Consider the following 49,447-nt stretch of genomic DNA (forward strand, 5'->3'; position numbering starts at 1 on the left):
GGGCGGCCTGAAATATCAATACCTTTCCGGCCCGGGCTACTATTGGAATAAGTTGATAAGATTTTTCCGTCAGTAGGCCAACGCCACTGCAGGTTCTGACTACCGCTAAACGCCTGTGTGTTTTTTGAAGGTGCTGGCGCAGGTGCTTTTTTTACTGTTGAGGTAGATGGTTTCGTTGCAGGCTGAGGACTCGGCGCCGGTGTTACAGGTTTTGTTGCTGCCGTTCGCGTTGATGTTTTTGGACGACCTCGGAATTTTAATTTCTGACCGACATAGATCGTATAAGGCGAACGGATACCATTGATTCGGGCTACTTCTTTATAGTCCATACCATAACGCCAGCTAATGGAATACAGGGTATCACCGCGTTGCACTTTGTAGATTGCAGGAGCCGTCGATACTTGACGTCTGTCATCATACGAACCGACCGGTGCTACAGCTCTCCCGCCACCACCACAAGCAGTCAGGGTTAAAATCAGCATTAGCAGGAGAATCCATTTCATATGTTATTTAAATATCAAATAGCCCATCACCAAAATCAATACCGTAAACCAACCAATATAATCAATCCATTGATGCAGTCGTGCTTCCAGTTCAGGGCCGCCCCAGCGTATAAGAGCAGCAACAAGAAAGAACCGCATACCGCGCCCGATCAGCGAGCCAATAATAAAGGGCAATAACAGCATATTGGCAGCCCCTGCAGCGATAGTAAAAACCTTATAGGGAATGGGCGTAAACCCCGCAATAAAAATAGCCCAGAAACCCCATTCATCAAACCAGTTTGCGGCTTGCTGATAAGCTGGCATATACCCTAAGGAAATAAGCCAGGGCTCAACCATCTGAAAAGCTAACAGGCCGATGGCATAACCTAATAAACCACCTAAAACGGATGCTATAGTCGTAATGCTCGCATAGAACCAGGCACGTTCCGGTCTGGCCAGCGTCATGGGTGCCAGCATAACATCGGGCGGTATCAGGAAGCATGAGGACTCCGTGAAACTCACCAGAGCCAGCCAGTAACTGGCATGTTTGTGTCTCGCCCACTGCATAGTGCGGGCATAGAGACGACCGAATAACCCCATCAAATATGGCCGCTTAACAAAGGTACAAAGCTAACAGGATCGAGCTCTGTTTCTTCAAATGTGTCTCCAACTCGATCAATAACGCGAAGAGATTGACCTGCGCTTCCGCCTACCGGAATAACCAATCTGCCGCCCGGTGCCAATTGTCGTAACAAGTCCTGAGGCACCTGCTCAGGAGCACAAGTTACAACAATTCCATCGTAAGGTGCATACCATTCCCAGCCCCAGTTACCATCACTATGCTTAAGTCGGATATTATTTAATTTGAGCTGATAAAAACGCTCACGGGCCTGATTTTGCAAAGGCGAAATACGTTCCAGGCTGAATACACGGTCGACCAGCTTTGCTAAAACGGCTGTTTGGTAACCAGAACCAGTTCCCACTTCCATCACTTTTTCACGTGGTCCGCCCTGCAACAGGATTTCCGTCATTTTAGCGACAATATAAGGTTGAGAAATCGTCTGACCATGGCCAATAGGTAACGCCGTATCCTCATAAGCGCGACTTGCCAGCGCTTCATCAACAAACAAATGTCGGGGCATTTCACGTATCACAGACAAAACATGTGGATTTTCTATACCACGCTCCTGCAATCGCGCGACTAAACGATCACGGGTTCGCTGAGATGTCATGCCTATGCCACGAAGATCCGTGTTCATATCAATAGTCTTTCAACCAATCAGCCACACCTTCAATCGCATCATAACGGGTCAAGTCGATTTGTAATGGTGTGACAGACACCGCGCCACGGCGAATGGCATCGAAGTCGGTACCCGGGCCAGCATCTTCCTCGCTACCTGCAGGACCAATCCAGTACATCGGACGCCCTCGAGGATCAAATTCTTTAATCACGGGTTCCGCTTTATGTCGATGTCCAAGACGTGTGCTTTCGATGCCAGCGATCTGATCAATAGGCAAATCCGGAACATTCACGTTGAGAATAGTATCGGCGGGTAAGGCTGAATCCTTGAGCCGCGTGACCAGTTTTTGTGCCACCCATGCCGCCGTCGCATAATGCGTGCCTGTATGCGATGTTAATGAAATGGCAATGGCAGGTAAGCCTAGGAAGCGACCTTCCATTGCGGCTGCAACAGTACCTGAGTACAGCACATCATCCCCCAGATTGGCACCTGCATTAATACCGGAAACGACCATATCGGGCTCATCCTCCAATAAACCGGTAATAGCCAGATGAACGCAATCTGTAGGGGTACCTTCTACCCGATAGACACCATCTTCCTGTTTATCCAGTCGCAGTGGATTTTCCAGAGTCAGGGAGTTACTGGCACCACTACGGTTTCTGTCGGGAGCGACTACTGTGATGTCGCCTAGCGTTTTTAGAGCATCGGCAAGGGTTCGGATCCCCTCTGCCATGTAACCGTCGTCATTACTGATCAGGATTTTCATTACGTTAACTGGCCTGTATTTTTGCTTTTAAATATGCGTCCATATCTTAGCAAGAATGTGTGAAAACAGTCATAAAAAAAGGCATCCGGGGATGCCTTTTTTGTTCGGACTGTTACAAAAGCTTGTTTTTCGACTGTCCACCACCGTAGCTGTAGAACTGCATCGGTTCACCACCCGGGGTGACTTGAACTGCACAATATTTGAACTCAGGGATTTTCGCTGCAGGATCCAGAGCTGGATTGGACAGTTTATTGACCGCAGCCTCATAGTAGCAAAATGCCATGAATACGGCGCCTGTGGGCACACCAATATCAGCACGAGCCAACACAGAAACACTGCCACGGCGTGTTGACAAGGTAATCAGCTCACCCGGTTTAACACCCATTTCATCCAGTGTGATCGGATTAATAGTGGCCACGGCTTCCGGTTCTAAGGCATCAAGCACGTTAGAACGACGCGTCATTGACCCGGTATGCCAATGCTCCAACATACGCCCTGTAATCAATACAAACGGATAATCATCATCCGGGCGCTCATCAGGCGGAACAATATCAGCAGGAACAAACAGACCACGACCATCAGTCGTCGGGAAGCGATCGGTGAAAATAACTTCCTCACCCGGATCGCCCTCGTTTTCACAAGGGTAAACCACGCTATGTTCACGTTCTAACCGATCCCACGTCATACCAGCCATTGATGGGACAGCCTGACGAATCTCACTAAACACATCGGCCGGTCCCTGATAATCCCAGTTTAAACCGAGTCGTTTTGCCAGTTCCTGAATGATCCACAAATCTTGTCTTGCATCACCCGGTGGGTCAATCGCCTGACGTCCCAACTGAACCTGACGGTCTGTGTTGGTAAAGGTACCTGTTTTTTCCGGGAAACCAGAAGCAGGTAACACCACATCAGCCAGATAGGCTGTCTCTGTCAAAAAGATGTCCTGAACAACCATATGTTTCAACTCAGACATAGCCTGACGCGCATGATTCGCATCGGGATCGGACATCGCTGGGTTTTCACCCATGATATAGAGACCATGGAGATTTCCGGCATGGATAGCATCCATAATCTCAACCACTGTGAGCCCAGATTTTGGATCAATTTTACCGCCCCACAGTTCTTCCAGATTTGTGCGTGCGCTGTTATCTTCAACCTTGTAATAATCCGGTAGTCGCATCGGGATAAGCCCCATATCAGAAGCACCCTGAACGTTATTCTGACCACGTAGTGGATGAAGGCCTGTACCCGGACGCCCAATCTGACCGGTCATTAATGCCAATGAAATCAAACAGCGCGCATTGTCTGTACCATGCACATGTTGTGATACTCCCATGCCCCATAGAATCATTGACGCTTTCGAGTTAGCAAACAGACGTGCAACCTCACGCAATGTGTCAGCAGGAATGCCACAAACTGGCTCCATCAATTCCGGTGTGTATTTTTCAAGGTGCTTTTTCATTGCCTCAAAACCCACCGTACGATCAGCAATGAATGACTCATCCACCAGGTTTTCTTCAACAATGACATGCATGAGAGCATTCAGCATGGGTACATCTGAGCCCATCTTAAACTGCAGATGATGCGTTGCTTCGCGGGATAGTTCGGTACCACGAGGATCCATCAAGATCAGTTTTGTGCCATTACGTATGGCGTTTTTCATCCATGTTGCACCAACCGGGTGGTTCACTGTCGGGTTGGCACCGATCAGAACAATAACCTCAGCCTTTTCAACATCCGCTACGGGATTGGACACCGCACCAGAGCCGAGACACTCAAGCAAAGCCACAACCGATGACGCATGACACAGACGTGTACAGTGATCGACATTATTGGTTTTAAACCCTATCCGAATCAGTTTCTGAAACAGATACGCTTCTTCGTTGCTGCCTTTAGCACTGCCAAAGCCTGCCAGAGCATTCGGGCCGTCATTATCCCGAATATCAACAAAGCCTTTAGCTGCTCTTTCCAACGCTTCTTCCCAACTCGCTTCACGGAAAACTTTGTCAATGTCGTTCGGATCCATCGAAAAGTCAGGCGTTTTCGGTGCATCGTCACGACGGATTAAAGGTTTAGTCAGGCGATGTGGATGATGGACGTAGTCAAAGCCATATCGGCCTTTTACGCACAAACGTCCATGGTTAGCAGGTCCGTCACGGCCTTCAACATGAAGGATTTTATTGTCTTTGATGTTGTAAGTCAGCTGACACCCTACACCGCAGTATGGGCAGACAGAATCCACTTTCTTATCGGGTTCAACCATCGCGACATCATTAGCCGGCATTAAAGCACCTGTCGGGCAGGCTTCTACGCACTCGCCACAGGCAACGCAGCTACTCTCACCCATAGGATCATCTAAATCAAAGACAATCTCAGTGTGGTGCCCGCGCATCGCCAGACCAATAACATCATTGTTTTGCTCATCACGACAGGCACGAACACAACGGGTGCACTGAATGCAGGCATCCATGTTCACGGCGATGCCCGGATGCGATAGATCGGCTTCGGCTTGTTCACGCGGTTTAAACCGCGGCGTACTGATTTCGAGTTTACCAGCCCAATAATCCAGTTCAGAGTTCAACGTATGTGGTTGCTCCGACACATCCGATTTGAGCATTTCCAAGACCATTTTCTGAGAATGCAATGCACGTTGACTATTTGAGTCTACTTTCATTCCTTCAGAAGGGTAACGGCAACATGAGGGTGCCAGAACTCGTTCACCATCAATTTCAACCATACAGGCGCGGCAGTTACCGTCCTGACCTTGTCGTTCTGAATAACACAGGTGTGGGATTTCAACACCTTGACGCTCAGCCGCCTGCAGAATGGTTTCTCCTGATTCAGCAAAAACCGCTTCACCATTTAGCTTGAACGAAATCAGTTCATTTTCAATTTCGGGGTTGATCGCCATTATTTCAACTCCTCGGGGAAATACTTAATCACACAGCGCAACGGATTGGGTGCTGCCTGTCCGAGGCCACAAATAGACGCATCAACCATCACTTGTGACAGCTCCTCCAGCAGTTCCTGGTTCCACTGTTTTTCCTGCATTAAATTAACGGCCTTGGATGTGCCGACACGGCAAGGGGTGCATTGACCGCAGGATTCATCTTCAAAGAATTTCATTGCGTTAACGGCGAGTTCACGGGCTTTATCTTGATCGGAAAACACCACAATAGCGGCTGAGCCGATAAAGCAGTCGTACTTATTCAGGGTGTCAAAGTCAAGCGGAATATCACCCATCGAGGCAGGAAGAATACCGCCTGAAGCACCACCCGGGAAGTAACCATAGAATTCATGACCTTCGTTCATACCATCACAATATTCATCAATCAGCTCACGCATAGTAATACCGGCCGGTGCCAGATGAACACCCGGCTTGTTCACTCGCCCGCTGACAGAAAATGAACGCAGACCAGTGCGACCATTGCGACCGTGGTCAGTCATGCAGTTGGCACCTTTTTCCAGGATGTCACGTACCCAGTACAATGACTCCATATTATGTTCAAGCGTAGGTCTACCGAACAAACCAACCTGGGCCACATAGGGTGGACGTAAACGCGGCATGCCACGCTTACCCTCAATGGATTCGATCATGGCTGATTCTTCACCACAAATGTAGGCGCCGGCACCGCGGCGTAAGTGCAACTTGGGCATATTCGCAACAGGCGGGTGCGCCTCAAGTTTTGCCATTTCTATTTCGAGCATTTCACGGATGGCGGCGTACTCATCCCGCAAATAGATATACACTTCCTCAATACCGACTGCCCATGCTGCAATCAAAGTACCTTCCAGGAAGCAGTGCGGGTCGCGGTCCAGATAATATTTATCTTTAAATGTTCCCGGCTCACCTTCATCAATATTGACGGCCATCAGTTTCGGTGCGGGCTGATCCCGCACAATGCGCCATTTACGGCCAACCGGAAAACCCGCGCCGCCCAGACCACGTAGTCCGGAATCATCCATCACATCCAGTACTTTTTCGACGTCGTACTCGCCTTCCATGCACAGACGGTATGTGTTGTAACCGCCTTGTTCGACATAGTTCTCAAACAAAATCGGTTCAATTTTTTCCGGTTGTGTTTGTTTTTTATCAACAAACTCGATGACTTGAGCTGAGCTGGCATGCTCTACCGGGTTCATGCCCACTACAGCAACAGGTGCTTTATCACAGCGACCAATACAGGGTACCCGTTGCACACGAACATCTTGCCCCAGTCCCTGCTCCAGGGAGCTAATAAGGTCTTCTGCGCCCAACATTTCGCACGTCATGGAATCGCATACACGAACAGTTAGTTGTGGTGGCGGTGTCTGATCTTCTTTGATGACATCAAAGTGATGGTAGAAGGTGGCAACTTCATATACCTCCGCTCTGGAAAGCTTCATTTCATGGGCTAGTGCCACTAGGTGAGCAGCAGAAATGTATTTATAACCATCCTGGATTTTATGCAGATGCTCAATGAGCATATCTTTTTGCCTGGATTCATCAGCCAGTAAAGTCTGTACGTCTGACAAAGCTTTAGGATCAACCTGCCTGCCCTTACCTACTGCGCGAGGTAATTTGAGTTCTTTGCCCGGCTTTTGAGCGCTGATTTGCTGCCCACTCATGAAATTCTCTCTCTTAAATTATGCCTGCATTGGCATTTCTATTAGTACTAACAGACAAAAATTAGCACGGCTTAGTTTTCTTGTGAAGCTGAAATAAAGAAATAAAGAGAGTCAAAACAAGTGTTTGCTTTTTTTTGGTGCAGTTACTCAATGAATTTCATGTCTATTCGCACTAAATCTATGCAACTAAGCTAGTAAAGCAAGATTATATATCTCATTATCAAAATAAGCATATCGCTAAACCTTTGATATCACTACAAAGTAGTAGTTGGATAGAAGAAACCACAAGGGACTGAGATTATGCAGAAAAATTAATTGCCTCAGGCGGACTAATTAGTCGTTATAAATCACAAATTATATAAATCTGCGCAACTCTTTACGTTTATTTTTTGTGATTCGAATTGTCAGCTTGTTGCTTTTCTTTCAGCCATAAATCGTGATGTTGCTCTGCCCAGGCCACATCCACCTGACCTGTAGTCATACCTTCAAGCGCACCTTCTGTGCCGATGGTGCCAATGTATATATGACCGAATGAGAATGCAATCAGCACCAGCCCTGTCAGCAGGTGAATAATATGCGCTAGCTGAATAACTTCACGTTCTTGATTAAAATTAGGGAAATCTAACACTAAACCTGAAAAACACAGCGCGACACCCGCTGTAGCTAAAGTCCAATACCAGACTTTTTCACCCCCATTCATTCTGCCCGCTGACGGATGCTTGTCCCCTACCATTCCACCAAAGGCCTTGAACCACTCAAGATCGGTTTTGGTAAAGAAATTGTGTTTAAACCACGTAATCAAAATGGTAAATAACGCGATCATGAACACAGGTCCGAGAATGTTGTGAAACCACTTCGCAATAGATGCATAAGCAGAGAAGCCGGGGTATCCCATTAATGGAATCAACACGTGCCGACCGTAGAGCAAGCTCAGCCCGGTAACCCCTAAAATGATGAATAAACTCGCCGTAGTCCAATGCAAACGTCTCTCGTTCAAAGTCCAGCGCTGAATGGTTTTACCTGAACGTGGATGAGTTAACTCAACCCGACCTCTGGCGATATAAAAGCCTAGTATAGCGACCAAAACAAATCCCAGTAACCAACTTCCATAGGTGGCCATCGGACCATTACGTACCTGACGCCAGTTCTGGCCTGAACTTTGAATTAACTCATCGGTTTCACGGCCTTTAACGGCAGTATAGCCTTCATTCCCTTGCCTGACCTGACGCCAGGTATCGGAGCGAGGGTTCGTTTTCTGAACCTCTTGCTCTGCCTGAACGAAGCCGTTAACAACATAACCAGACAACGGTAATACCAGAATGGTCAGCAGCATAATGACGCCTGTCCAGGTCATCATTTTCTTACGTCTGTTGAGGGCAGTAGTGGCCGACATAATTCCTCCGCTAGCGGTCGGTCTGAACCTGATTGAAACGCAATTTCAGGATCTCAGCCCGTTGTTCAGGGGTTTTAGCATGACGATCCGGACTACCTTTGTATTCACCTGCTTCATGTAGCGTTACATCAGTGTCTTCGTAACAGGCGGTCAATCCCATAATGGCAATTAAAATTAAAGTTAATTTCATGGCTCAGTCTTTATATGCTGTATCCCAGCCCCAGTTGTCAGGGCGTCCGCCACGGCGGACAACACGGCTGCGGAACAAATCAGCCACCATGTCACCATCACCGGCCAGTAAGGCTTTGGTTGAACACATTTCTGCACATAACGGCAATTTCCCCTCGGCCAGACGATTACGACCGTACTTGTCCAGTTCTTCCTGCGAATTATCTTCTTCCGGTCCACCCGCACAGAAAGTACATTTATCCATCTTGCCTCGGGCTCCAAAAGCCCCTTCCTGAGGATATTGTGGTGCACCAAACGGGCAGGCATAGAAACAGTAACCACAACCGATGCAGATATCCTTATCGTGCAATACCACACCATCATCGGTGGTGTAGAAACAATCCACCGGGCAAACGGCCTGACAGGGAGCATCACTACAATGCATACAGGCAACAGAGATAGACTTCTCGCCTGGCAAACCATCATCTATCGTAACCACTCGCCGGCGGTTCACGCCCCAGGGTACCTCGTGCTCGTTTTTACATGCTGTGACACAAGCGTTGCACTCAATACAACGGTCAGCGTCACATAAAAACTTCATTCGAGCCATGATAAAACCTCTTAAAACTTAAGCTGCACGTACGCGGCACAAGGACACTTTTGTCTCTTGCATCGCGGTGACCGAGTCGTAACCATAGGTAAACACGACATTACAGGACTCACCCAGCACATGCGGTGCTGTTCCTTCCGGATATTTGTCGTGAAGATTCTCGCCCTGATAATGACCACCAAAATGGAAAGGCATAAATACTACGCCACGCTCTACGCGTTCAGTGACAAATGCCATTACTTTAATAGAGCCTCCCTCAGGACCATCTACCCATACTTGCTCTTCGTGTTTCACACCCGCATTGTTAGCATCAGCAGGATGGATTTCGATAAACATATCTTGCTGTAATTCAGCCAGCCATGGATTAGAACGGGTTTCATCACCACCGCCTTCATATTCCACCAGACGACCACTGGTCATTAATAACGGAAAGTCCTGAGTAAAGTCTTTTGCCTGTATCGAACCATAGCGGGTTGGTAAGCGATAAAAACTGCGTCGGTCTTCATAGGTTGGGTATTTCTCAACCAAATCACGCCGGTTTGTATAAAGTGCTTCACGGTGTATTGGCACAGGATCCGGGAACTGCCAGACAATCGCTCGTGCTTTAGCATTTCCATAGGGGGCACAACCATGATTGATAACAACACGCTGGATACCACCCGAGAGATCTGTTTTCCAGTTTTTACCTTCGGCTTCTTTTTGTTCTTCCGCTGTCAATTCATTCCACCAGCCGAGTTCTTTAAGCATATCGGCAGTGAATTCAGGGTAACCATCTTCAATGTCTGAGCCTGCTGTATAAGAATCTTCAGCAAGAATATTGACACCATTGTGTTCGATACCGAAACGGGCACGGAAAGGTAAACCGCCTTCAGCAACAGGCACCGAAGTGTCATACAGAATCGGGCTCCCCGGATGTTTCATCTCAGCAGTACCCCAGCAAGGCCACGGCAAACCATAATATTCACCATCACATGGGCCGCCCTGTGCTCGAAGCGTGGTTTTGTCAAAAGTATGCAGATTTTCCGATTGCAGTTTCATGCGCTCCGGTGTCTGACCGGTATAACCAACCGTCCACATCCCACGATTGAATTCACGGGTAATATCTTCAACCAGAGGCTCTTCGCCATTTACCTTGATGTTTTTACACAGCTCTTTTTCATAGCCAAATTTCTTGGCAAATTTATAGATAATGGTGTGGTCCGGCTCTGACTCGAATAATGGGTTGATAAGTTGTTGTCGCCATTGCACCGAGCGATTCGATGATGTCACCGAACCATAGGTTTCAAATTGTGTTGCTGCCGGTAACAAGTAAACACCATCAGTACGATCGTTCATGACAGCCGAAACGGTCGGATAGGGATCAACAATGACCAGCAGATCCAATTTTTCCATAGCCGCTTTCATTTCCGGACCACGGGTCTGACTATTCGGCGCATGCCCCCATAACACCATCGCCTTGATGGCTTCTTTCTGGGCAATGTTTTCTTTGTCTTCCAATACGCCATCTATCCAGCGTGAGACAGGAATACCATTGGTGTACATTGGCGTAGCGCCTGAACCACCGGTTTTTCCCTCTTCACCCTCTGTTTCACCGACTTCATAGGATTTTTGATCAAAGCGATTTTTTAACCACTCCAAGTCGATATCCCATACTCTGGCCCAGTGTTTCCATGCGCCTTCGGACAAGCCATAATAACCGGGCAATGTATGCGACAGCACACCAAGGTCCGTGGCCCCCTGCACATTGTCATGACCACGGAAAATATTGGTACCGCCACCTGATACACCCATATTGCCAAGCGCAAGCTGGAAAATGCAGTAAGCACGAGTATTGTTGTTACCGATTGTGTGCTGTGTGCCGCCCATACACCAGACAAAGGTGCCGGGACGATGTTCTGCCATTGTTTTTGCAGCCTGGTAAACATCCTCTTCTTTAGCACCGGAAACGCGCTCAACCTCAGCCGGATCCCATTTAGCGACTTCCTTACGGATTTCATCCATGCCATAAACGCGCTGTTCGATAAACTTCTTATCTTCCCAGCCGTTTTTAAAGATATGCCAGAGCATACCCCAGACGAAGGGGACATCGGTCCCTGGACGAATGCGTACAAACTGATCGGCGTGGGCTGCAGTCCGGGTGAATCGAGGATCAACCACAATCAGAGGTGCACCGCGTTCTTTACCACGGAATATATGCTGCAAAGACACCGGATGTGCCTCAGCAGGATTCGCACCGATGATGAAAATAGCTTTGGAGTTATGAATATCGTTGTAGGAGTTAGTCATCGCACCGTAACCCCAGGTATTTGCTACCCCAGCAACCGTGGTTGAGTGACAGATACGTGCCTGATGATCCACATTGTTTGAACCCCATAAGGCAGCAAACTTACGGAACAGATAAGCCTGTTCGTTGGAATATTTCGCTGAACCCAGCCAATAGACAGAGTCGGGGCCCGATTTTTCACGAATATCGAGCATTTGATCGCCGATCTCATTAATCGCTTGGTCCCAGGAAACACGGGTCCATTTGCCATTGACCTTTTTCAGTGGGTATTTGAGACGTTTATCACCATGGCCATGCTCACGTACTGAAGCACCTTTTGCACAATGCGACCCTAGATTGAATGGATGCTCAAAACTTGGCTCTTGCCCAATCCACACACCATTTTGAATTTCTGCAATTACCCCGCAGCCCACACTACAGTGTGTACAGACACTCCGTTTTCTCGTGATATCGCCGTCGTCATAAGTGTGCATTTGACTCTCTGATGCTTCAGCTTTTTGCATCATGGCAGGCGGCAGCATCGACATAAATGCAGCACCACCAGCAGCGATACCAGAACCTTTCAGAAAAACACGTCGATTAAGTCCATTAGCAGACGAGGTGGAGGCTGATTGTCTTTTGGTCAATTTCATGGCGCGAACTCAGGGGCTAAAAATCAGCTAGATGGTAATAGGTATCAACATGTTCTGTGCGTTGATAGCCTTTGGATACGGGTTTTTCTTCACGCTTTACAGGCTTCTCGATAGGGGATGCCTGAACCAGGCCGGATGTGGCCGCAATAGCTGCACCACCACCGACAACCGATGTGATTTTTTGAAGAAAATCCCTGCGTGAACGGGAAGATTGGGTGCTCATGACGCTCTCCAATTCAATGTAGTGTGCAAAAGTTAAGAGTGGGGTACTCACTTGTTCGACAAGCAATGCATCATTGCACATTTGATTCTTACAGTAAGTATCTCTCAGCTAGCTCGGTGTATCAAGCGTTTGAACGCAAATTATGTAAATAAGTGCCTATTTCATCCGTTGCGTTTCTATTTTTGTAAACTGGGCTGCAAAGTCCGCAACACTTCGATAGAAATCGGCGCTGCTGGCATTAGCTAAATCTGAAAAAAATTTTTCTGCCCACGGCGAAATATGTCGATTAAAAAATGTCGGTGCATCAACAATCGGCGTACCTTGCGCAGATAAAATCAGTCTCATCACATCAAACTCAGCAGCGATGTGATCTTCCGGCTCTTTTTTTTCGTCCTGTCGCTCCAGTCCCAGTTGCGCTAAATCTTTTCTCAGTAAGGCCAACGGCTTCTCATTCAAAAATCCGGTTTGATAATACGAACCATAGGGAATGATTTCACCTTGTGTCAGCCCCACAAATAAGGCGTGGTACTCATCATCAAGTTTGTTGGTGTCAGCTTTACCGGCTGCTTGCTTTAAGTTTTGCCAAGCTTTTCCCATAGGCGACTCAGGTTCTGTCACCTCAACTTCCACTATATTTTCCAGCAAGGCTTGTTGCGGTGGCGCGGCCAACAACGTTGCTAACAGAGCATAATGTTGTGCCCGCCATTGTTCTTGAACTTCACTCATATATCAGGCCTTTCAGGAATCTTTGAACATGGCTTTAACACGACAGTCTTCACACATTTTTAGTCTTTCCAATGCGGCCCCCTGAAACATAGGGTGGTCGGCCAGTTTACCTATTATGTTATCGATCATTTTTTGCGTCGCAAACGGTTTATGACAACTGATGCAGTGAAATATAGGCTCTTCGTTAAGCAGCCTTTTTTGTCTTGCTTGCTCACGCTCAAATAAATAGCGGGGACTCAGGTTGATGGCATCTTCCGGACAAGCCGTCTCACACATGCCACATTGCACACAGAGGTCTTCAATAAAGTTCAGCTGCGGTTTATCAACACCATCCACCACAGCCCCGACCGGACACACTGACACACAAGACATACACAAGGTGCAGGTCTGCTTATTGACTTCAATTTCACCGAATGCTGCCTCCTTGCTCAGTTTCACCTCACTGATCTGGTTTGGCGCATGCTGATAGAGATGTGTCAGCGCCATGGTCGTCATCCGACGTTTATCATCCACGCCTGCGTATTTTGCCGCTGGCAATGAATTGTCAGTTACTGTCGATGATAGCGCTTTCTGTAACTGTTCAAACTCTCGAAAAGCGAGGAACTGAAGCCGATCTTCACCCAGTCCTAATGCAGCAACGATAGCGTTGGTTTCATCAATACTTGATTGCAGTTCCTGCCAATTATGATCGTCATGTGTGCCCGCATCCCAGACACTCACTCTGCCCACACCAAACGCTAAAGCAGTCAGCCAGAAAGGCATACCCAAAGCACCGATTTCTTCAATAGAAAACGGTATGACATTATCACTCAGTGCGCCGTCATAAGAGTGCAACAGCGTCTGGGCATGACTTTCATCATGAATCAGCAATTGTGGCGTCTGTGATGAAATTTCGGCGTAACGTTTGAGCATCTCTCGTAAGCGATTAATACTGACATCCAACGTCGGTAAGGCGTAACTTATCGCACCTGACGGGCAGACCACTGTACAACTGCCACAGCCCTGACATAGAGACGGATTCACGTTAATAAGATCATGACCTGAGCTTTCTATGGCTCCTGCCGGACAGGCATTGATACAGTTGCTACAGCCCTTAACACCACGGCGGCTGTGAGCACAGATATCCGCGTTATAGTTAAAATACTTGGGCTTATCAAAACCACCCACCAGATCGGGTAACTGTTGAAGAGCTTCAACCAAGGATTGCTTATCATCGCGGGGAGCAAAGTAGCCTAATGGTAGAACCGTTGTGGTGATAACCGGCTCTGGGCTCAGATCCAACACTAAGTCGACCTGAAGCTCATGATCAGAAAAAACAGCTTTAAAGTCACCCAGCCAGCCAGCTAGGGATGACAACGGTTGTTTGATTACCGTCACATTCTCATCTGCTTCGATCTCATCATCCAGACTTAAACAAAAGAGATCTAACGAAGCCAGTTGAGGCAACACTGCTTTTACAATAGCGGCAGAACCCATTACCAAGCAACGGCCAGCCGATTCGAACTCGATCAACTCGGTTGGCTCGAAAACAATATTTCCAGCTTCTACTACCGCATTATGCAATTCCGTCATCCTCTTTGCTGTTTGGTTTTGAGCCAGTCTCTTCGGTCGATGTAGAAGAGTGAGACTCCTTCTGCTCTTCTGGTCGTGTTTTCTCTTCGGCCAATTTAAGCAAACGTTTCATTTCATGAGTCACGATCGTGCCCAGACTGGCAAACTGGGTGAAATCATCATCATATTCATTCAAGCCATCACGCACGTTAAACTCGGGTTTGCGAAATAATTTACGCAACGCCGCTTTTTTGGTGTCGGCATCCACATCATCACGTTGCCAGACAGGTAAGGGCTGCTCTGTTTTTTCATCAGCATCAGCCTTAATTTTTGATGTTTCTGGCGACTCTATATCAGTGCCAGTTCGAAATGATGACGTATCGGGCTCGGGCATTGTATCTGAACCGCGCTTACGTTGTGACCAGCGGGAGAGAAAACCTGCCTCTTTGTCTGTTTCACGACTCATTTCGCATCGCCTCTGTCAGCATCATGCCATTTACGCCGTTTGCGTTTTTTGGGTGGTGTAGGTTTGTAATGAAAGATGACAAAATGTTCCAGCCAGACACATAAAGCATCAGCTAAAGGCGCATCCAGCACAGTTTGACCGGTTTCCATGTGCGAAGCCGCCTCATCGAAATCCACGGTTGCCAGCATCGGTGCCAGCTCACCTGATTCTTCGCTGCACACCAGATATACTTTGGGTTGCTCTGACATCAGATTGACGTAATAAGCATCACAGTGCTGCTTGTAAAGTTTCAGCTGCATCTCGGTGAGATAGACCAAATCACCCTGCTCAGACGCTTCTGTCAAAGAGGATTCAGTCAGTCCAGGTAAAGTCCCCAGTAGCAACCAACTGTTTTTCTGCCAACGGTTAACACTAGGCTTGCGCAGCAGGACTGCGGTAACAGCGAATTGATCTGAGGGTGTATCCAACATGGTGAAGTGATAACAACTGAGTAACTAAGATGATAGCAAATTTCAGTCGATTTTACTCAGCGACTTCTACTCCTGTGACTTTTTGTAAACCGCGTGGCAGCTTGTTACCACGTTTACCACGCTCACCGGCATAATGTTCCAGATCGGCTGGTTTGAGTGTTAAGTGGCGACGTCCAGCGTGTAAGGTCAAACTGCGTTGTTGGGGTACGATAATGACCGATTGCATCCATTCCTGACCGGCACTGAAACGTGCCTGTGGAATGTTAATCAAACGTACACCTTTACCTTTATTAAGAGACGGGATTTCGTTAGCTGCGAATACCAGCAAGCGACCATCGCCCGATGCCACCGCTATCTGGTCGTTATCCTGATCCTCAAGCATCATCGGCGGTAAAATCTTCGCGCCTTTCGGCAGGTTGAATAACGCTTTACCCGCTTTATTTTTTGCCAGAAGATTATCCAGCGTCGTGACAAAACCATAGCCCGCGGTATTGGTCAGTAAGATTGACTTATCATTTTCAACAGCAAGCACTGCGACAAAACGCACTTCAGGTGCAGACTGCAGGCGTCCACTTAACGGTTCGCCCTGCCCCCTTGCTGATGGCAGAGTATGAGCAGACAGGGAATAACTTCGTCCCGTCTCATCAAGAAATACGATTTGTTGATTACTACGGGCTTTGACAGAGGTCAGGTAACGGTCCCCGGTGCGGAAATTCAATGAAGTCGGATCGACATCATGCCCTTTGGCCGCTTTAACCCAACCACTTTCTGAAATAACGATGGTCAGCGGTTCTGTCGGCAGTAAATCCGTCGCAGCCAATGCTTTGGATGCATGCCTTTCCACAATTTTAGAACGTCTGTCATCGCCGAACTTTTCAGCATCAGCGGTCAGTTCTTTCCGAATCAACGTTTTCAGCCTTGTCTCAGACCCCAGTAACAATTCCAGTTGTTTACGTTCTTTGGTAAGTTCATCCATTTCACCACGGAGCTTCATTTCTTCCAGTTTGGCTAAATGCCGTAACCGCAATTCAAGAATAGCTTCTGCCTGACGATCGCTAATGCCAAATCGTTCCATCATGACGGTTTTCGGCTCATCTTCAGTCCGGATAATCGCGATGACTTCATCCAGATTAAGATAGGCGATCAGCAGGCCTTCCAGCACATGCATGCGATCCAATACTTTATCAAGGCGATACTGTAAGCGGCGGCGAACCGTCTCAACCCGATAACCCAGCCACTCAACCAACATTTCACGCAAGTTTTTAACCTGCGGTCGTCCATCCATACCGATCATATTCATATTGACACGATGGCTGCGTTCTAGATCGGTTGTCGCAAACAAATGAGACATCAGACTATCGATATCCACTCGGTTCGAGCGCGGCACAATGACCAAGCGCACCGGATGTTCATGATCCGACTCATCGCGTAAATCGGCCACCATAGGCAGTTTTTTTGCATTCATCTGCGCTGCAATCTGTTCCAGCACCTTGGCACCTGAAACCTGATACGGCAATGCATCAATAATCACTTCACCTTCGTCTTTGTTGTAGACAGCACGTTGTTTTATTGAGCCGTGTCCGGTCTCATAAATCTTACGAATCTCATCACGGCTGGAAATAATTTCGGCACCGGTTGGAAAGTCCGGACCCTGTATATCTTCCAGTAGTTCATCAAGGGTGGTGCGTGATGATTTGAGTAACCTCAAGCTGGCATTCACCACTTCTTTAAGGTTATGGGGAGGTACATCCGTTGCCATCCCCACTGCGATACCCGTCGTACCGTTGAGCAATAAATTGGGTAAACGGGCCGGTAATAGAGAGGGTTCATCCATGGTGCCATCGAAATTCGGTACCCAGTCAGCGGTTCCCTGTCCCAGTTCGCTGAGCAACACCTGTGCATAAGGCGCCAGTCGTGCTTCGGTATAACGCATTGCAGCGAATGACTTAGGATCGTCCATCGACCCCCAATTACCTTGCCCATCAATTAATGTATAGCGATAGGAGAATGGCTGAGCCATCAAGACCATGGCTTCGTAGCAGGCGGAATCGCCATGCGGATGGTATTTACCCAGCACGTCACCAACTGTCCGGGCTGATTTTTTATGTTTGGACAGCGCGCTTAAGCCTAGCTCTGACATCGCATAGACGATGCGACGCTGTACGGGTTTCAGGCCATCACCAATATGTGGTAAAGCACGATCCAGAATGACGTACATCGAATAATCCAGATACGCCTTTTCGGTAAAGTCGCGTAGCGGCAGTTGTTCTAAATCATCGACAAGGGTAGTCATGGTTAAGTCTCTGTTTCTCTTTACAAGGCGGCCAAATCAGCCAAATCACCGTGTTGTTCCAGCCAGAATTTACGATCCGAAGCACGCTTCTTAGCTAACAGTTTATCCAGGGTCATCATCGTGTCATCTTCAGCTTCGATGGTCAGTCTGATAAGGCGACGGGTATCAGGCGCCATCGTTGTCTCACGCAATTGCATCGGGTTCATTTCACCCAGCCCTTTAAAGCGCTGTGTACTTACCTTACCTTTGAGCTTCTCTTTTTCGATACGGTCCAAAATGATAAGACGTTCCTCATCATCAAGCGCATAGAAAATCCGTTTACCAACATCAACACGGTATAACGGCGGCATCGCCACACAAATATGCCCGGCTTCAACTAACGGTCTGAAATGCCTGACAAACAAGGCACACAACAGTGTTGCAATGTGCGCACCATCTGAATCGGCATCAGCCAGGATACAGATTTTGCCATAGCGTAGCCCTGTGAGATCGTCCGATCCCGGATCAACACCAATCGCAACAGCAATATCATGTACTTCCTGAGAGGCCAGTACTTGTGTCGGCTCTACTTCCCAAGTATTCAGAATCTTGCCTCGCAGCGGCATTATGGCCTGAAACTCACGGCTACGGCCCTGTTTAGCACTACCGCCAGCGGAATCCCCTTCCACCAGAAACAGTTCTGTTCTGGCCGGGTCCTGTGATGTACAGTCGGCTAATTTACCAGGCAATGCAGGTCCGGATTGAATCCGTTTACGAACAACTTTCTTGGCTTGTTTCAGACGGGACTGAGCGTTGTTGATAGCCAAATCAGCAATCTTCTCACCGTCTTCAATATGATGGTTCAGCCACAAACTGAACGAATCTTTAACCACACCTGAAACAAACGCAGCACATTGGCGTGATGACAACCGTTCCTTGGTCTGCCCCGAGAATTGCGGATCTTCCAGTTTAACTGAAAGCACATAAGAGCAACGCTCCCAGACGTCTTCAGGTGCCAACTTGACGCCGCGGGGTAACAAATTACGAAACTCACAGAATTCCCGCAGAGCATCCAATAGACCGGAACGCAGACCGTTTACATGGGTTCCTCCCTGCGCGGTGGGAATCAAATTGACGTAACTTTCAGCCAGGACTTCGCCCGGTTCCAACTGCCACATCAAAGCCCAGTCGGCTTCCTCATCATCATTACTGATATTTCCCACAAAAGGAGTGGCAGGAACACTAGGCTCATCGGTCATTGCCGATGATAAGTATGATTTCAGTCCGTCTTCATAACACCAACGATCTTCGACTTTTTCTTTGCCTGACAGATCGGTAAAAGTCACCACAAGACCAGGACACAAAACGGCTTTCGCCCGCAATACATGGCGGAGTTTTGAAACTAAAAACTTGGCCGCATCAAAAAAAGATTCTTCGGGCCAGAAACGTACCGTGGTACCCGTATTACGCTTACCGACAGTGCCTATTTCAGTAAGCGGCTCTTTGAGTGCACCCTGCTCAAACGCCATACTGTACTCAATCCCATTTCGCCTGATTCTGACATCCAGACGAGATGATAAAGCATTAACGACTGACACGCCGACACCGTGTAGACCACCTGAAAAGCGGTAGTTTTTATTGGAGAACTTGCCACCCGCATGCAAGCGCGTGAGGATGACTTCAACGCCTGGCACCCCCTCTTCCGGATGGATATCAACCGGCATGCCACGACCATCATCCGTCACCTCAAGAGAGTTATCGTCGTGAAGAGTAACCTGTACCTGCCGAGCGTGACCAGCAACCGCCTCATCCACACTATTATCGATGACTTCCTGAGCTAGATGATTGGGTCGGGTTGTGTCGGTGTACATGCCCGGTCTTTTTCTGACCGGTTCAAGGCCTGTTAGTACCTCAATGGCCGAAGCATCGTATATATTTGTCATCGTTTAGAAATCAACTTGAATTATCCCCACCGAAGATTATCAGGATAAAAGCCTAACACACAATATTTGTCTGTCATGTTGGCTAATAATTAAGCCTGACTGGCTAACCTCAACCGACTTTATCACGTAACCGTAAATGAAGATTAATTTGATCCAGATCAGAACATAGCTAAGACGAGCTTATTGTTGTTGCATCGTTAATCACTCACGCTGTATTGTCAGATCCAGCAAGGCAACAATTACAGACAATCGTACAAACTGATGCTCCAATGAATCTGCTTACGGTGCTCTCACATGAGAAACAAGTTGTTACTCACAGATCGAAAACTCCTCCTTGAGCTCGCGATTGTGTTGGTGCTCAAGTTATTTCTCCTGTTCATTATCTGGCATCACTTTTTTAGTACTCCCCCCAATCTTGATAACACACAATCCACAGCAGAACGCCTTCTTCATCATTCTTCCCAAGGAGAAAGACCTTGATTAGTGAACATCTTGTCGACTTGTCGCGGCTACAATTTGCTATTACCGCGATGTATCACTTTCTTTTTGTACCGTTAACTCTTGGCTTAGCCTGGATCCTGGTGATTATGGAGTCGGTCTATGTCATGACCGGGAAAACCGTCTATCGAGACATGACAAAATTCTGGGGCAAGCTTTTCGGGATTAATTTTGCGCTCGGTGTCACCACTGGACTGACGATGGAATTTCAGTTTGGTACAAACTGGGCTTACTACTCGCATTATGTGGGTGATATTTTCGGCGCACCACTGGCTATTGAGGGATTGATGGCCTTCATGCTCGAGTCCACTTTTGTCGGTATGTTCTTTCTGGGCTGGGACAGACTCAGTAAAAAACAACACTTGATGACGACCTTTCTTGTCGCATTGGGATCCAACCTATCAGCCCTATGGATTCTTGTCGCTAATGCCTGGATGCAAAATCCCGTTGGTGCTGAATTCAATTATCAAACCATGCGAATGGAATTAACCAGTTTCACCGAGGTATTTTTCAATCCCGTTGCCCAGGTTAAGTTTATCCACACCGTGGCCGCGGGCTATGTTACCGGTGCCATGTTCGTACTGAGTATCAGTGCCTGGTACTTACTGAAGAAGCGTGATGTTGGTTTCGCAAGACGAAGTTTTGCCATTGCTGCCGGCTTTGGGCTTGCTTCTATTATGTCTGTGATTGTCCTGGGTGACGAAAGTGGCTATGAAATCGGTGATGTTCAGAAAACAAAACTTGCCGCTATTGAAGCGGAATGGGAAACAGCCGAACCCCCAGCGGCCTTTACCCTGTTTGGCCTGCCTAATGATGACACCATGGAGACAGAGTATGCCGTGAAAATACCGTACGCACTTGGGTTGATAGCGACTCGGTCAATGGATGAGCCTGTAACAGGGATAAAGGAATTAATTGATGATAATGAAACGCGTATTCGCTCAGGAATCAACGCATACGCACTATTGCAGAAATTGCGGAACGGTCAAGACTCTGAAGAAATAAAGGCGCGCTTTGATGCTGTCAAAGACGATCTGGGTTACGGGCTTCTCCTCAAAAAATACACAGAACAAGTCACTGATGCTACTGAATCACAGATAAAAGCCGCGGCTCGCGATAGTGTTCCAGCAGTCACACCGATGTTCTGGGCATTTCGTGTGATGGTGGGGGCCGGCTTCACCATGCTAATTATTTTTGTATTGTCCTTTTATTACTGTGCCAAACGGGAGGAATACAAACACCGTAAGCTCCTCTGGGCTGCTTTGCTGGCATTACCATTACCCTGGATCGCAGCAGAAACGGGGTGGTTTGTTGCTGAGTTTGGCCGTCAGCCATGGTCAATCAGTGGCATCTTACCAACCCATCTATCGACCTCCACACTGGCTGCCAGTGATGTCTATAGCAGCCTGATTGCCTTGATAGTGTTTTACACCCTGCTATTGATCATTGAGTTTTATCTGATGCTTCGCTTTGTCAGACAAGGACCCAGTAGCCTTCATACAGGGCAATATCACTTTGAAACAGCTACAAAAGGAGCCTGATCATGGTGCTGGATTATGAAACACTGAAATTAGTTTGGTGGCTTCTTATGGGTGTGCTGCTTATAGGTTTTGTGCTGACTGACGGGTTTGATATGGGGGTTGGCATATTATTACCGTTTGTTGGTCAGAGCGACGAAGAAAGACGCATCATGCTCAACACTGTAGGGCCACACTGGGAGGGAAATCAGGTCTGGCTGGTCACTGCTGGTGGAGCCTTATTTGCTGCATGGCCTTTGGTCTATGCTATGGCTTTTTCAGGCTTTTACCTGGCTATGATGTTGACCTTGTTTGCTTTATTCCTGCGACCAGTCGGCTTCGATTATCGCAGCAAAATTGATAACCCTCACTGGCGTAGGAGTTGGGACTGGGGATTGTTCGTTGGCAGTGTCGTGCCACCTATCATCTTCGGGGTAGCGTTCGGTAATTTACTACTGGGAGTGCCATTTCATTTTGATGAGTTTATGCGGCCCTATTACACGGGTAACTTCTTTCAATTATTGAATCCTTTTGCATTATTGGCCGGTATTATCAGTTTGTTAATGGTTATCATGCATGGTGCCGTATGGCTTCAGGCCCGTACTGACGCGGAATTAAAGTCACGTTGTACTCGAATGGCAATGATAAGCGCGCTTGTTTTGCTAGTGCTGTTTGCGCTGGCTGGTATCTGGGTTGCGAAAGGTATTGATGGTTATATCATCACCCTGATGCCTGACGCTGGTAGTAGCTTCACACCAGAAATGAAGCAGGTACAGACACAATCAGGGGCATGGATGAATAATTATTCACTCCACCCATGGACGATGTGGGCACCCGTTCTGGCCTTGTTGGGAATGGTTGGCGTCTATATAAGCTCTCGTGCAGATAAATCAGCTCTGGCCTTTATCAGTAGCAGCATGGCACTATCTGCAATTATTCTCACAGCTGGATTTTCAATGTTTCCTTTTGTCATGCCTTCCAGCACTGATATCAATAGCAGTCTCACGCTTTGGGATGCCACATCAAGTGAGCTAACCCTTAGTATTATGTTCTGGGTCGCCATGATATTTGTCCCGATTATATTGCTATACAGTTTCTGGACATACCGAAAAATGTGGCGGCGACTTGACCTGGACTTTATTCGCAACAATCAACATTCAACTTACTAGGTGGTTCTATGTGGTATTTCGCTTGGATTTTGGGAATTTTACTCGCCGTAGCCCTTGGTATTATTAATGTTATGTGGCTGGAACTAGAGTCAATGGACGAACTTGATGATTAACGCCTGGCTTAATGCACCAGCAACCCGTTTATTAAGCTTGCTCTTTGCCATTGGACTTTCTGGCATTATTCTGGTTTATCCCCTGGGATTAATCAGGGCTGATGGTTCTTCTCATCATGGCTTGCTAATGATACTGTTAGTAGCGATCGGTATTGGATTTATTCATGGTGTTGGATTCGCACCTGAACAAGCTCTGTGGCGTGTTGTTCTAAGCCCCGTTTTTGCGTGGCCGCCTATGCTATTCGGTATTGTGACTTTGCTGACACCTTGAGGAACAGTAATGAAATCATTGGCTTTTACATCCATTTTGATAGGACTGCTTTCTTTTACAGTCCATGCTCAAACCACTGAGCAGCAGCAATTTGAAACAAAGGCTCAGGCAGCCATTAAAGAGTTTGGCAGTAGCCTCAAAGCATCACTTATGTCGGCTATGCAGGATGGTGGACCGATTGAGGCGGTTGCTGTCTGCAACCTGATTGCGCCGACGCTCGCTGCTGAGATGTCCAAAAAATATGGTATGGACATCGGTAGAACTAGTCTTAAAGTCCGTAACCCAGACAATGAAGCTGATGAATGGGAAACCTCCGTTATGCAGGACTTTGAGACGCGCCTATCAACCGGAGAAGCCATACAAAGTCTGACTTTCAGCGAGAAAGTGGCAACAGATATTGGACATCAATGGCGCATGATGAAAGCGATACCGACCGATAAGGTCTGCCTCTCCTGTCATGGAACTAAGATAGCGCCGCCGATTCAGAAAAAGTTAAATAAATACTACCCTGATGATATGGCAACAGGCTACAAATTACGCGATATTCGTGGTGCCTTTACAGTCAGTAAAGAAGCCGACTGATCATTACTTCAAACCGATAAACTCATTACGCCCTTTGGTTTCAAAACTGAGCTTCTCTTCTTTTGAAAGCCAACCAATAGCCCGTTGTAATAGCTTGGTATCCAGTCCGGTATCTTTGCTGATTTTAGTAGCCGACGCTGGACCATTTTGTTCCAAATATTGCCAAACTCGGCCTGCGGCCGCGCCAATTGACTCTGTCATTGCATGATCTCCGATAAGGGGAAAAAGTAACTACATCAGTAATGGCAAACTTTATGCCAATTCAAACACAACCGTATATCAGGTTTTTATAGAACTAATAAGGCTTTTCTGCACTTTTTGAGAGCAATCCCGTCAGCCTCTGCACTCAGAAAGTTTTGTTGATAGCGGTTGCGATCTGCTGCATCGCTTGTTCGACCTGTTTTTTAGGTGTGCCGATATTCAGTCGCATAAAACCGCTACCTACATCACCGAATACATAACCGGGATTCATACCGACGCCTGCCTTCTCAATAAAGAATCGACGTAGCGCCTGATTGTCTAATTGCAACTCACGACAATCGAGCCACAATAAATAGGTCCCTTCTGGTTGAATCAACGAAATCTGGGGAATCTCAAGATCAATAAATTCTGAGACCCATCGCATTGTGTTTTGCAAATAGGGCATTAAAGCATCCAGCCACCCCTCACCATGACGATATGCGGCTTCAAACGCACAGACACTAAACGGATTGGAAGCACTCACATGCCAGCTTTCAAAGACCTGATTAATCTGTTTACGCTGCTGCTTGTCAGAGACGACCAGGGTGGATAAGCCCATGCCAGGAATATTAAAGGTTTTACTGGGCGCGATAGCCGTAATGACATTGACTGATTCTGTCAGGTTCGCGAGGGGTAAATGGCGCTGTCCCGGATAAATTAAATCCGCATGGATTTCGTCGGAAATAATGGTCATATTATGACGTTCAGCCAATGCTAGCAATGCTTCCAACTCATCCCGACGCCAGACCCTGCCTACAGGGTTATGCGGTGAGCACAACAACAATACCCGCGCACCTTGCCTTGCACACGCTTCAAGGTGTTCAAAATCCAGCGTGTATTGTCCCGCAATGAGCTTTAATGGGTTGAGTACTAATTCACGGCCCGTTTCAGTAACAGCTGAGAAAAACGGGAAATACACCGGTGGCTGTGCAATAACTTTATCGCCGGGCTCGGTTAACGCCTCAATCGTAGCATGCAGTGACGGTACAACACCGGGACACATCATTACCTCAGATTGTTTTACCGTCCAATCATAGCGTTTATCACACCAGTCAATCATAGCCTGATACAGGCTATCTGGATACATTGTGTAGCCATACAGCGGGTGCTGAGCACGCCTCACCAAAGCTTCTGTCACGGCGTGTGGCGCAGCAAAGTCCATATCCGCGACCCACATTGGTATTACATCACTGCGACCAAAATAGGCCTTTCTGGCATCGAGTTTAAGACTATTTGAACCGCTTCTATCTATCGGCGTATCAAAGTCGAATGTCATGCCTTACGCTTCCAGACCGTCACTTCCGACAAGGTATGCTGGAATTTACGACTGGTTTCACGAATCACAAACGGCACTGATTCAGGCCCTCTAATCAGATCAAAATGCGGTTCGAGTATGGCTTTCAGGCCATCCATGGTGGTGAAGCTTTCACCATCCTTCTTAAAACCGCCCAGCCACTCTGATTTTTCAGTATGCTCTTCCAGCCAAGTATATGGCGATGCTAATAAAAGCACACCGCCAATATTGAGACGCTCATGGATGTTTTTCAAGAATTGTGCAGGTTCGTACAAACGATCAATAAGGTTTGCAGCCAGAATAAGGTCATACCCAGTGTAAATCGACTTCAAATTACAGGCATCGCCCTGCATGAATTCAACTTTATCAGCAACATTATCCAAACCTAACTGATCCAGACGACGTTCTTCATAATGCACCAGATCACCTTCATCGGTAATGGTATAACGGACAACGCCTTGTTGCGCCATTTTTACACCCAGATTGATTAAACGCGCCGAAAAGTCGACACCGGTGACATGGTCAAAATGGTGTGCCAATTCAAAACTGGCACGGCCTACCGCACAACCAATATCCAGCGCTCTACCCTTGTTTTGATCCCCCATCATTTCAACAGCCAGCGTTGCCAGTGTTTTAGGGAAATTCGGCACATTGAAATAGCTGTCACCGTAATGGAATTCGGTATATTGCGATAGCATCGAATCTGTTTCGTAATGCGAGCTGTGCTCCTCTACTTTGGCATCAGAAATGACATACCTAAACCCCGCATGCTGGAAAAAATGACGTCGAAATGCGTAACGGGCTGCACGTCGAGTTTCATTTCCAGAGGAAATCCACGAACCACCTTTGATTATATTATGACGTCCATCAAAGGTCGGGGTAGTGAAATCATCGTAAATCGGATGCACTTTAAACCCATCAAATGGATAGGTCGGTGTTTCCACCCATTGCCAGACATTACCCACCACATCATACAAATCACCATGTTTGAATTGATCCACCGGACAGGATGAAGCCGCATAATCAAGGTGAATATTAGCCGGAGCCTGTTCGTTGGTCAGTTCATTTACGCCGGCATGGTCATAAATCCGATACCACTCATCTTCCGTCGGCATCCGAACCGGTTTACCGGATTGTTCTGCTTTCCAGTTACAAAAGGCTTTAGCTTCATGGTAATTCACATCCACTGGCCAGTTCCAGGGCATAGCGACCAACTCTGTCATCAGGCGCAATTGCCAACCCTGTTCGCTTTTAATCCAGAACGTAGGATGTTCAGCTTTAGTGAATTTCCGCCATTCCAGTCCTTCTTCTTGCCAGTATTTGTCTTGCTGATAACCTCCGGCTTCAACAAAAGCAAAAAACTCCTGATTACTGACCAAAAATTTTGACGCCTGGAAAGCATCTATATCGGCTTCATGTTGACCGTATTCATTATCCCAGCCATAAATCGGGTCAGTGAAGTTTTTACCGACTGTGACATTACCTGCTGGAATATTCACCAGACTGTTTTCGGGGGCTTCAGCAGAGTTTGAAAAGGGCCGCCAATTACGATGTGATTTAACCAGTTCCAATTGCTGCTGACGAATCAGAACCGATGACGTTTCCAGGTGAATCTGTTCATGCTCGATTCCCATTAAAATCGCCCACCACGGATTAGTCCAGTCTATAGGCAATTTTAATGGCGCTTTTTGGATGACTTTATTGATTATCGCTTTGACCTGTTGGCGATAGGCTTTAACGTCTTCTACCGCCGGCCACTCGTAATGGGCATCATTGAGGTCATCCCAGCTCATTTCATCAACGCCGACAGCAAACATCGACTCAAAAGTTGGGTTGATACGCTTATCAATCAGTCCTGCCAACAACATTTTGTTCACAAAAAATGTAGCGGTATGGCCGAAATAAAAAATGAGAGGATGACGTAATGGAATAGACTTCTGATAAAAGCCCTGATCAGACTTCAGGGTTTCAAAAAGCGACTCATACTGCTCAAAGGTAAAATTAAAATAGTCTGCAATTTCCTGCCTTTTAGCGGCGGCGTCATGACCATTCAGTTTCGGGGTACGAAGGTAACTCGTGTTGCTTGATGAGTGCTTTTTTAATGCATTCTCAGCAGTCATATTCCTGCTCCATCTCTTTTCATATAAGACTTTATGACTATTTAAGCGTGAAATTGTTGCGAAATAATGGCTACCGCTTAAATCTGCTGTGCTAACCAAGCTGTTTTAGCAGACAGTTCCAGCGAACAAATCCACTTATACGCCTGATTAATACTTTCAGCACCGGCATACAGTCCATGACCACAAACAACCATTACTTTGTGTGTTTTGAGTTCATTGGCCACTGCCTTAGGCGATTTTTCGACATAATCCTGATAGGGAATTTTCACCACCGGCACAGTCGGAAAATAATATTGCCCTTCAAAATCAACCGGTTCAAAACTTTCTCCATTCAATGTCATGGCAACGGCATATGGGCCATGGCTGTGAAATACAGCGCGGGTAGCCGGATTTTCGCGATACACTTCAATATGCAAAGCGGCATCCAATGATGCCCCTTCTTCTTTAATACCATCAAGCTGACAGCGCACAAGATCATCGACGGTCAGAGTGTCTGCACAGCAACCAGAAGGCGTTACCCAGACTTCATCATGCCAACGAAAGGACGCATTGCCGCTGTGCGAATCATTACAACCATACTGACGTAGCCAGAGGTAATGTTGCACCAATTGCTGTTTGAGTTGTTGCAGATCAGGAAGCCTCTTCATCTTCTGCCTTTTTAAGTTGATCTTCTATATGGCGTAACCATTGTCCAGCCTGATTACTCTGAGCTTCAAAGGCAATGGCTTTGCCAAAGGCATTTTTGGCTTTAGACAGTTGTTCCGAATTGAAATAGGCTGTTCCCATCAGCACATGAACACGACCCAGCTCCTTTCCTTTTAGCAAGCTCAGGCTTTGTTCAAGAACGCGTATTGCTTCTTGCCAATGCTCCATTCCGACATACACTTGCCCCAGTTTCAGGTGGCTCTGGCCGCTGTTATCTATTGGCAGCATTTTTTGCAGTGTTTGTGCGGCTCGATCATCTTCACGCGCGGCTAGCCAGCTCTGAGAAAGCTTTTCCAGATTATCAAAATCACTTTTAATCACGCCATCCTTCATGCCCTGTTGCAGTAATTGGCCGGATTTGAAAGGAATACGTAAATACCTGTACATATCAGCAAGGTTGATTAATGTTTTGGGATCGCCCAAATCGAGCCTATCGGCGAGCATCCTTACTGCCAGTGAAGTAAATTCTTTATCTTGCTGCTGATACAAAGCAGCCAACTGATCCCAGTAGATTTTTTTATAGGGGTAACGAGTAATTAAGGTTTCCAGTAATCGAATCGCTGACTTGTATTGCTTCAAAGACATATGTGACGATAACTGCAGGCGATACCAGTCTTCTTTGGGGTCGGCATCATTGCGTATCGCGATGCGAATATATTCGACCACTTTACTATGATTATCAATACGATAGTTGGCTGTTGCTAACAGAACGTAGACATCGTTATCAGGCTGTTTTTCACCCTGCAGCCAGCTTTCCATCAAGCTAATACCTTTTTTGTATTGGCCATCGGCAATTAATAGCTGTGCCAGGTTATAGCGCAGATTATGCGTCACTTCTTCAGGCAACGCATTTGCATCCAGCGCTTTTTGGAAGGAATCTGCTGCCTTGTCATATTGACTGCGTTCTGAATAGAGGTAACCGATGGTCTGCAACACCACAGCACGATCATAACTACCTGACTCCGTCTGATTGAGAAGGCCGTCCAATGCTCGACCCGCTTCCGTATATTTTTCTGCATCCATGAACTCTTGGGCTTTACTCAAGGATTTATACGTTTTTTCTGTCAGCAGATACTCGTCCTCAGCCTGAACCACAGTGTGAAAACCTACAAATAGCAGGCATAAGCAGAGTCTGATGAATGGCTTTTTAATCATCGTGATAATTTAAACTCAATTTCTTGGGTGGCTTGTCTTTCGACAGGCTGTCCGTCAACCAGTTTCGGTTTGAACTTCCATTTCAGGATGGCTTCAATTGCCTCATCATTGAACACAGTCGCTGGATTAGCATCAACCACTTTGGGGTCACGCACCTTACCCTCTTTGGTAATGATGAAGCTCACGGTCACTACACCTTCAATACCCCGCCGAGCGGCTACGCGAGGATATTTAGGCGGAATTCGAACCAACGGCACCACTTCATTATCAATAACCGGGCCTTCTACCGGAGCTGGAGCCGGAGCGGGTGGCGCTTTAGGTGCGGCAGCAAAATCGCCCAGATACGGTCCACCGGTAATGTTCATCGGCACGTCAATACGAGGCACATCTAACTTGGGCGCCGGTGCTTTCGGTTTATCAGTCTGTGGCGTCGGTGTTTTGGGTGGCGGAGGCGGCTCCTCGGGCGGTGGCGGCTTTTTAGGCAACTCACGCTTTTTGGTTTCAGGCTGGGTTTCTTCGCGTTTCAGACGCACAAAGTCGAGCAAACGAATATCTTCAGTGACACGTTTATCGACGCCCTGACTGCTGGTCATATGCTGCATCAGCGTGAACAGGCCGAAATTGACGATCAACGCCAGGATGATACCTATCGCTATTCGCATCAATAACCGCCGTTAATCCCGCTCAGCTGCAATCGACACATTCGACACACCCGCCAGACGAGCCTGATCCATGACCTCAATTAACAAGCCGGTTTTTGCTTCTTCATCAGCAAGAATAATTACTGAGCCTTCGGGGTTTTCTGCATGCATGCGTTCTACATTCGCTCTGACAGCCCGGCGATCGATCTGACGTTTATCCATCCAGATTTCACCATTGGCTTTGATTGACACCAGAATATTGGCCCGTTCTTTTTTTACAGCAGTTTTAGCGGTCGGGCGATTGACATCCACACCGGTTTCTTTGACAAAAGAGGTGGTCACTATGAAAAAGATAAGCAGAATAAACACCATATCAATTAAGGGTGTCATGTTAATTTCTGCAATGCCGCCACTTTGGCGACGTGAATGTCGGTTTCTCATTTTGCTCCCCTACTCTCTGCGCAATGCATCAGCGACATTATCGACTTTGCGCGATACTGTTTGCGTCAGTTGAGTACTGAAATAAAGGCCAGACAATGCCGTCAGCAAGCCGCCCATCGTGGTGATTAAAGCCACTGAAATCCCTCCAGCCATACCACGTGTATTACCTGTGCCAAAAACGGTCATGACATCAAAAGTCTGGATCATGCCATTAACTGTGCCCAGCAGCCCCAGCATTGGCAAAGCCGCCGTCAGCGTGCGAATCGACATCAGATAACGTTGTAATTCAATACGATTCTCGGCAATCATTCCCTGTCGGATCTGATGCGCATACCAGCTAGTACGGTCTTTACGTTGCTGCCATTCTTCAATGACCGCCTTCTTTGACCGTGGGTGCATGAAGTAGACATATATGTAGCGCTCAATGATCAGGGACCACATCAATATCGACGTCAACATGATGAGCCACAGCACAAAGCCGCCGCTCTCCATGAGTAACTGAATACGAAACAGACTGTCAGTCAGACTGCCCATGCTGCTCTTCCGCATTACGTGCCACAATCGATGCACTCTCTTCATCTAAAATCTGAATCAAGCGGTTAGACTTGCTGGAAAGACCACTATGAATTAACAATAATGGTATGGCGACAGCTAGTCCTAATTCTGTTGTGACCAGCGCCTGTGAAATACCACCAGACATGAGTTTAGGATCCCCTGTACCAAACAGGGTGATCGACTGAAATGTTTCAATCATGCCAGATACTGTACCCAGCAGGCCCAACATTGGCGCAATAGCTGCCAGGATAGCTAGTGTTATCAAGCCCCGTTCCAATCTGGGTGTTTCACGTAAAATCGCTTCATCCAGTTTCAATGAAAGCGTTTCAATATCCTGGGCTAATTTGGCGTTATAAACCGAAAGAATTCTGCCCAGTGGATTATTCAGACTCACTTCACTGGTTTTTTGCTGCTTAGACACACCTCGTCCAGCGCGAAGTAGTGACAGAAACTGCAAGACAGCTACTAATAAGCCGACAGCACCCAGAATCAAAATAATGAAACCAATCCAACCACCCTGTTCAATACGCTCTTTCAATGTGGGTGTCTGCACCAATAATGCCATGATAGCACCACGTGTCGGGTCAACGACCGCCGATAACATTTCACCGGTATCAGCTTGCTCAAATTCTTTCATTTGATTACGTAATCGTTCGACAGGTTGTCTTGCTAATTCCACAAGGTTACCGGTCTCAGATAAATAACGAAGGAACTTGCCTTCAGAAAAGGCTGTAAAAACACCGATTCGGGTCACATCCCGTTCTTCCACAGCCCCGGTAATGCTGATAACAGGGGCTTTGAATTGTGTCACTTTGCCGGAATCAGTCATTTCTTCCTGCAACGTCAACCACAGTTTACGCAGCTCTTCGATAGTGGGTTGTTGTTTGCTATCACTCAACTTAGTAAGGAAATCGACACGCTCAGGGTTTTGCACCGTGGTCATTGAGCTTTCTAATACACCACGACTGTCATTGGCCACTTGCCTCACTGTGCCAAATAGTTCACCCAGTGATCCTGACTTTTCTGACAACAAGCTCTCCTGTTCAGCCAGGCCTTTTTCAAAATCATTGAATGCCTGATTCAACTGTGCCGTACGTTGTTCTTCTTTAGCGAGCTGTCGTCTCGCTTCTTCCAGAAGCTGAGCCTGATTCTCCTGTGCTTTAACAAACTCGGCTTCTCGCAGTTTATTTTGCTGTTGCTCCAGCACGCGTTCACGCTTAACTTGATCCAGCAACTCATCCAGATTCGCTGGTTTTTCTTCTGCCTGAAGTGCGCCGGTCAGACCAAGCATTAACAAGAAATAAATCACCGTTTTCATTGCACGCCTCCTGTTTTGTTAACAGGCAGGACGAGCAAATCAGGTGGCAATTGTTTGCGTGCGACTTTTAAGCCATCCATGATTGACTGCAGATAACTATCCGGTAGGGTCTTCCATTGTTGCGTTTGTTGATCCCATACACCGGCTTCCAAACCGTCTAAAGATAAATAATAAAGACTGACCCGGCCGATCCGTAAGAAATCGACCGTGCGATCATCGTCTTTCTGACCTAACTCCGCCTGATAGGCTTCGATAGTACGGCCATATTCTGTTTCAACTTGGTAGGCTTCCATGATGCGGCGGTATTTTTCGGACAACGCTACATCAGCCCGGCCCATCATTGTTTTCAAAGCGACAATACGGTTATTTCGCTCTTCCTGAAGGAAGGGCACATCAAGGGAAATAAATTGTTCCAGCACCTCTATCATTTTAAGCATCAAAGGAACGATATCGCGCTGCGTTGTTTCAATGTTTTTCAGTTGCTGGCTAATTGAGTTGAGCTCTGTCTGTTGAGAGTTGACCAGATTTTGCAACTGGTCATTGTAGGCTCTTAAGCTTTGTGTTTGCCGCAAAACATCACGATATTCGGCCAACATTTCAGTTGTACTATCATCAAGATTATCGATGTTTTCTTGGGATTTCTGAGCAGCAACATCGGTCTTGACCTGCGTATCGATTGCTTCGTCTAACGGCCCGGCATTCACTATCAGTGGGAGGATCATTAATAGCGATAGCCGCCAGCCCCACTTCCTCATCAGCTTTGAGTGCATAGATTCAAGATTCCATTTTTTGCCGAGAATTCGGCATTCAATAAAAGGGTCATCTTAACAAGAGAACTCAGGTGGGGGAAACGCTTATTTCGGACAAAAAAAAGCCAGATAACAAGGTATCTGGCTAAACCTTCAAAGAAGGAGAGAGAAATATAAGACTATAGAAGCTGAAATTTCTATAACTTGATGAGTATATTACGCAAGGCAACGTTTCAAGGAATGAGCGACTTGTCCCAATAAAACGGGAAGTTATTCCTATTCCTCTTCCTTCAATATCAGCCAGTTAGGATGATAAACCATGACTAATCGCAAACCGCATCAGTTCAGCTGTTTTACTGATATCCAGCTTACTCTTTATTTGCGTAAGATTATTGGCTACCGTCTTGTAACTAATTCCAAGCACATCTGAAATCTCATTCATGCTTTTGCCTTCACCCAGAAGGCGTAAGATTTCCAATTCACGACGGGATAGGTCACTCAGTGCGCTGGTGCCCGCATCGATATTTAGCATCGCTAGCTGCTGAGCCATATCAGGACTCAGATAAATTTTGCCATCTAATACTTTTTCCACTGCTTCAACCAAATGGTCAGCCGCATTATTCTTGGTGATGTAGCCTCTAGCACCTGCCTGCATGGCTCTTGAAGCAAATACAGGATCTTCGTGCATACTAAACATCAAGACTTTGGCATTTTCACGGTTAGCACGAATCCGACGTAAAACTTCAAGACCACCCACACCTGGTAAGGTAATGTCCAGCAGCACCATATCAGGGTATGACTCCTGAAACAGGCGGTACCCCTCTTCGCCGGTTTCTGCTTCCAGAACCTTAGCTGTGGGAATTTGCTGAATTAGCTGGCGACAACCTGCCCTGACTATCGGATGGTCGTCCACCACTAAAATCGTTACTGCCTGTTTCATTATTCATTTCACCTTTCAAAGGAATCAACACTCGAACCTGTAAACCAAACCCTTCTTCGGTATCAAAGGCAATCCTGCCCCCCAGCGCTGATACCCTTTCTCGCATACCAATCAAACCAAAACCACGTACCAGGTTTGCATCCAGCCCTTTACCATCGTCAGTCACAGCAACTTTAATCGTTTCATTTTCACGGCGTACTTCGACTTTCACGTGACTGGCATTCGCATGACGCACACAGTTGGTCGTACACTCCTGCACAACACGATAGACCGTTACCTGTAATGTATCTGGTAGATCATGGAAGTCACCCACAAAGTCCCACTCCCAGTCAATTTCAGGCTGTCGGTCACGCCAGTTATGCAACATATCCCGCAACGCTTCAGCTAAGCCCAGATCATCCAGGGTCATCGGCCGCAAACGACTGAGCATTTTACGCACTAATGACTGGATGTGGTTGGTGATGATCTTGACTGATCCCACTTTTTCTTCAATTTCTGTAATCTGTTTCTCACCGGCAATACGTTCAATTTCGCCTAAATCCACACGAATACCAAATAAGCACGGTGCCAGTTCATCATGTAACTCACGCGCCAGATCACGTCGCTCAGATTCCTGCAAACTCAGCATATTTCCTGCCAGAGCGTGGTTTTCGACCATGGTCTTGTCCATCACGCTTGCCATGTGGTTAAAGCGAATCTGTATCGGGTTGAGTTCTTTTACCGCGGTGGAATCAACCCGGGCAGTAAAGTCACCCTTTTCCAGTTGTCCCAGCGCATCCGCCAATTCCGAAAGCGGTTTAAGCCCTTGTCGAAGAGCGATATAAATTAATAATAAAATTAATAACAGAAAAACCAAGCCTAACCAGAACAGCGTATTGATGTCCTGCCAGACCTCGGTTACTTCATCGCTGGGGTCGGCTTCGACGACCAGATAACCATAGGATTTGCTGCCTTTGGTAATCAACCGTCGGAATGCAACGGCTTCAGGTTCCATCATGCGGATAAACCAGTCCGGCGCATCGGGCTTGTTAAAAAAACCCGTCTGATCTTCTTGCCCAATCAAGGGCCTGCCATTCATGTCTTCAAACCAGGCTCGAATATGCCGGGTATGGCGCACACTATCGACTATAAGAGTCAGTCGTTCACTCAGGTCATTTGAAAACCGCAAGGTCGGGAGCGCATTCACCAGCAAGCCTTTTGCAAGCTGGGTACTGGAGGCCATTTCCTGGGCAAGCGCCGTTCTGGCATTTTGCACCATAAAATAACCCGCCGCAGCGAAGTTGATCAGCAAAATGATGCTAACAATAATCAATAATCGTAATTTTAGACTCATAATCATCAGTACAATGGCTGAGATAAGATAGAATTATCGCACATTTTAAATCGGAGACTCTCAGGAAACGGCATGCAAAATAATCACGATTTGTTTAAAAAAGCACAACAGCACATTCCCGGCGGCGTTAACTCTCCTGTCCGAGCTTTCAAAGGCGTTGGCGGTGACCCGGTCTTTTTCCGCGAAGGCAAAGGCGCTTGGCTGACCGATGCCGAAGGCAAACAATACGTGGATTACATTGGTTCTTGGGGGCCAATGATTGTAGGACATGCCAACCCGGGTGTGCTGCAAGCTGTCACCGAAGCTGTCAAACACGGTCTTGGGTTTGGTGCTCCCACCGAAATCGAAACTGAAATGGCCGATCTGGTTTGCAGTCTGGTGCCATCAATGGATTTGGTGCGTATGGTCAGTTCAGGTACTGAAGCGACCATGAGTGCCATTCGACTGGCACGTGGATACACCGGTCGTGACAAAATTGTTAAGTTCGAAGGCTGTTATCACGGTCACGCGGACTCATTGTTAGTTAAAGCAGGGTCCGGCGCCTTAACGCTGGGTGTGCCTTCATCAGCGGGTGTACCGGAATCGTTAGCCAAGCACACGCTGACGCTCCGTTTCAATGATCTAGACTCGGTCGAGACCTGCTTTAAAGAAGCGGGTGATGACATTGCCTGCATCATCGTAGAGCCGGTTGCCGGCAATATGAACTGCATTCCACCGGATCCCGGTTTTCTGGACGGTCTGCGCGATATCTGTGACCGATATGGCACCGTGTTGATTTTTGATGAAGTAATGACCGGTTTCCGTGTCGCTTTAGGCGGTGCTCAAGCGCATTACAATGTCACTCCAGATCTGACCACCTTTGGTAAAATCATCGGTGGCGGATTACCGGTTGGTGCCTTTGGCGGTAAACGCGAAGTTATGGAACATATCTCTCCGTTGGGACCGGTCTATCAGGCAGGTACATTATCAGGAAACCCGATTGCTATGGCAGCAGGACTGGCAACGCTCACACAAATTCAGGCACCCGGCTTTCATGACAAACTGACTCAATCCACTGAGACCTTAGTAGCTGGCCTGCAACAAGCTGCAAACGATGCAGGCATTGCAATGACAACCAACCAAGTCGGTGGTATGTTCGGATTGTTTTTCACCGATGATAAGCAAGTCCGGTATTACGAACAGGTTGTCGCCAGTGATCAGGATCGTTTTAAACGCTTCTTCCACGCGATGCTGGATCGTGGTGTGTATCTGGCTCCATCAGCATTTGAGGCAGGCTTTGTTTCCGCCATGCACGGTGATAAAGAAATTGAATTCACGCTTAAAGCCGCTCGAGAAGCATTTAAAACACTCTAATAACAGCTCCTCTTTCAAAAAAGCCATGTAGCGTTTCAAGTTGCATGGCTTTTTCAGCTTGTTCTGACATCCCAGCTCAGTTACCGTAAGCAGAACTCTTTTAGCATGGCAATTCTATGACGACCCTCTATTGGCACGACTACGAAACATCCGGCATCGATCCGCGCTTTGATCGGCCAATGCAGTTTGCCGGAATCAGAACGGATGAAGATCTGAATGTTATCGGCGAACCACTGATGATTTATTGCAAACCCTCAGGTGATTACCTGCCTCATCCACAGGCGGCATTAGTCACCGGCTTAACACCTCAATTGGCGCAAAAAGAAGGGCTTAACGAAGCCGAATTTATCAGCCAAATACATACCGAGCTCGCCGAACCGGGTACCTGTGGTGTTGGTTACAACAGTTTACGGTTTGATGATGAATTCACCCGCTTCACTCTGTTTCGTAATTTTTATGATGCCTATGCACGTGAATGGCAGGATGGCAATTCTCGTTGGGATATCATTGATATGGTTCGTTTAACCCGTGCACTTCGGCCGGAAGGCATTCAATGGCCTGACAGAGACGATGGTAAACCCAGTTTTCGCCTTGAAGACTTAACCGCAGCCAATGGAATAGAACATAGCGGTGCGCATGATGCTTTGGCTGATGTTTATGCCACCATTGCGATGGCCAGGTTGATCAAAGACGCTCAACCCAAACTCTATGACTATGTGTTTGAACGTCGTCGTAAACAGGCCATAGCGCCGTTACTCAACTTAAACGAACGTAAGCCAGTTGTGCATGTTTCCCGCATGTACCCGGGTGAATATTGTGGTACGGCACTTGTCGTCCCTCTGGCTAAAGATCCCCACAACAACAACGGCATTATTGTGTATGACTTACGCCATGATCCCAAAGATTTGATTGAACTTGATGCTGACACAATCAGAGAACGCCTATTCACTTCTACGGCCGAATTGCCAGAAGGCGTAAGCCGGCCCGCGCTGAAAACACTGCACATTAACAAGTGTCCGGTTATCGTGCCTGAAAGTACACTTGATGAGGCTGCAGCCGAACGTTTGCAGATTGATCGTCAAACGCATCAAAAACATCTCGATATGCTCAATGCTGCCGGTGATTTGAGTCAGAAGCTCAATGCTATTTTCACTGCCCCGTCATACGATACAATCAATGATCCTGATGCCAGCTTATATGGCGGAGGCTTTTTCAGTAGTAACGACAAACGTAAGATGGAATTGATCCGTCATGCCGAGCCCGAAATGTTGAAAACGTTATCTGTGCCGTTTGAAGATCAGCGTTTGCCAGAACTCCTGTTTCGTTACCGAGCCCGTAACTGGCCGGAAAGTCTGGATAAAGACGAGCAGGAACAATGGCTCCTGTATCGTCAGCAACGGCTGGGTAACTCGGCACCAGAAAAGATTCTCAATATTGATCGTTTTGAAACGGCCCTGGCTGAAAGTCGTGAGCTGGAATTAGATAACGATCAAAAGGCCGTTCTTGATCAGCTCAGTGCTTATGCCAACACATTAAAATCCGAGCTCAATTTGTAAGACATTAGCAGACCTAATTACAAGCTGAAGCTGCTTTACGTTACAATAAAGCCTTTGATTTAAGACGTTTTTCCTGATCCTGCCCTGCTGTCAGTGGCAGTAATCCTATTTCTGGTTAAGCCATGACTGCTTCGCGCGATATTATCCTCAGTACATTTAACGCCCGCTATATGCATAGCGCATTTGGCCTGCGCTATCTCTATGCCAATCTCGGTGAATGTCAGGCTAAGGCTGAAATTGTCGAATTCACGATTCAGGAAAGACCACTCAACATCGCTGAGACGTTACTTTCTTATCAACCTAAAATCATTGGCCTCAGTGTCTATATCTGGAATGTAAAAGAAATCAGCGAAACCGTGTCGCTTATCAAACAGATCACCCCGGAAGTCACCATTGTTCTTGGTGGCCCTGAAGTCGGCCATCACCCCGATGTACCGACTGTCTGTGAACAGGCTGATTATGTTATCAGTGGCCCGGGTGAAAAGAATTTCCGTGAATTATGTGAACAACTTCTTACGGGTAACAGACCCGAACAAAAGTTTATCGAAGGTCAGGCCACTAAGCTGGATGAACTCATCCTTCCGTATGAATTTTATGACGATGAAGATATCCGTAACCGCTTAATCTATGTCGAAGCCTCAAGAGGCTGTCCGTTTAAATGTGAATTTTGTTTATCTGCTCTGGATAAAACAGCGACCCCTTTCCCGCTAGAGGCTTTTTTGGCGGAAATGGATTTGCTCTGGCAACGCGGTGTTCGAAATTTCAAATTTATCGATCGCACATTCAACCTCAAAGTCAGTACCAGTATTCGTATTCTCGACTTCTTTCTGGAGCGGATGAGTGATGATTTGTATCTGCATTTTGAAGTGGTACCAGATAACCTGCCGGAAAAACTGAAAGCGGCCTTGAAGCAATTTCCACCGCAAAGTTTACAGTTTGAAATCGGCATCCAGACATTTGATCCTGACATTCAGAATCTGATCAGCCGTAAACAGAATAACGATAAAACCCGCGACAATATCCGCTGGCTTCGTGAACACACAGGCGCGCACCTGCATACCGATCTAATTTTTGGTCTGCCGGGCGATACTCTGGCTAATTTTGCCCATAGTTTTGATCAGTTAGTGAGATTGGAACCGCATGAAATTCAACTTGGTATATTAAAACGTCTGCGTGGTGCCCCGCTTAACCGCCACAATCAGGATTACGATCTGCGCTTTAATCCGCAGCCGCCATACAATATTCTGTCGACACGTGATATCAGTTTTATGGAAATGCAGCGAGTAAATCGTTTTGCCCGTTTCTGGGACATGATCGGTAACTCAGGACGCTTCATCAACACGTTACCACTGATTCTGGGGGAACAGCCGTTTAATCGCTTTATGCAGCTTTCAGATAAGCTGTATGACTTAGCGGGACAAAGCTATAAAATTGCACTTCGTCGCTTATTTGAAATGATCTATGTGGTTATGACTGAGGAGCTGGAACTCGATGCCGAACGTGTTAAAGCACAGTTAAAACTGGATTACGTTCGTGCCAATATCAAAAGCGTGCCGGATTATGAAAAATTACCCAGTCTCAATAAAAAAACCAAACAGGGCGTCGCTAATAAACGGCAACGTCAGCACGCTTAAATAAGATGTCGCAAGAAAACGAGGTACCCAGTCCCTGTATCCGAAAATGTGGTCTTGATGAGCGCGAGATATGCCGTGGCTGTTTCCGTAGCATTGATGAAATCATCTCATGGGAAGCGATGAATAATCAGGCCAGACTACTCACAGTAGAAAAATGCCAGAAACGACGGGCAAGACGTGCCGCCAGAAAACACTCCTAAACAATTAGTTTTGACAACGTTTTAAATTCAGGATGCGTGGCATCACCCAGCCATTCAAACAATAACGACTCGACATTGGTAATAACTGCGCCTGCCAGACGCATACGCTGTAGAGCGTTAAATTGATTTCCCTTAGCACGTGAGCTAACGGCATCTTCGATCACAAATACCTCATAGCCTTGTTTTAACAAATCTAACGTTGTTTGCAACACACAGATATGGGTTTCCATGCCGGCCAGAAAGACCTGCTTACGTTCACTTTTTTGCAAAGCCTCAGTCACCGGTTCGACTTTCGCTGAAGAGAATTTTGTTTTCTCAATGACAGGCGTATTTGCTGGCAATTTTTTGAGTAAAGCTGGTTCAGTCGGCCCTAATCCTCTGGGGTACTGCTCCGTCACCAGCACAGGTATAGACAGTCGCTCCGCAGCAGCCAGTAATACACTGACTTGCTCTATCACGCGATCACGCACACCTTGAGGCATTGCTGAAGCCAGTCTTTCCTGAATATCAATCACCATCAAGGTGCTGTTATGACTATCTGCAATCGACATATTGGTCTGCATTGATGTTATGCCCCTAACCAGCTGTTAATTTGAACAAGATCTTCAAATGTCACAATACCGGCTGCCTGCTTCAGACGCAAAGTATTAAGAATATAATCATAACGTGAACGCGCGTAATCACGACGGGCACTAAATAGATTACGACGGGCATTAAGCACATCGACGGTGGTACGCGTACCGACTTCATAGCCCGCCTGTGTTGATTCCAAGGCCTTCTCATTAGAAACAACGGCTTGTTTTAACGCTTTTACACGGCTGATTCCTGACATAACACCGTTAAAAGATTCACGCGTCTGGCGGGTCACTAACCGACGCTGCTGCTCTTCATTTTGCATTGCCTGGTCCAGTCTGTATGCAGCCTCGCGGGTGCGAGATACTACTGCACCACCGGCATAGATTGGCAGATTGAACTGAAGGCCAATTGCTTCTGTGTGTGTTTTGCTACTTCCACTGAAATTGCCATCGCTTTGTGAATCGTAATTTTTCTGAGCAACCAAATCCAGGCTGGGATAATGCCCACTTTTTTGCAGCTCAATCGTCTGGGCAGCACTATCAACATTACTACTTGCTAAGAGCAAAGAAGGATTTTGACTCAGAGCTGTTGCGCTCCACTGATTTATGTCAGCAGGCTCAGGACTAACCAGCGGTGAATCTTTTTGCAAACCGGTCAATTCATCAATGTATTGACCCGAGGTTTCACGTAGCTGTTCATTTGCATTAGCCAGCGCATTTTCCGCTTCAATAACGGCGGCATTCGCTAAGTCATACGCAGCCTGAGCTTCGGTCGTATCGGTTATCGTGGCCATGCCCACATCAAAGCGTTGCTGGGTTTGCTCTAATTGTTTGGCAATCGCTTCACGTTCGGCTATCGCAAAAGTGAGATCATCTTCAGCTCCCAACACACCAAAATAACGTTCAGAAACACGTACTATCAGAGCCTGTTGAGCGACAACATAACTGGCTGATGCCCCCTCAATAGCAATCTCCGCCTGTTCTTTCTGAACAAAGTTTTCACGGCGATAAATGGACTGTACCAAACTCAATGTATAGCCGTGATTGTTGTATTCAGTTTGCCCACCAAAGGTTTGTGCGGATGCATCAACCCAAGTCTTGCCGGTGTTGGCAGATAAATCGACCTGAGGCAAAAAATTAGCGGTTGCCTGATCATCCAGCTCCCCCACTGCCAGCCGAGAAGCCGCTTCGGCTAAAAGTTGGGGATCGCTTCTTAACGAGAAATCAAATACTTCAATCAGGTTTTCTGCCCAAGCCGATGATGACAACAGACTCGAAGCAATCAGTGCGCTAATCGCAATTTTTTTCATTTTCCTTCCTTTGACATTCCACTTACCTAACACCAACAATAGTGGCGATGTAAGGTTTTAATTTTATTGATTTATTATTACAATCCGACCAGTCGGTATGTTGACTAATAAAAAATATATCAGCGCTTACAAGGCGTGACCAGTCCGCAAGCACTGTATTGTGTGATTAATCTGCTCCCAGCAGGTTATTAGTATACCGTCATCTTGGGATCGATATCAGCTGCCCAACTATTCATTCCACCATCCAGGTTAATGACGTCAGAAAAGCCCGCATGTTCCATAAATTGGCCAACCTGTGCACTACGTTGTCCACTTCGGCAAATCAGCACCACACTTTTATCTTTGTACGGAGCAAATTCATCCATGCGTCCGGGTACATCATTCATCGGAACATGGATGGCGCCGTCAATCATGCCATTGATCAATTCTTTATCTTCACGCACATCAATCATTACTGGTGTAATACCACTGGTTAACATGGCTTGTAATTCAGTTGCTGTCATTTGTTTCATTGCAATACTCTAATCTTAAAATTCAAATTTGGCTTTCGGTTCAGCATTAATCACTGCTGGAATCACGGTTTCAAACAAGGTTTCAGTTTGCCAGTCCCATTCCGTTATACGTCTGATTAATTGTACTGACATCGCAGGTGCTTCGCCTATCACTATCAATAAACGCCCGCCCACTTTGAGTTGATGCCGATAGTTATCAGGCACAGTCACATAAGCTGCGGTCATCACAATCGCATCAATGCGATCCGATAGCGGCCACGATTTTGATGCATCCCCCACATATAAACTGACATTATCAATGCCCTGTTGTGTCAGACGCTGCTCCGCTTGCTCGGATAACTCAGGAAAATATTCTACGGAGATAACCTGCCCCGCAAGTTGAGCCAGCAAGGCTGTAAAATAACCAGAGCCGGTTCCTAGCTCCATCACTGTTTCAGTGGATTGCAAATCTAAAGCCTGCAAAAAACGCCCTTCCTGGATAGGCGAGAGCATGGTTTGTCCGCAACCAATAGGCAGATGCGTGTCGGCATAGGCAAGACCGATCATTTCTGAATCCACAAACCGTTCGCGTTGAATATTAGTCATTACCGCCAACACGCGCGGGTCAAGGACCTCACCGGGTCGTACCTGTTGAGCGACCATATTAGAATGCGCATTATTGAGCATAACCGTTTGTTGCTCCTGTTGCAGTTAACTATGCGATGTTAGAGTGAATTAGGATAGAAGCTTTCTGATCGAGGCGCAACCATACAAATATTGAGGAGATACGCATGAATATAGCCACTTTTGCAGCCGGTTGTTTCTGGGGCGTCGAAGCTCGCTTTCGTCAAATCAATGGCGTGGTTGATACCCGTGTGGGTTATACCGGCGGTGATACCACGAATCCTGATTACAAAAGCGTTTGTACTGGTCAGACCGGACACGCTGAAGCCATTGAGATCACATACGAACCCAGCGTCATCAGCTTCCGCCAGTTAGTGGAAGCTTTCTGGCACATGCATAACCCAACCACCCTGAATCGCCAGGGGCCGGACATCGGCACACAGTACCGCTCTGCCATTTTTTATCATGACGATCAACAGAAACAGGAAGCAGAGATGGTCAAAAAAGAACTGAATCAACAAGAGCAGTTTTCAGGTGAAATTGTCACTGAAATAACGCCAGCCACAACGTTTTACCCTGCTGAAGACTATCACCAGTGCTACCTAGAAAAACGTGGTCAGGGAAGCTGCCACTAAACCTGGTGTGTTAGCCTTTTTTACCTGTTACCCGGTGAAACAGAGGCTCGTGCACCGACTCTCTGGAAAAACGCCAACAGGCAATCACTATCGCGACCGTTGAAAAACCGGCCAATACAGCAATATCCGTCACAATAGAAAAATCACTGCTAGCCCCCGGTACAGCGTGTTTCATTAAATCCACGCCGTAGCTGAACGGGTTTATCAGGACGATATATTTCAGCAATTCAGGCAACTGACTAACTGGATATAAGGCACCACTGAGGAAAAACAATGGGAATATAAAGAAATTCATAATCACTGCAAAGTTATCCAGGGTTTTAGACCAGGCAGCGATTAGCCCACCAATAGCTGCACAGCAAACCGCTGTGGCTAAAGCCGGTATCAGGAGTAATAACGCAATTTTCACCTCAATCAATCCGATAGCAGCTAATATAATCAACAACATGATTGCCTGAACCATCGCTGTAATGGTGGCTGCAATCAATTTTGACACCACAATCCAATAATGCTGAATGGGAGCAATCAGCATCATTCGCATGACACCGAATTCTTTGTCGTAAACCAAGGTTAACGCTGACAATAAAGCCGCAAATAATAACGTCATTGCGACAATGCCAGGAACCAGAAAAGTGAGATAACCGCTTTGCTGCTCACCTTGCAGCATGCTGCCAACGCCCGACCCAATAACCAATAGCCAGATCAATGGACGCACCATGGAACTGATTAAACGGCCACGTTGACGAAACACTTTTGTCAGCTCCCGTCCTACGACGGCTTTAACAGCTAACCAGTTACTCATACGACCGCTCCTGTCTGCGGCGGACACACAGTCCAGAGATAGACGTCGTTGAGATTCGGCTTGCGCCACTGAAGTGAGTTGACGGTATTACCCAGCGATTTTTGCAATTGAGAAAAGTCCACGTTTTTATCTTTGACACGAAAAGTCAGATGATTATCTTCCCAGATGGGCTGACCAAACGTTGCGCTCAGGCTGTTATTCACGGCTTCTGTATCCGCGCAATCTATTTCAAGAATATAAACGGCCAAATCCCGCATTAATGAACTTGGAGCGCCCCCCTGTTGCAACTCACCTTTTTGAATGAAATCAACCCAGTCACAAGCTTCCGCTTCTTCAAGGTAATGTGTGGTTAAAAACACCGTCATGCCCTCTTCTTTTCGTAATTGTTCTACGAAGCGCCAGATAGCACGGCGATTGGGCAAATCAAGCCCGATAGTCGGTTCATCAAGAAATAAAACCTGGGGTTTGTGTAATACGCCACGTGCAATATCTACTGCCCGGCGCTGACCACCCGATAACGCCACTAATTTCACATGTCGCTTTTTTTCCAAACCAAAAATAGCGAGTAACTCATCAATCCGCTCATTAGCCTGCTTCGGTGGGAGTTTGTACAAAGCTGCAGCAAATTGCAGGTTTTCATCCACAGTCATCATTCGATCTAATGCCGAATCCTGAAATACCAGGCCTACTTTCCCACGAATAGCAACCGGCTCTGTCATGACAGACTGTTCAGCAATCCAAGCTTCACCGTGAGTCGGTGAAGTCATGGTTGTCAGCATATGGATGGTTGTACTTTTGCCGGCACCATTTGGCCCCAACAAGCCGTAAAACTGTCCAGATTTAATATTGAGGTCAAGGTTTTTAACGACAGCGGCCTGACCATAGTTTTTGGTCAGGCCGCTGGTATGAATCACAAAGTTAGAGGCCACTGATTTCTTTTGAGTTTTTCGGGTTTCTGAATACTAATGGTTTAGCGACTTCAGCTGTTTTTTCAGCTTCTTCCCTGCCACGCTGAATAGCTTCTTCGATCAAATGATGATCGGGCGATTTTGTGCAAACCGGATCCGCCATTGCAGGATCGCCTGTCAGCATATAAGCCTGACAACGACACCCACCAAACTCTTTCTCTTTTTCATCACAGCTACGACAAGGCTCTTTCATCCAGTCATAGCCACGGAAACGATTAAAGTCGTTTGAATCTTCCCAAATTTCCTTAATGCTCAGGTCTTTAACATTGGGTAATTCCATACCTGGCAACTCACGTGCTGCGTGACAAGGTAATGCCGTACCATCGGGTGTCACAGTCAGAAATACGTTGCCCCAGCCATTCATGCACGCTTTAGGACGATCTTCGTAGTAATCAGGCACTACGTAGTAGATCTTCATATTCCCTTTTTGTTTTTCCTGATACTCATGGGCAATCGCTTCAGCACGAACTAACTGCTCTTTCATCGGCAAAAGCTGATCGCGATTATGCATCGCCCAGCCATAGTACTGTGTTGTCGCAAGCTCGACATAATCTGCGTCAAGATTGATCGCAAGATCCAGAATCTCGTCAACCTTATCGATATTCTGACGGTGTGTTACAAAACATAGCACCATCGGATAACCAGCGGCTTTAACAGCTCTAGCCATATCAATTTTGTGCTGGAAAGCATTGGTACCCGCAATGAGGTTATTCAGATCTTCAGAACTGGCCTGAAAACTAACCTGGATATGATCCAATCCTGCATCTTTAAATGCCTGAGCTTTAGATGCATCCAGACCGATACCTGAAGTAATAAGATTTGTGTAAAAACCCAGGTTACGCGCCTCCTGGATCAACTCAAGAATATCGGGACGGGTTAATGGCTCACCACCTGACAAACCCAGTTGAGTTGCCCCCATTGCCCGGGCTTGTTTGAACACATCAATCCACTCTTCAGTGGTTAATTCTTTCTTGATGTCCGCAAAATCCATCGGATTGGAACAATACGGACACTGAAGCGGACAGGCATAGGTCAGCTCAGCCAGGAGCCATAGAGGCTGCCTGATGTTTTCGTTTGCATTGACCCCAGCAACACCACCAGTGCTGCCAGGCGCTTTATTCTGCTCTGATCCAGTCGTTGCCATGAGCTTCCTCCAAAAACTGATAGACGTCATCGTCCAATTCGGCACCATTAAAGGCAGCCTTAAGCTCAGCGATAAGCTCGCCTACGGTTTGTTTATTTTCACTGACGCGCTTGAGAATTTCACCGGCAGCAGGGTTCAACTTCACCATGCCTTCGGGATAAAGCAGTACGTAGCAGTCCTGGGCCGGTTCCCACTGAAAGCGGTAACCTAAAGCCAGGACTGGCACACTGTCGTTATTAAAAACGCGTTCTGTCATTTATTCACTTCCAGGTCCATGCAGTAAGGGGGACGATTTTCGATATATGCCATCCACATTGCATCCAACATAGTCCATAAAATATCTAATTTGAATTGCAATAAATCGACAGCCCGTTGCTGCTTCTCACGAGTATCACAGTAATCTAGCGTGATTTGCAAACCATGCTCAACATCACGTCTTGCCTCACTCAAACGCTTACGAAAGTAACGGTAACCCCGCTCATCAATCCATGGATATAATTCAGGCCAATTATCCAAGCGAGCCTGATGAATCTTAGGCGCAAACAATTCGGTCAACGATGAGCCGGCAGCTTCCTGCCATGGTGCTCGTCTTGCGAAGTTGACGTAAGCATCGATCGCGAACCTCACACCTGGTAAGACATGCTCATAAGACCAGAGTTCTTCTCGCGTCAGGCCAACCGCTTCGCCTAGTTGCAACCAAGCCTCAATGCCACCTTCTTCTCCATCATAACCATCATGATCCAAAATCCGTTGTACCCAATGCTTACGAACTTCTGCCTCTTCACAGTTCGCCATGATGGCTGCGTCCTTAATAGGAATCGCAGTCTGATAATAAAAGCGATTAGCTACCCAGCCCTGAACCTGCTTCTGATTCAACTCACCAGAATGCATCAGCTTATGAAATGGGTGATTGATGTGATATAGGGCTTCTTTGTCTCGCAGTTTTTGTTCAAATTCTTCACGTGACCAAAGTGTGTTGTCTGACATTCTCTTTACCTTCTCTCTATAACGGTTACAGTTCGATATCCATGCCGTCATACGACAGTTCGATACCTGCATCATTCAGCGTTTTACGCTGAGGCGATTCCTCGTTGAGAATTGGGTTAGTATTATTAATATGTATCAGGAACTTACGTGGTTTATCCATACTGCTGAGGATATCCATAATGCCACCTTTACTGGATTGATCCAGATGGCCCATTTCCTGTGCACGCTTATTACTAATGCCTTCGTTTGACATTTCGTCATCCGTCCAGACAGTGCCATCAACTAAGACACAATCCGCATTACGCATATATTCCAGTACGTGTGGTTCTGCTACACCTAACCCTGGTGCATAGAACAAATTCTTTCCAGTACGGGTATCTTCAATTTTCATACCGATATTGTCACCGGGCACGGTATTGTGTCGGTGGGGTGAGTATGGGGGGGCTTCACTTTTTAAAGGCACGGGAGTGAATACAATCCCTTCGGCTGAAGGTATAGTAAACGATGACTCATCTGTCGCAATCTCATGGTGATTAATGCCACGGAAATGACCCAGAATGCTGAACACGGGGAAGCCTGTGGTCAGATCTTCGTAAACCGCCTTGGTGGTGTACACCTCCCAAGGTTTATTGTGTTCTCGTAAAGTCAGCATACCCGTTACGTGATCAATCTGAGCGTCGGTGATGACAATTGCGGTAATCGCTGTATCACGGACTTCACGAGCTGGTTGTATGGCAGGAAAGTCATCCAATTGTTTTTTGATATCAGGTGACGTGTTAAACAATATCCAGTCAGTACCATTCGCACTGACAGCGATAGATGATTGCGTACGCGGGCTCGCTTTGATCGTGCCTTCTCTGACACCTTTGCAATTTACGCAGTTACAATTCCATTGAGGAAAACCGCCTCCTGCACCTGAGCCTAATACATGTACAAACATAAATTTCCTTTGAATAGAGCGTTAAACCAGATACTACTCTAACAAATGTTATCCGGTTTAACGTTGCCCGGGGCGCGAAGCCCCGGACATACATCAGAAACCGATATTAACGGTTGCAGATGTACATGGTTACTTCAAAACCAAAACGCATATCTGAGTATTCAGGTTTAGTCCACATAATTATATCCTCTCAAAAATTATTTTTAGATATCAGCCATCCAAACCACTTGAATGACGTTGGTTATCCTACACAGCAATCGTCTTACTGACGTCAGGATTCCCCGCCTTGCCATTCAGGATTTTCCTGATTCGGCGTAAACGTCGGATTAGGCTCTGCAATTGAGTTTGAGGCATATATTTCAGATAAGGTAATCGCTTATAAAGAATTGTCACTGCCAGCGTGTTTCTATAACAGAAAGAAAGCTTGGTTGGTTAAATTTGACAAAAAAAGACCCGGTATCTTGCGATACCGGGCCTTTTGTCAGACTTGTTAGATTAATTGCTTAATCTATTTGGGTCTTGGTCTTACAGGCTAAATACGCTCAGTACACCACCCAGGTTAGTCCAGCTAGACAGTGACTTATATGCACCGACTGCGCCCAGACCATCTGTGTCGTTTTCCAAGCTTGGGATAGCCATACCGATACCAGCCCAACCACCTACACCAGACAAGATGGAGATGTACTGCTTACCACCATGTTTGTAAGTGTTGACGTTACCGATGATGCCTGATGGAGTTTTGAATCTCCACA

The 49,447-nt window shown here is 46.8% G+C and carries 51 protein-coding genes and 1 pseudogene; 11 read left to right on the top strand and 41 right to left on the bottom strand.

Annotation, left to right across the window (positions count from 1 at the left end):
* From ACTF5U_RS07065 to parE, 17 genes are all read right to left on the bottom strand, one after another.
* Positions 1–482, bottom strand: a 482-nt coding sequence (locus ACTF5U_RS07065) for a LysM peptidoglycan-binding domain-containing protein (RefSeq protein ID WP_438970935.1), incomplete at its 3' end; no start/stop codon positions are given.
* 24 nt (positions 483–506) lie between these two features.
* Positions 507–1,082: a YqaA family protein gene (locus ACTF5U_RS07070; protein ID WP_438970936.1), complete on the bottom strand. Its 576-nt coding sequence runs from the start codon at positions 1,080–1,082 to the stop codon at positions 507–509.
* On the bottom strand, positions 1,082–1,741 hold the full coding sequence (locus ACTF5U_RS07075; protein ID WP_438970937.1) for a protein-L-isoaspartate(D-aspartate) O-methyltransferase: 660 nt from the start codon (positions 1,739–1,741) through the stop codon (positions 1,082–1,084). The genes ACTF5U_RS07070 and ACTF5U_RS07075 overlap by 1 nt, the downstream gene beginning before the upstream one ends.
* 1 nt (position 1,742) lies before the next feature.
* The gene (surE, locus tag ACTF5U_RS07080) at positions 1,743–2,489 is read right to left on the bottom strand and encodes a 5'/3'-nucleotidase SurE (protein ID WP_438970938.1); all 747 of its coding nucleotides are present in this window, start codon (positions 2,487–2,489) and stop codon (positions 1,743–1,745) included.
* Between the two features lie 112 nt (positions 2,490–2,601).
* Entirely contained in the window at positions 2,602–5,400 is a 2,799-nt protein-coding gene (gene fdhF / locus ACTF5U_RS07085; protein WP_438970939.1) for a formate dehydrogenase subunit alpha, read from the bottom strand.
* Positions 5,400–7,097 (bottom strand): NAD(P)H-dependent oxidoreductase subunit E, encoded by a 1,698-nt coding sequence (locus ACTF5U_RS07090; protein WP_438970940.1) that lies wholly within the window; start codon positions 7,095–7,097, stop codon positions 5,400–5,402. The genes fdhF and ACTF5U_RS07090 overlap by 1 nt, the downstream gene beginning before the upstream one ends.
* Before the next feature lie 382 nt (positions 7,098–7,479).
* Positions 7,480–8,490 (bottom strand): formate dehydrogenase subunit gamma, encoded by a 1,011-nt coding sequence (locus tag ACTF5U_RS07095; protein WP_438970941.1) that lies wholly within the window; start codon positions 8,488–8,490, stop codon positions 7,480–7,482.
* A gap of 10 nt (positions 8,491–8,500) precedes the next feature.
* The gene (locus tag ACTF5U_RS07100) at positions 8,501–8,680 is read right to left on the bottom strand and encodes a hypothetical protein (protein ID WP_438970942.1); all 180 of its coding nucleotides are present in this window, start codon (positions 8,678–8,680) and stop codon (positions 8,501–8,503) included.
* A 3-nt stretch (positions 8,681–8,683) separates the two neighbouring features.
* On the bottom strand, positions 8,684–9,268 hold the full coding sequence (gene fdh3B / locus ACTF5U_RS07105; RefSeq protein ID WP_438970943.1) for a formate dehydrogenase FDH3 subunit beta: 585 nt from the start codon (positions 9,266–9,268) through the stop codon (positions 8,684–8,686).
* A gap of 18 nt (positions 9,269–9,286) precedes the next feature.
* Positions 9,287–12,184, bottom strand: coding sequence for a molybdopterin-dependent oxidoreductase (locus ACTF5U_RS07110; RefSeq protein WP_438970944.1), 2,898 nt, complete (start codon positions 12,182–12,184; stop codon positions 9,287–9,289).
* Positions 12,185–12,200: 16 nt separating this feature from the next.
* Complete coding sequence (locus ACTF5U_RS07115; RefSeq protein ID WP_438970945.1) at positions 12,201–12,407, bottom strand: twin-arginine translocation signal domain-containing protein; 207 nt, start codon at positions 12,405–12,407, stop codon at positions 12,201–12,203.
* 156 nt (positions 12,408–12,563) lie between these two features.
* A complete protein-coding gene (locus tag ACTF5U_RS07120; protein WP_438970946.1) occupies positions 12,564–13,133 on the bottom strand; it encodes a TorD/DmsD family molecular chaperone in 570 nt (189 codons plus the stop codon).
* Positions 13,134–13,145: 12 nt separating this feature from the next.
* Positions 13,146–14,705 carry a 4Fe-4S binding protein gene (locus ACTF5U_RS07125; protein WP_438970947.1) on the bottom strand — a complete coding sequence of 520 codons (1,560 nt, stop codon included), beginning with the start codon at positions 14,703–14,705 and terminating at the stop codon, positions 13,146–13,148.
* A complete protein-coding gene (locus ACTF5U_RS07130; RefSeq protein WP_438970948.1) occupies positions 14,689–15,150 on the bottom strand; it encodes a DUF3306 domain-containing protein in 462 nt (153 codons plus the stop codon). The genes ACTF5U_RS07125 and ACTF5U_RS07130 overlap by 17 nt, the downstream gene beginning before the upstream one ends.
* Positions 15,147–15,620, bottom strand: a complete 474-nt coding sequence (locus tag ACTF5U_RS07135) for a DUF3305 domain-containing protein (RefSeq protein ID WP_438970949.1) — start codon at positions 15,618–15,620, stop codon at positions 15,147–15,149. The genes ACTF5U_RS07130 and ACTF5U_RS07135 overlap by 4 nt, the downstream gene beginning before the upstream one ends.
* A gap of 52 nt (positions 15,621–15,672) precedes the next feature.
* Positions 15,673–17,913: a DNA topoisomerase IV subunit A gene (parC, locus tag ACTF5U_RS07140; RefSeq protein WP_438970950.1), complete on the bottom strand. Its 2,241-nt coding sequence runs from the start codon at positions 17,911–17,913 to the stop codon at positions 15,673–15,675.
* A 20-nt stretch (positions 17,914–17,933) separates the two neighbouring features.
* The gene (gene parE / locus ACTF5U_RS07145; RefSeq protein WP_438970951.1) at positions 17,934–19,835 is read right to left on the bottom strand and encodes a DNA topoisomerase IV subunit B; all 1,902 of its coding nucleotides are present in this window, start codon (positions 19,833–19,835) and stop codon (positions 17,934–17,936) included.
* A gap of 294 nt (positions 19,836–20,129) precedes the next feature.
* Here parE and cydP point away from each other — a divergent pair, with 294 nt between their 5' ends.
* Genes cydP through ACTF5U_RS07175 form a run of 6 tightly spaced genes read left to right on the top strand, consistent with a single transcriptional unit; the run spans position 20,130 to position 23,985 of the window.
* Entirely contained in the window at positions 20,130–20,315 is a 186-nt protein-coding gene (cydP, locus tag ACTF5U_RS07150) for a cytochrome oxidase putative small subunit CydP (RefSeq protein WP_438970952.1), read from the top strand.
* On the top strand, positions 20,312–21,874 hold the full coding sequence (locus tag ACTF5U_RS07155; protein WP_438970953.1) for a cytochrome ubiquinol oxidase subunit I: 1,563 nt from the start codon (positions 20,312–20,314) through the stop codon (positions 21,872–21,874). Before cydP ends, ACTF5U_RS07155 begins: the two co-directional genes overlap by 4 nt.
* Before the next feature lie 2 nt (positions 21,875–21,876).
* Positions 21,877–23,019 (top strand): cytochrome d ubiquinol oxidase subunit II, encoded by a 1,143-nt coding sequence (gene cydB / locus ACTF5U_RS07160; protein WP_438970954.1) that lies wholly within the window; start codon positions 21,877–21,879, stop codon positions 23,017–23,019.
* An 8-nt stretch (positions 23,020–23,027) separates the two neighbouring features.
* The gene (gene cydX, locus ACTF5U_RS07165; RefSeq protein ID WP_438970955.1) at positions 23,028–23,132 is read left to right on the top strand and encodes a cytochrome bd-I oxidase subunit CydX; all 105 of its coding nucleotides are present in this window, start codon (positions 23,028–23,030) and stop codon (positions 23,130–23,132) included.
* Complete coding sequence (locus tag ACTF5U_RS07170) at positions 23,125–23,403, top strand: cyd operon YbgE family protein (RefSeq protein WP_438970956.1); 279 nt, start codon at positions 23,125–23,127, stop codon at positions 23,401–23,403. Before cydX ends, ACTF5U_RS07170 begins: the two co-directional genes overlap by 8 nt.
* Before the next feature lie 9 nt (positions 23,404–23,412).
* On the top strand, positions 23,413–23,985 hold the full coding sequence (locus tag ACTF5U_RS07175; protein ID WP_438970957.1) for a Tll0287-like domain-containing protein: 573 nt from the start codon (positions 23,413–23,415) through the stop codon (positions 23,983–23,985).
* A gap of 3 nt (positions 23,986–23,988) precedes the next feature.
* Here ACTF5U_RS07175 and ACTF5U_RS07180 read toward each other — a convergent pair whose 3' ends face one another.
* The 12 genes from ACTF5U_RS07180 to ACTF5U_RS07235 all read right to left on the bottom strand — a co-directional run bounded on the left by ACTF5U_RS07180 (position 23,989) and on the right by ACTF5U_RS07235 (position 35,476).
* Positions 23,989–24,186, bottom strand: a complete 198-nt coding sequence (locus ACTF5U_RS07180) for a winged helix-turn-helix domain-containing protein (protein ID WP_438970958.1) — start codon at positions 24,184–24,186, stop codon at positions 23,989–23,991.
* Between the two features lie 145 nt (positions 24,187–24,331).
* Positions 24,332–25,501 (bottom strand): pyridoxal phosphate-dependent aminotransferase, encoded by a 1,170-nt coding sequence (locus ACTF5U_RS07185; protein WP_438970959.1) that lies wholly within the window; start codon positions 25,499–25,501, stop codon positions 24,332–24,334.
* Positions 25,498–27,639 carry a 5-histidylcysteine sulfoxide synthase gene (gene ovoA / locus ACTF5U_RS07190; protein WP_438970960.1) on the bottom strand — a complete coding sequence of 714 codons (2,142 nt, stop codon included), beginning with the start codon at positions 27,637–27,639 and terminating at the stop codon, positions 25,498–25,500. The genes ACTF5U_RS07185 and ovoA overlap by 4 nt, the downstream gene beginning before the upstream one ends.
* Positions 27,640–27,716: 77 nt before the next feature.
* Positions 27,717–28,286 carry a class II aldolase/adducin family protein gene (locus ACTF5U_RS07195; protein WP_438970961.1) on the bottom strand — a complete coding sequence of 190 codons (570 nt, stop codon included), beginning with the start codon at positions 28,284–28,286 and terminating at the stop codon, positions 27,717–27,719.
* Positions 28,270–29,499, bottom strand: coding sequence for a tetratricopeptide repeat protein (locus ACTF5U_RS07200; protein ID WP_438970962.1), 1,230 nt, complete (start codon positions 29,497–29,499; stop codon positions 28,270–28,272). Before ACTF5U_RS07200 ends, ACTF5U_RS07195 begins: the two co-directional genes overlap by 17 nt.
* A complete protein-coding gene (locus ACTF5U_RS07205; RefSeq protein WP_438970963.1) occupies positions 29,496–30,161 on the bottom strand; it encodes an energy transducer TonB in 666 nt (221 codons plus the stop codon). Before ACTF5U_RS07205 ends, ACTF5U_RS07200 begins: the two co-directional genes overlap by 4 nt.
* 12 nt (positions 30,162–30,173) lie before the next feature.
* On the bottom strand, positions 30,174–30,581 hold the full coding sequence (locus ACTF5U_RS07210; RefSeq protein WP_008291710.1) for an ExbD/TolR family protein: 408 nt from the start codon (positions 30,579–30,581) through the stop codon (positions 30,174–30,176).
* Between the two features lie 9 nt (positions 30,582–30,590).
* Positions 30,591–31,115, bottom strand: coding sequence for a MotA/TolQ/ExbB proton channel family protein (locus tag ACTF5U_RS07215; protein ID WP_438970964.1), 525 nt, complete (start codon positions 31,113–31,115; stop codon positions 30,591–30,593).
* Positions 31,099–32,454, bottom strand: coding sequence for a MotA/TolQ/ExbB proton channel family protein (locus tag ACTF5U_RS07220; protein ID WP_438970965.1), 1,356 nt, complete (start codon positions 32,452–32,454; stop codon positions 31,099–31,101). Before ACTF5U_RS07220 ends, ACTF5U_RS07215 begins: the two co-directional genes overlap by 17 nt.
* Complete coding sequence (locus ACTF5U_RS07225) at positions 32,451–33,224, bottom strand: DUF3450 domain-containing protein (RefSeq protein WP_438970966.1); 774 nt, start codon at positions 33,222–33,224, stop codon at positions 32,451–32,453. The genes ACTF5U_RS07220 and ACTF5U_RS07225 overlap by 4 nt, the downstream gene beginning before the upstream one ends.
* A 283-nt stretch (positions 33,225–33,507) precedes the next feature.
* Positions 33,508–34,143: a response regulator gene (locus tag ACTF5U_RS07230; RefSeq protein WP_438970967.1), complete on the bottom strand. Its 636-nt coding sequence runs from the start codon at positions 34,141–34,143 to the stop codon at positions 33,508–33,510.
* Positions 34,052–35,476 (bottom strand): LapD/MoxY N-terminal periplasmic domain-containing protein, encoded by a 1,425-nt coding sequence (locus ACTF5U_RS07235; protein WP_438970968.1) that lies wholly within the window; start codon positions 35,474–35,476, stop codon positions 34,052–34,054. Before ACTF5U_RS07235 ends, ACTF5U_RS07230 begins: the two co-directional genes overlap by 92 nt.
* A 72-nt stretch (positions 35,477–35,548) precedes the next feature.
* Between ACTF5U_RS07235 and hemL the strand changes: the two genes are divergently transcribed.
* From hemL to ACTF5U_RS07255, 4 genes are all read left to right on the top strand, one after another.
* The gene (gene hemL / locus ACTF5U_RS07240; protein WP_438970969.1) at positions 35,549–36,829 is read left to right on the top strand and encodes a glutamate-1-semialdehyde 2,1-aminomutase; all 1,281 of its coding nucleotides are present in this window, start codon (positions 35,549–35,551) and stop codon (positions 36,827–36,829) included.
* Between the two features lie 116 nt (positions 36,830–36,945).
* Complete coding sequence (gene sbcB / locus ACTF5U_RS07245) at positions 36,946–38,385, top strand: exodeoxyribonuclease I (RefSeq protein WP_438970970.1); 1,440 nt, start codon at positions 36,946–36,948, stop codon at positions 38,383–38,385.
* 122 nt (positions 38,386–38,507) lie between these two features.
* Entirely contained in the window at positions 38,508–40,019 is a 1,512-nt protein-coding gene (locus ACTF5U_RS07250) for a DUF4080 domain-containing protein (protein ID WP_438970971.1), read from the top strand.
* 5 nt (positions 40,020–40,024) lie between these two features.
* Positions 40,025–40,219 carry a DUF1289 domain-containing protein gene (locus ACTF5U_RS07255; RefSeq protein WP_438970972.1) on the top strand — a complete coding sequence of 65 codons (195 nt, stop codon included), beginning with the start codon at positions 40,025–40,027 and terminating at the stop codon, positions 40,217–40,219.
* On the opposite strand, the gene ACTF5U_RS07260 is transcribed toward ACTF5U_RS07255, so the two are convergent.
* From ACTF5U_RS07260 to ACTF5U_RS07275, 4 genes are all read right to left on the bottom strand, one after another.
* A complete protein-coding gene (locus ACTF5U_RS07260; protein ID WP_438970973.1) occupies positions 40,216–40,770 on the bottom strand; it encodes a hydrolase in 555 nt (184 codons plus the stop codon). The genes ACTF5U_RS07255 and ACTF5U_RS07260 overlap by 4 nt on opposite strands.
* Positions 40,771–40,787: 17 nt before the next feature.
* Positions 40,788–42,104, bottom strand: a complete 1,317-nt coding sequence (locus tag ACTF5U_RS07265; RefSeq protein WP_438970974.1) for a TolC family outer membrane protein — start codon at positions 42,102–42,104, stop codon at positions 40,788–40,790.
* Positions 42,105–42,292: 188 nt separating this feature from the next.
* Positions 42,293–42,607 (bottom strand): rhodanese-like domain-containing protein, encoded by a 315-nt coding sequence (locus tag ACTF5U_RS07270; RefSeq protein ID WP_438970975.1) that lies wholly within the window; start codon positions 42,605–42,607, stop codon positions 42,293–42,295.
* A gap of 24 nt (positions 42,608–42,631) precedes the next feature.
* A complete protein-coding gene (locus tag ACTF5U_RS07275; RefSeq protein ID WP_438970976.1) occupies positions 42,632–43,282 on the bottom strand; it encodes a protein-L-isoaspartate O-methyltransferase family protein in 651 nt (216 codons plus the stop codon).
* 104 nt (positions 43,283–43,386) lie between these two features.
* Here ACTF5U_RS07275 and msrA point away from each other — a divergent pair, with 104 nt between their 5' ends.
* Positions 43,387–43,854 (top strand): peptide-methionine (S)-S-oxide reductase MsrA, encoded by a 468-nt coding sequence (msrA, locus tag ACTF5U_RS07280; protein ID WP_438970977.1) that lies wholly within the window; start codon positions 43,387–43,389, stop codon positions 43,852–43,854.
* Between the two features lie 10 nt (positions 43,855–43,864).
* Here msrA and ACTF5U_RS07285 read toward each other — a convergent pair whose 3' ends face one another.
* The 8 genes and pseudogenes from ACTF5U_RS07285 to ACTF5U_RS07320 form a co-directional block, all read right to left on the bottom strand.
* A complete protein-coding gene (locus ACTF5U_RS07285; RefSeq protein ID WP_438970978.1) occupies positions 43,865–44,656 on the bottom strand; it encodes an ABC transporter permease in 792 nt (263 codons plus the stop codon).
* The gene (locus ACTF5U_RS07290; protein ID WP_438970979.1) at positions 44,653–45,585 is read right to left on the bottom strand and encodes an ABC transporter ATP-binding protein; all 933 of its coding nucleotides are present in this window, start codon (positions 45,583–45,585) and stop codon (positions 44,653–44,655) included. The genes ACTF5U_RS07285 and ACTF5U_RS07290 overlap by 4 nt, the downstream gene beginning before the upstream one ends.
* Positions 45,575–46,768: a pyrroloquinoline quinone biosynthesis protein PqqE gene (pqqE, locus tag ACTF5U_RS07295; RefSeq protein WP_438970980.1), complete on the bottom strand. Its 1,194-nt coding sequence runs from the start codon at positions 46,766–46,768 to the stop codon at positions 45,575–45,577. Before pqqE ends, ACTF5U_RS07290 begins: the two co-directional genes overlap by 11 nt.
* Complete coding sequence (gene pqqD / locus ACTF5U_RS07300; protein WP_438970981.1) at positions 46,740–47,024, bottom strand: pyrroloquinoline quinone biosynthesis peptide chaperone PqqD; 285 nt, start codon at positions 47,022–47,024, stop codon at positions 46,740–46,742. Before pqqD ends, pqqE begins: the two co-directional genes overlap by 29 nt.
* Positions 47,021–47,755, bottom strand: a complete 735-nt coding sequence (pqqC, locus tag ACTF5U_RS07305; protein WP_438970982.1) for a pyrroloquinoline-quinone synthase PqqC — start codon at positions 47,753–47,755, stop codon at positions 47,021–47,023. The genes pqqD and pqqC overlap by 4 nt, the downstream gene beginning before the upstream one ends.
* 25 nt (positions 47,756–47,780) lie before the next feature.
* Entirely contained in the window at positions 47,781–48,695 is a 915-nt protein-coding gene (gene pqqB / locus ACTF5U_RS07310; RefSeq protein ID WP_438970983.1) for a pyrroloquinoline quinone biosynthesis protein PqqB, read from the bottom strand.
* Between the two features lie 106 nt (positions 48,696–48,801).
* On the bottom strand, positions 48,802–48,873 hold the full coding sequence (pqqA, locus tag ACTF5U_RS07315; RefSeq protein WP_081443609.1) for a pyrroloquinoline quinone precursor peptide PqqA: 72 nt from the start codon (positions 48,871–48,873) through the stop codon (positions 48,802–48,804).
* Between the two features lie 347 nt (positions 48,874–49,220).
* Positions 49,221–49,447: pseudogene (locus tag ACTF5U_RS07320) on the bottom strand (PQQ-dependent dehydrogenase, methanol/ethanol family); the annotation flags it as partial.

Origin of the sequence: Methylophaga sp. (assembly GCF_965655755.1) — a bacterium.
Taxonomy (GTDB): Bacteria; Pseudomonadota; Gammaproteobacteria; order Nitrosococcales; family Methylophagaceae; genus Methylophaga.

Coding starts and splice junctions, on each gene's coding strand:
- pqqD (WP_438970981.1), bottom strand. CDS start 47,024: ATGACAGAACGCGTTTTTAATAACGACAGTGTGCCAGTCCTGGCTTTA.
- ACTF5U_RS07175 (WP_438970957.1), top strand. CDS start 23,413: ATGAAATCATTGGCTTTTACATCCATTTTGATAGGACTGCTTTCTTTT.
- ACTF5U_RS07205 (WP_438970963.1), bottom strand. CDS start 30,161: ATGCGAATAGCGATAGGTATCATCCTGGCGTTGATCGTCAATTTCGGC.
- ACTF5U_RS07215 (WP_438970964.1), bottom strand. CDS start 31,115: ATGGGCAGTCTGACTGACAGTCTGTTTCGTATTCAGTTACTCATGGAG.
- ACTF5U_RS07255 (WP_438970972.1), top strand. CDS start 40,025: ATGTCGCAAGAAAACGAGGTACCCAGTCCCTGTATCCGAAAATGTGGT.
- surE (WP_438970938.1), bottom strand. CDS start 2,489: ATGAAAATCCTGATCAGTAATGACGACGGTTACATGGCAGAGGGGATC.
- ACTF5U_RS07235 (WP_438970968.1), bottom strand. CDS start 35,476: ATGAGTCTAAAATTACGATTATTGATTATTGTTAGCATCATTTTGCTG.
- msrA (WP_438970977.1), top strand. CDS start 43,387: ATGAATATAGCCACTTTTGCAGCCGGTTGTTTCTGGGGCGTCGAAGCT.
- ACTF5U_RS07120 (WP_438970946.1), bottom strand. CDS start 13,133: ATGAGTGAAGTTCAAGAACAATGGCGGGCACAACATTATGCTCTGTTA.
- ovoA (WP_438970960.1), bottom strand. CDS start 27,639: ATGACTGCTGAGAATGCATTAAAAAAGCACTCATCAAGCAACACGAGT.
- ACTF5U_RS07100 (WP_438970942.1), bottom strand. CDS start 8,680: ATGAAATTAACTTTAATTTTAATTGCCATTATGGGATTGACCGCCTGT.
- fdh3B (WP_438970943.1), bottom strand. CDS start 9,268: ATGGCTCGAATGAAGTTTTTATGTGACGCTGACCGTTGTATTGAGTGC.
- sbcB (WP_438970970.1), top strand. CDS start 36,946: ATGACGACCCTCTATTGGCACGACTACGAAACATCCGGCATCGATCCG.
- ACTF5U_RS07130 (WP_438970948.1), bottom strand. CDS start 15,150: ATGAGTCGTGAAACAGACAAAGAGGCAGGTTTTCTCTCCCGCTGGTCA.
- pqqC (WP_438970982.1), bottom strand. CDS start 47,755: ATGTCAGACAACACACTTTGGTCACGTGAAGAATTTGAACAAAAACTG.
- cydP (WP_438970952.1), top strand. CDS start 20,130: ATGAGAAACAAGTTGTTACTCACAGATCGAAAACTCCTCCTTGAGCTC.
- ACTF5U_RS07185 (WP_438970959.1), bottom strand. CDS start 25,501: ATGACATTCGACTTTGATACGCCGATAGATAGAAGCGGTTCAAATAGT.
- ACTF5U_RS07230 (WP_438970967.1), bottom strand. CDS start 34,143: ATGAAACAGGCAGTAACGATTTTAGTGGTGGACGACCATCCGATAGTC.
- ACTF5U_RS07270 (WP_438970975.1), bottom strand. CDS start 42,607: ATGACAGCAACTGAATTACAAGCCATGTTAACCAGTGGTATTACACCA.
- ACTF5U_RS07135 (WP_438970949.1), bottom strand. CDS start 15,620: ATGTTGGATACACCCTCAGATCAATTCGCTGTTACCGCAGTCCTGCTG.
- ACTF5U_RS07220 (WP_438970965.1), bottom strand. CDS start 32,454: ATGAAAACGGTGATTTATTTCTTGTTAATGCTTGGTCTGACCGGCGCA.
- cydX (WP_438970955.1), top strand. CDS start 23,028: ATGTGGTATTTCGCTTGGATTTTGGGAATTTTACTCGCCGTAGCCCTT.
- ACTF5U_RS07070 (WP_438970936.1), bottom strand. CDS start 1,082: ATGGGGTTATTCGGTCGTCTCTATGCCCGCACTATGCAGTGGGCGAGA.
- ACTF5U_RS07090 (WP_438970940.1), bottom strand. CDS start 7,097: ATGAGTGGGCAGCAAATCAGCGCTCAAAAGCCGGGCAAAGAACTCAAA.
- pqqE (WP_438970980.1), bottom strand. CDS start 46,768: ATGGCAACGACTGGATCAGAGCAGAATAAAGCGCCTGGCAGCACTGGT.
- ACTF5U_RS07075 (WP_438970937.1), bottom strand. CDS start 1,741: ATGAACACGGATCTTCGTGGCATAGGCATGACATCTCAGCGAACCCGT.
- hemL (WP_438970969.1), top strand. CDS start 35,549: ATGCAAAATAATCACGATTTGTTTAAAAAAGCACAACAGCACATTCCC.
- ACTF5U_RS07225 (WP_438970966.1), bottom strand. CDS start 33,224: ATGCACTCAAAGCTGATGAGGAAGTGGGGCTGGCGGCTATCGCTATTA.
- ACTF5U_RS07275 (WP_438970976.1), bottom strand. CDS start 43,282: ATGCTCAATAATGCGCATTCTAATATGGTCGCTCAACAGGTACGACCC.
- ACTF5U_RS07260 (WP_438970973.1), bottom strand. CDS start 40,770: ATGTCGATTGCAGATAGTCATAACAGCACCTTGATGGTGATTGATATT.
- cydB (WP_438970954.1), top strand. CDS start 21,877: ATGGTGCTGGATTATGAAACACTGAAATTAGTTTGGTGGCTTCTTATG.
- ACTF5U_RS07170 (WP_438970956.1), top strand. CDS start 23,125: ATGATTAACGCCTGGCTTAATGCACCAGCAACCCGTTTATTAAGCTTG.
- ACTF5U_RS07110 (WP_438970944.1), bottom strand. CDS start 12,184: ATGAAATTGACCAAAAGACAATCAGCCTCCACCTCGTCTGCTAATGGA.
- ACTF5U_RS07265 (WP_438970974.1), bottom strand. CDS start 42,104: ATGAAAAAAATTGCGATTAGCGCACTGATTGCTTCGAGTCTGTTGTCA.
- parE (WP_438970951.1), bottom strand. CDS start 19,835: ATGACAAATATATACGATGCTTCGGCCATTGAGGTACTAACAGGCCTT.
- pqqB (WP_438970983.1), bottom strand. CDS start 48,695: ATGTTTGTACATGTATTAGGCTCAGGTGCAGGAGGCGGTTTTCCTCAA.
- ACTF5U_RS07180 (WP_438970958.1), bottom strand. CDS start 24,186: ATGACAGAGTCAATTGGCGCGGCCGCAGGCCGAGTTTGGCAATATTTG.
- ACTF5U_RS07195 (WP_438970961.1), bottom strand. CDS start 28,286: ATGAAGAGGCTTCCTGATCTGCAACAACTCAAACAGCAATTGGTGCAA.
- ACTF5U_RS07285 (WP_438970978.1), bottom strand. CDS start 44,656: ATGAGTAACTGGTTAGCTGTTAAAGCCGTCGTAGGACGGGAGCTGACA.
- ACTF5U_RS07250 (WP_438970971.1), top strand. CDS start 38,508: ATGACTGCTTCGCGCGATATTATCCTCAGTACATTTAACGCCCGCTAT.
- ACTF5U_RS07095 (WP_438970941.1), bottom strand. CDS start 8,490: ATGTCGGCCACTACTGCCCTCAACAGACGTAAGAAAATGATGACCTGG.
- fdhF (WP_438970939.1), bottom strand. CDS start 5,400: ATGGCGATCAACCCCGAAATTGAAAATGAACTGATTTCGTTCAAGCTA.
- ACTF5U_RS07115 (WP_438970945.1), bottom strand. CDS start 12,407: ATGAGCACCCAATCTTCCCGTTCACGCAGGGATTTTCTTCAAAAAATC.
- ACTF5U_RS07200 (WP_438970962.1), bottom strand. CDS start 29,499: ATGATTAAAAAGCCATTCATCAGACTCTGCTTATGCCTGCTATTTGTA.
- ACTF5U_RS07210 (WP_008291710.1), bottom strand. CDS start 30,581: ATGAGAAACCGACATTCACGTCGCCAAAGTGGCGGCATTGCAGAAATT.
- parC (WP_438970950.1), bottom strand. CDS start 17,913: ATGACTACCCTTGTCGATGATTTAGAACAACTGCCGCTACGCGACTTT.
- ACTF5U_RS07125 (WP_438970947.1), bottom strand. CDS start 14,705: ATGACGGAATTGCATAATGCGGTAGTAGAAGCTGGAAATATTGTTTTC.